Origin of the sequence: Planococcus sp. S3-L1, from assembly GCF_030063085.1 — a bacterium.
GTDB classification, from domain to species: Bacteria; Bacillota; Bacilli; order Bacillales_A; family Planococcaceae; genus Planococcus; species Planococcus kocurii.
In genome coordinates, this window is the sequence record NZ_JASISN010000019.1 from 1 (window position 1) to 55,543 (window position 55,543).

The window sequence follows — 55,543 nt, forward strand, 5'->3', positions numbered from 1 at the left end:
TCATCCGTGGTAAGATGGGTGTAGGTCATTCGTGGTCACTCCTCTGTTTTTCTTTGGTCGGAAAATACATGTAGAGTGTACCATGAATGACTTTTTTAGTTGTCTAGCTTAATTTTACAATCGGCGATATGTAAAATTCCGCCCAGCACTTCTTATCCCTTTATATCCATCACCTCCATTAATGACATAAAAAAAGACACTTAAAAAAGTTCTTTTAAGCGTCTTTGCTCGTAACTATTTACTTTTGTGTAAAAACGATCTCTTTGGCAATCGACTCCATTGTCATTCGCCGCGACATGCTCAAATCTCGTAGCTTTTTAAAAGCCTCTTTTTCAGTTAATTGCTCTTCTTGCATTAAAATCCCTTTTGACCGTTCAATTAACTTTCTTATTTTAATTTCTTGTTCAGCAGTTTTAACTTCTTGTTTTAATTGTTTGGCTTTTCCTGCTTGATGGAGTGCTACTTCAATTGCAGGAATTAAATTGGTTTCAGATATTGGTTTTACCAAATATCCGAGAATATTATCTTGTTGAGCTTTTTCTATAAATTCCTTTTGGCTATAGGCTGTCAGTATCAACATAGGAAGATCTAATTGGTCTGCTATGATGCGACTCGCTTTTAGTCCATCAAGTTTAGGCATTTTAATATCCATTAAAATCAAGTCAGGCTTTAGCGAAAATGCCAACTCAATCGCTCGATCTCCGTCTCCCGCTTCTCCCACAACTTCATAACCGTTGTCTTCAAGCATCATCTTAATATCCATTCGAATAATTGATTCATCTTCTGCTATTAAAATCCTTTTTTTCATAGTCAATAATTACCTCCGGACTTATTGGAAACTGGATTGCAGCTAATGTCCCCCTGCGTGTAGGTAAGTATTGAAATTCACCATTCAAATCATGCTGAACTAAGTTTTCTACTATTTCTAATCCTAACGAAGGCTTGAGCTTTTTTATTCCGACGCCATTGTCGGAAATCTGTAGCTCTAAATTTTTTTCATCAGAAGAAAAACTAACGATGATTTCACCTACATCATCCACTGGAAAAGCATGTTTTACTGAATTTTGGACAAGTTCATTTATGATTAAAGAAATTGAAACCGCTTTCTTGGAAGGGAACAATATTTTGTTGCCATTTGCTATAATCTGTAATCGAATTTTTTTGTCGTTCTCATTCACAATTATTGTTGAAGCTATTTTTTCTACCAATTTAATAATATCGACATCGTCTTGATCTACGTTTTCATTAGCTAAAATTAACTCATAAACAGTTGATATGCTGAAGACTCGATTTAAGGTGTCTTCGAAATAAACTTTGCTCTCAAGCGGTATGCCTTTTCTCATTTGCAGCCGAATTAAACTAGCGATGGTTTGAAGATTATTTTTTACACGGTGGTGAATTTCTTGGATGACGAGTGACTTCATCATCAACTCTTTTTCTTTCATCCGCAACTCGGTTAAATCTTGAATGATCAACAATGTACCTTTTATTTTGCCTTTTTCCCTGAGCCTAACTTTTTTAACAACTAAATTTTTATGGTCTAACGTTAACTCAAATACGAAAACATCTTCTTCTTGCTCAAATACTGGTTGGAGGAAAGGAAGAAAATCTAGCAAATTCTTATCTTTAAACTTTTCTTCCTTGCTCATTTCAACAATAAATTGAACACCTACAGGATTCACATAGACTAAACGATTTTCAGCATCTGTCAACAGAAAAATTTCCATCAGTAAATCTGAAACCAATGGTAGCCCTCGATTGTTTTCTCCGAGAACTTCTTCAAACGATTGAGAGTTTAATGAAAAACTCTGCGAATCATTATTCAACATAAGAAAAGAAGGAATTTCTTTTTCTTGAATGATGACCCCAATCACCTCATCAGCGCCGTTGCTAATGGGCATTACACTTTGTTCTACTGATTTCCCTTCTTGAGTTAATGCTTTGCGGATTGCGGATTTTTTGCCTTTTCGATAACTGTAAAAAACACCTGGCTCAAAAGATTCGAATACAATTTTTCCAACCACGGAGTTTTCGTAAAGTGGGTTGCTAGTTGTAGGGAAAGCTTCGGCTACGACAATTGCATTTTCACTGTGCTTCATTTTACAGTCAATAAACATATAAGACTCTGAAAGATCTGCATATATTTGTAAGGTAGAAGCTGTTTTTTTCAATACATCAATATCTTCTTTTGTTAAGTTAGTAGATGACACACATAGGTCTTCTAATTGCGAAATCGACAATAAGATTTTCCACTCCATTTTGTTAGAATTATTTGAATTTATTATACATATCCATAATGATTTGGTCAATTTAATTTTAGGTATAAAGTTTTAAACAAGTTACATTTCTGGGTACTGGCTTGCTAGCTTCTTGATGTCTCTTTCTTAACGCTTTTTTCAAATTTACGTATATAAGCAGTCGCATAGTTAACTATTTAACACTCTTTATTTACATCGCTCCAATAATTAAAGTGAGACCGAATTGTTCTTCTGCCAGTATCTTAGGGACAAAGAAAGTTAATCTTTCGTATTTGAATCCCCTCCATTCTAATCATTACCATCCTTAAGTAATCTGAAAAAAATCGAATCGCTCTAATATAAAGTCTCAAGTTTGACTATCCGCATTTACAGATCATGATTTTTCTCTACTCACGAAAACCAGTTACCACAAAAAATGCCACCTCCAAAATCCATTAATTTCAAAAGTAGCATGTTGGTTGTAATCACTCATTTCTAACCCCAATGAAGTTTTCACTAAAACTTCATAAAAAACTCTTGATCCCACCATAAAAGTTTCTAAGATAGGTCTGTTGCCAATTTCCAGTTCAGAAACCAGGCAAATTCCCAAACAATTTAAATCCACAAAACTAAAAAAAGCGACTACCGGAATCAAATAGATTCCAATAGTCGCTTTTGCAACTTATTCTGTTAACTTCAAAACGGTTCTTATGAATTGTCTTTTAAAGAATCACAACCCCCGAGCTTTCACTTTTTATAAGCTTTGTATTTCCCTTCGAATAGATAGCCTCTTTCATTGCTTTTTACGACTGTTACCCCTACCGCATTTTCTAACAATTCGATTGTGATGACACCACTTCCATTAAAACCATCTTCGCTGTAATAGATTCTCGCTTTGTTATCTACAAATTTTGCTTCACTGTCTACCGAGCCAATGTACATCGCACCATAAGACATGGAATCGACTTGAACCTTAGCTATGTTTCCTTTAATGTTTTCAATATTCACAGACAGATACGGATCTTGGCTATTCGCTCTTTTGGTTTCCCAAAGTCCTTGATACTTTGTTAACGTAAAAGGCACAACCGGTTCTTTTTCAATACTTTGTTCAGTTTTATGAATAAAAACAGCATATTCCCCTCGTTTTAAAAGATCATTTGTTCCAAATTTTGCAGTTGACTTTCCTGTCGTGATTTTATGATCAACAAGAGCTGCAACCGCATCTGCATAACGGTCATTTACATCCGTAAAAGTAAGCTTCGATTTGTCACCTTTAATGTTATAGGCGGCTGATTTCGTTAGCATCAACGCCATTTCTCCGCGTTTCATTAAGTCGTTAAAACCAAAACTCTTAGTAGATTTTCCGTTAACAATTCCAGCTGCTTTTAAAGCGTTAATAGCAACGACTCCGCGTGTCGGTACGTCTCCAAATCCCGAAGAAGGTGCATCTTTTTCTGTAAAGCCAAGCGCATGCGCCAAAATAATTGCCGCATCTCCGCGTTTAACGTTTTGATCGATGCCAAACTTGGTTTTCGAAACACCGTTTGTAATGTCTTGAGTGACCAAGTAATTGACTGCTGGCTCATAGCGTTCTGACACGTCTGTGAATGTTGCGGCAGAAACCGGTGAAACCGCAAAAGCGACAACCAACATCGTTAAAGCTGAAGATTGGGCAATTTTTGTAAGTAATGATGAGTGAACTTTCATTTTTTCTCCTCCAATTTGAGTCAGACAACTGCATGACTTGAGTATACCGAGATTGACCTTATTCTTTACCGTACGTGAAACTAGACTCACTTGTTGTCTACGCATTTCATATGAAAAATTGCTGTTCTTTACACTTTTTTTCTTATCATCCATCTAGGTAATGTATACTAAACAACCAAATTATATCCACTCCATTCTAACTACATTTTAACTAACATTCTGATTATAATATGCTACTCAAGAAAAAGGTACCGGTATTTAGTTGTTTGGGTGCCAGGCACCCAAACAACTTCCAAACAATTTAAAACCAAGTTTGCTGGTAAGAATAGAATGTTTTAATGTATACTAGTTTCACTCACTAATTGAGTGAATGTTGTGAGAGTGGAATCTCCTACTGAAAGGAATGGTTGATAGATGAAATATGGATTTTGGCTACCGATTTTCGGGGGATGGCTGCGCAATGTAGAAGATGAAAACATGCCGACTACGTTCGACTATGCCAAACAAGTGGTACAGTCAGCGGAAAAATGGGGCTATGACATCACGTTGATCGCTGAACTGAATTTAAATGATATAAAAGGAATGGCCGCTGATTCGTTAGAAGCCTGGTCGACCGCGGCAGGACTTGCTGCTGTGACCGAGAAAATCGAAATCATGACAGCTATACGGCCCGCTTTTCATCATCCTGCAGTCACTGCGAAAATGGCAGCAAATATTGATCGAATTTCAAATGGCCGCTTCACGTTAAATGTCGTATCGGCTTGGTGGGCAGAAGAAGCCCGGCAATACGGCGGGCAATTTACTGAGCACGATGAACGTTACGACCGGACAGATGAGTTTTTGCAAATCGTCAAAGGCATGTGGACTGAAGAAGAGTTTTCATTTACCGGAAAATACTACGATGTCCAAAATGCACGTCTCGCACCAAAGCCTGTACAACGTCCGAATCCTATTCTCTATGCTGGAGGCGAAAGCCCACGCGGCAAGAAATCGATTGTTGACGCATGCGACGCTTATGTGATGCACGGCGGTACGGTAGAGGAAATCGCAGCGAAGATCAAAGACATGAAACACTTGCGACACCTGGCTGGGAAAGCACCGCTCCAGTCATTTGGTATGGCCGCTTACGTTGTGTGCCGCGATACGGAAGAAGAAGTGGCAACGGAATATGCTCGCATTGTCGACATGAAAGATTCGAGCGGCTATGTCGGTTATGACGATTTCGTCAGCAAATCACAACTGGAACAACAAGTAAAACTGGAAGATTATTCAGTCTCCAACCGGGGTCTTCGTCCGAACTTGATCGGTACACCGGAACAAATCGCTGAGCGGATTTTTGCTTACGAGCAAGTGGGACTGGATTTACTGCTGCTGCAATTTTCACCACAACTGGAAGAAATGGAGCGCTTTTCAAAACAAGTCATGCCACTCGTTGAAGAAAAACGACAAGCTCTTAAAGAACTTACCAACTAAGGAGGATACTGATGACTGAAAAGATTTACGTCATACACGAAAATGCAGAATGGACGACGCATTTATTTAAGCGGCTAGACGAATTGGAATTGCCGTACGAAGACTGGTTTATCAATGAAGGGCTCGTGGATTTGAACGACACCCCTCCTGAAGGCGTCTTTTACAGTCGCATGAGTGCCTCTTCTCACACGAGAGGTCACCGTTTTGCGCCGGAAATGGCCGATTCTTTACTTGCTTGGCTCGAGCACCATGGCAGAACGGTCTTTAACGGCACGCGCGCGTTGCGTCTCGAAGTCAGCAAAGTGAATCAGTCCATGGCATTGAATGCTGCCGGTATAAAAACGCCGAAAACAATTGCTGCGAACGGTCAGCAACAAATCATCGAGGCTGCCGAGAAGTTAGGTGCTTCGGCGTTCATCACCAAACATAACCGCGCTGGCAAAGGGCTCGGCGTTCGCTTGTTCCACTCAATCGATGCACTAAAGCAATACCTAGACAGCGACGAATTTGAGCCATCCATTGACGGCATCACGCTGATCCAGGAATACATCCAAGCTCCCGAACCGTTTATCACGCGTTGTGAATTTGTGGGCGGAAACTTTGTTTACGCAGTACAAGTGGATACGTCAGAAGGATTCGAATTGTGTCCAGCAGATGCTTGCCGCGTGGACGATCTGTTGTGCCCTGCTGGTGAACAAACAGAAGAACAACCGAAGTTTCAAATCGTAGAAGGATTCAATGATCCAATCATCGAAAAATACGAGAACTTCCTACGCCTCAACGAGATTGGGTTCGTTGCCTTTTATTTTAGCCTCATTCGCGACGTTTAAATTTTCCCGTACGACTTCATTCCCAACCCCAATTACATGGCCGCCGTTTAAGGGTTTGCTGTTAATAACGGCATGCTGGAGCTCGCGCAACTACTCGGCAGTTGTGTGGGTGCCAGGCACCCACACAACTGCCAAACAATTCCCACAAAAAAACCGGTGTCAGGAATCTGAGTGATTCCTGGCACCGGTTTTTTCATGCACTGCATCTTACACACAAGTCACACCAAACGCTTACTTCTCGCAAGCAATCAAATCTTTATCACGATCACTCTTTTTGTTGGCGTCATACAAGGCTTGGGAAACAAACGGCTTGTGTTTCGTTACGCCGCCTTTGTTTTTCACTTTGGAAGAACGAGCAATGCCACCTTTATACTTTTTGTTGATTTCGGTGCAGTTGGCATAGGTCTTCGCTTTTACGCCTGCAGCGTCTGCTGGCGTAGGAGCTGCGCTAAATGTAAAACTAATAACCACCATCAATGACATAATTGCAAAACCAATTTTCTTCATTATTGTTTCCTCCTCTTCGCAATTATTTGCGCTGAAATTTTCCGTCGCCGTCTTTACTCACGACAAAAAAAGTCATCCAAATATTGTTAACTCACTTAGTGTACCAGTTAGTTAAGCCTAAGACTATAGCCTTAAATAAATAATTTTTCTGTAGAGCTATTTAATAAAATCATGTGGAATTCGTCGTCTTTTTTCTTTTCTACATAAAAAGCTCCATTCCCAAGAACACAAAGTCCTCAGCAATAGAGCTTTCACAACTTACATTACCTAACCACGCAAACTTACTCTCCAAAACACAGCTTTACACGCCTGCTGCTTTCTTCTCTTTTTTCTCTCGTTGGTCTTTTTTGTAATACGGATCCGCTGTGAAAAACTCGACCGTCAACGCCTTTACCTTTTTACTCAACAGCAAAATAGCGAAAACATTCGGAATCAGAATGGCTGCAAGCATAATGTCTAGGAAGCCCCAAATCACTTCTGCTGTACCAACCGCTCCTAACACAACCGCCAAAATGTAAACGACTTGCATGCCGTAAGAAGCCTTTAAGCCGAACAAGAACTCCGCCTGCTTAGCCCCGTAAAACACAACGACCAAAATCGTTGACAACACAAAGAAAATCAAACAAATCGTAACGAGAACGGCGCCAAATTGGCCGAAATACGATTCAAAAGCAAGACTCGTTAGCGCAGAAGAGTTCTCCATTGCGCCTTCTTCTGTCCAGACACCTGAAGACAACACCACAAAAGCCGTTGCCGTACACACAATTAGCGTATCGACGACTACCCCAATGACCGCCCAGAATCCTTGACGCACAGGATGATCGGTCATCGCCGCTGCGTGAGCAATAGGTGCCGTACCGAGTCCCGCCTCGTTTGAATACAGGCCGCGGGCAAATCCCCAGCGAATCACTTCCACAATCGCTGCGCCTGCAAAGCCACCCATCACCGGTGCAGGCGAAAAGGCATTGCTGAAAATCAGCATAAAGAATTCCGGAACGGCACTAACATTCATCAGCAAAATGACCAAAGCCCCTCCGACATAAACCAAGGCCATAAACGGCACAAAAATTTCCGTCACTTTTCCAATACGCTTAATGCCGCCAAAGACCACAATCGACACCAGGATCGCTGTCGCAATGCCCGTCCACAACGCTGGAATAGCGAATGTCGCTTCGACTGTCGTCGCGATGGAATTTCCTTGCACCATGATGCTCGGGATCAATTCAATCATCAAGGCGAATGAAAACCAAATCCCCAACCATTTCATGTTCAAGCCTTTGGTCATGTAATACATCGGCCCGCCGACAAATTCGCCCACGCTGTTTTTCTCACGGTACTCAACAGCAAGTACGCTTTCCGAAAATTTCAGCGCCATCCCGATCAACGCAATAACCCACATCCAAAAAACAGCACCCGGTCCACCAAACATAATCGCGGCCGGCACCCCGACAATGTTAGCCGCTCCGATTGTCGAAGACAGAGCCGAGGTTAATGCCTGAAAAGGCGTAACTGTTCCTTCTCCTTTTGGTTTTTTAAAGACACTGCCAAAAGTTTGCCCAACGATGTAACCAAAATAACGAAATTGAAAAAAGCCAAGTTTCACTGTCATGTAAAGACCTGATATGAGCAACACGGTGATGAGTGGAACTCCCCATAACCAAGCTGAAAAATCAGCAACCCCCTGCAAAAAACGCTCCAACGAATTTCCCCCTCAATACTATTTCAAGATATAGATTTTTTCCCTAATCAAAATAGGAATAAACTCAAATCAGGAAATTTCCCAACAAAATAGGAGAAATTTATATAGAGACATTTTGCATCACTCAAATTATCAAAATATTAAAATAACTTAATGTAAAAAATTGCGATTAGTTTTTTACAGCTACCCGATCAACCCGCTTTAGACATACAATTTCCCACTCCATGCGTTAACCTTCCACTCTTACAAAACGCCCACCGACCTTTGGCTTTCATAAAGTTGTCATTCCCATGCGCCACATAGCGTTCTTGCCTATCTATAGAAGTAAAAAGTGGTCGGTGCTGCTCAGGCAGGCCGGTCCTCTTCACCTCTATTTTTAGAATCGCCCATCTTTAAAAAAGGAGTTTCCGCGAGTCGATAATTCCCTTTTCCCCTCCTCCCTAGCCTTAGACATCTGGCAGTCCGTGATTGCAATGGCACATGGTGCTGGTATGATGACAGGAGTAGCTTTTTTTACTTTAGCGAAAGGTGGTAGGAGCATGAACAAAATTTTGGCGTCGACAATTTTAGGAATGGGCGTAACAGGTGCTGTCCTCATCCTATCGGTTGCTCAGTTATTCAACCCGTCATCCGACACGGTATGGGAGATCCTTACGGCCGGTTCAGCAATGGCTTTCGTGGTCCTTGCGATTTCAGCACTAACACTCCGGCGACGACTTGATAAAAAAACAAACTAACAGTGCATGCTCGTCTCTAGTTAGGAACCGCATATTTGTTTATGTAATCCAACGACATATGAATACTTCCAGTAATCAGCGATTTTCCGAATGTCGTTAACAGGATTTCTAACTAAACAATACCGCCTTCGAAATCGATTGATTTCACTGAAGGTGGTATTTTCTCTATCCCATTTCTTTGTCTAGACGGAATTGTTCCGCTTAAAAAGACGCGTTTTCTTGTCTACTTAATCTTACTCATGCAATTTTTCAAAAGAACAATAAAGCCTGAGCGAGTCGTTATCGAAATCGCTCAGTTTAGCATAAACCGCTTCCATTACATCTTTACGGTGTTGAAGGATAAACAGCAAGCCTTTCGTGATCTGCAAATGGTTGTCCGCTGCATCCGAATTATAAAAAGCGATGCCGAACAGCCAATCCCCTTCTTTACTGTTTGCCTCAGATTTAATCGTATAAACAATCCCGCTCATCTCGTCTTTAACTTCTAGCACCCCATCCTTTTCACAAAGCACTTCCGCCAGGATCCATAGCGGGTGCAACCATGCTTCAAGCACTCTTGTTACGCCAGTCCGATGATTGTTTTTCAGTTCGCGCTTCACAAACGCCACCCATAAATCACGGTTCTCTATATAAGCATAACTCTCAAAAGACAAATTACTAATTAAATAAGGAGGAAAAATCGCTTCCAACGCTGTGAACCACTGGTTATCCCGCTGAATCATTTCCTCGACATGGGTGATGTTCATGCCTTCATCGATAAATCGCCGGTTGATGACCGCCAGTTCTCTCTCTGCCAGTTCCTTCAAATCGAGCGTTTGTTCTTGACCATGACATTTCTTATACTTTTTGCCGCTGCCACACGGGCACGCATCATTGCGTCCAATCATTTAGCACGACCTCCTTCGAGATTCTCTAAAATTCATACAGCGCAACTATGATCTGTTCTTTCATATGCGATTTCACCTTTTTATTCGTCCTCGAACTCTCTATCATGAACAGCTACTCTGTTTTCCTACTCGACTTCCTCAAACTGATCGAACATCTCCAGTTTTATAGGATTTCCCATCAATCGCCACTAACGGCATTGGATTTTCTGATAAATCCGAATCGATGCGTCCTAGTAAGCGGTCATGTTGGAGCGAATACTAGCACTGGCCATTTGGAATTCGCCTTTTTGGATGTAGATTTCAGCCATTCCTCGTTCAGCCTTGGCAATCAACTCCAACAACTGCCCTTGATCCACGTCTAGCTCACCATGGATGGTAAACTGATAACCCCCATCTTCTAGCTCTTCCGCTTCCATACTGACACCCATCTCGTTTTCTCAACCGAAATGGATAGGGCTTGCCTTCCCCGTCTTGAATCGTTACGCCGTCTGGATAACTTGTCGCTTCCACACAAAGACGCTCCGACTCTTCTTTTGAATTCCAGTGACTATAGGCATCTTTTTTTCCGCATCTGTCACATAGCGACCTATCCGCACCTCTTTTCTCACTTACTCTTTCTCTTTACACTAAGCGAAAATCCAACAAATTGGAATGCTACATCTGTTCGTCACCTCTAATGCAGAAAAGTTGGTGCCACGGCTGATGCAGCGTTGATTTATGGCGATTCTCACGGCTTTACTGGGACATTTTCTCCATAAGGTTACTGTGCTTATTGATGACGAGTTAACGCTCTTCATCAATACAATTGCGCTCTTCGAAATTCTTTGCCTGGCGTGATTTTTTCACTGATAGAATCTGAGTTAACACACATACTTACGTTATAAAACGAACAAAAAATATCGCTACACTGATATAAAATGCATTAAAATAAAAATAGGAAAATAAATTATGTTAGAGGTGATTATTTGAAGCAACCGTTTTCTTTGCCCTTCCTCCCTGTTGAGTTTGATAGTAAAACCGAATTGTTTTTCTACAAGAAAGTCGTGACAGCCTTGGCCAAGTTGGAGAAGTTAAAGGAGAAATTGCGTTATTCCGTAGTCAATCAATCCTTTTTGGAATTGATTACATTGATGGAGTCTGTGCAATCGACAAGAATTGAAGGGACGCAAGTGACATTCCACGATATGTTGGAGGATCAATTGGATCACCAGGACGACTGGGAAAAGACTGAAGTGAGAACCTATCAGGAAGCATTGGCCATTGGAATCGAAGCGGTGCAAGCTGGCTATCCCTTATCCGAACGATTAATCCGGCAGATTCATGAAGTCCTCATGAAAAACGCAAGAGGTTCTTCGGGTGCCTCTGGCAACTACCGGCGTGTCCAAAATTTCATCGGTCCCACTAACCAGTTGAAAGATGCGGCCTATATCCCTCCAGAACCGCAATTGATGGATCAGTATATGACGAATCTGGAACGGTTCATCAATGGCAATCCCTATGCAGAAGAACCGTCGGACGAGCTGCATTCACTGATCAAATCAGCCATCATACACGCCCAATTTGAATCGATTCATCCTTTTTTGGACGGGAATGGCCGATTGGGTCGAATCTTAATCGTTCTTTATTTATTGCAGAGCAAACTGATTGAAACGCCTTATTTTTTCTTGAGCGAAGAGTTGGAACGAGAAAAATTCAAGTACTACGCGTTATTAAACGGTGTCCGTGGCATCGACAAACCGGTTCCCGATTGGAAGTCCTGGATCAGTTTTTTCCTAGATGCCACCATCAAAATGGCCGGCCACCAGTATGATAAACTAAATCAGGCAGAAGAACTTTACCAGTCCGGATTAGCGAGGTTAACGCAACCCTCTACACAAAAAGTTTGGCGCGCCATGTTCCATTCACCGATTGCGGACGTTAAACAATTGGAGGTGTTGACAGGCCTTGCACCTGTCACGATACGCCAAAGCCTAAAGCAGCTAGTTCAGCAAAATTTGGTATTCGGAAACGATCGTCAACGGAATCGACGTTATTATCTCTATGACTTAATCGCGATCATGAAAGAGTAACTGGCAACGTAAAGACTCTCCTTCCCATATTGAGAAATTGGGGCCTTGTTCTCTTTTTATCCTCCAAATTTCTCAAATGGTCCCTGTGAGCTACGATTATATGGATTGCCACAAAATGTGCTAGTATGCGGTAAAGAGGTGATCGACAATGGAGTCTAAACGTAAACTGGAAATTGCACGTATTGCTATGAAGGAGCGTCGAAATTCTAAGTCGACTCTGCCAGATGATTTCCTGAAAACGGTAGAAGAGAGAACAGGAGAAATTGTTTCTGATTTAAAGACGGGTAGACAACGCCCTCGCTCTAAAGATGAGACAAAAATCCTTCTGATGGTTGAAAAGGAATATGGAAAACAAAACGGAACGATATAAATGATGTTTCTCCACAGTTCCTAAACACTCCCCGTGAGTGGTGCAATTACGACTAGTTATGTAGATCAGCAACTACACAAATGCCACCTTCGAAATCGATTGATTTCATTGAAGGTGGCATTTTCGTTATTCAACTTCTTTCCTTAAGATGCGATTTTCAAGCTTCGTCTATAAAATAGAAGGTCTTTTGGGCAAGGACTCCATTTACTTAAGAAGCACGATTCAGCGATAAAAGATACCGCCATACCTTTTCAATGTGTTTCGCTGAAAATAGTTCTTTCTTGCGATTGCTCCAATTCTGAACTTGTTCCGTCACAAAAGATAAATCCATTGATCGTTCTGGATATTGTTTCACCACCCAATGGACCGTCGCTAATAATTCCATTCCATATGGTGTTTCGAATCCTTGAATGATCTCATTCACTTTTTTCAAGCGTTTGAGGGACTCTCTGTCTCTCCGAAGAAATGCAATTGCATGGTCTGCTGCATCTTCCAACAGATAGATTTCCGCTTCACTGCTCCGGTCCCCGTAGCCTCGAATAAAATGACCTTCAATTCGTTGAAGCACATGATTTAAACTGTCTGCATATGGACCATATTTATTTTTCTGAAATCGCAGTTTCATGGGTTCTCCGACTTCTTGCAAAAAATAAGCCAGTTTCTGAATCTCCAAATGAGAGAGCCGATACCCAGGTCCAGAATAGCTATCCATCAGGGAAAGCAATAGAGCACGCCCTTTTGTCATCCGAGGCTCCGTTGTCCCGATTTTCATCTTGTCGGGCAAAGGCGAGCCAGCTGGTCCGTATAAATGAACTTCCACTGGAACATCTTTGAAGGCCTGCTCAATTTTAACGCGAACGCTATCCCACTCCAGTCCTCCGTTCCCGCAGCCAAGAGGCGGAATGGCAATTGTCTGAATCCCCAATTCGGTTATGGTCTTCACTAAATCCTGAAGTCCCAAATCAATGTAATTCATTTTTGAGGGATTTTTCCAATGCTCTTTTGTTGGGAAATTGATGACGTATTTAGGGTTTGTCAATCCTTCTACAGGAACAACGTGCATACTGCCGACTTTTACTTGCCCTAGCTTACTGTCTTTTGCATATTGCTTGAACACATCTGGAAATGCCTGTTTGAACTGCAGTGCAATTCCCTTTCCCATAACTCCGACGGTATTAACTGTATTCACATATGCTTCTGCCGAATCTTCCAGTAAATTTCCTGAAGACCGAATAATCATTTCACTCACCTCACTTATAATAGAAATGTCTGCGTATGCCCACTGGTTTATTGACTTGATGATTTTTTAAAAGTTCTTCTACCCGATCCTTCGCTAGTTGATTTATCACAGCAAAGCCTGTAAAGAGCTGGATTGGAACTTTTTTATGTACGAGAAATTCTGCTTGCCTCCGCCGCTTTCTATCGGGATCTTCCTCAGTGTCTTTCCAAAACGGATCTTCCATCAATGGCCAATCAATTTTGTTCAATTCTGTTAAGTCAGAATAAAACTCTGATATCACCATGATTGCATGGCCATCTGTAAACAGATAAGGCACTCCGCTTCGATCGATTGTTTCGGTATCTGTAACTAAGTACACCATCTCTTCCTGATTGGTTCCATTATGGAGCACCGAATACAGCATAGGTGAACGCGCAGCAAAATAAAATGGAACATATTCATGCAAGCTTCCATGGGGCGCCAGCGGAATAGAAGTAGTGGATCGTCTTTCTTAAATACGGGGATTGGCAATATCCTGATATTGCGTATTGCGCAATGCCATTTCTGAATAAGCTAATAACTCTTGATTTTTTAAAATAGATGGCAAGTTCTTAATATGTGTCATATGAAAAAGCAACTTATTCGTTTCCATTTTACACATCCAGACTCATCTTTTCTTTTTGCCTAACTGATTACCTTTTCACTTATTTTATCATAATTTCATGATACTTTCCTTGATTCACTCTGCAGGTTCTCCCGCTGCTCATTTGTGATAAAACTTTCAATCGAGCAAAACAGTTTAGCAGTCTTTAAGCCACCACTTTATCAGCCTCCTCTCTATGTCTCGCCTATTTAAGCACTCACCTACACAAAAAAACCGTTCCGCTAAATCTCCGGATACGGCTTTTTTTGCATAAGCATAAGGTTGTTAGCCAACACTCGCGTTATCTTTGACACAGGTCGCCATTTGCCTGAATGACATCACTAAAAAAAGCTGTCCTGATCGCTTACTTTTCTTCCACTCCGACATAATTCAATCCTTTTTTGCTCTTTTTCAAATGATACCCAGCACCCGACTCCACAACTTGCGATTCAAACCGGATCATCTGCGCCTGCATTTTGTAGCGCAGTTCGTAGGCTCGCTGGATTCTCTTATTGAACGTGTGGAAGCTGACATCGAGACGAATGGTGCTGTTGTTGCTCAGCTCGACTAGGGTATGGCTCGTTCCTGAACGCCTGTAACTCCTGACGTGCCGGAGCGACAGCCAAACACAGTCTTCCCGGAACGGCGACCTGCTGGGAAACAAAATAATGTCGCGTTCTTTGTCGACAATCACCGGGTTCATATACCTTTTATCCAGGAGGGTCCGGGCACCATCCAATGCCCCTCTCATGCTAGAACCACGAAACCGCAAATTCATGTCGATCAGGTCATATGGACTCAAGCCCGCCTTCGTAATTTCGTCTTTTTTGCAAATCAATGAATTCAAAAATCCATTTTCATCAAAATCCGGCAAGATGACAATTGTCTCGGAACTGATGCCATACTCCGGTTTCATTTCACTGTTTTTAATTGTTTTCTGTCTCACTTGTAGTCCCCCTTTTAATTTAACCCTTAAAATTTAAAGTTATTTGGAGTATACTAACAAGTAGTTGGTATACTCCAGCTATTCTCCCTCGGGTGACCGTTGTCCAGACTGTCACACCCGGGGGTTTTCTATTGCCGTCGTTTGCTCACTCACATCTTCCTCACCTCCTTCGAGTTGCAGCCAAGCATGGCTCCTATTGTGGTCTTGCTGGATAAACTACAGACGCTGAGTGACTTGAAACTGTTTTTCTCTTGCCTTTATTCTTCTATCGGTTAATGAACGAGGGGCTGTTCTTTCGTAACAACTCCGTTCATCATTACGCGCGGATAATTTTTCTTGCCCAACTGATGATAGGGAGATCCGTTAATGGTCGTTGCCACTCCATTATTACTCATATGTCTTTACTCCTGTTTTTCATTTACTTTATTATACATTTATGACTATTTAAAAGTCTAACTATTTTAAATACTTTTTTAATAACTTTTTGGTGCTATTTTACTATTTGTTACTCCTACTCAGTTTTTTACTTAAATCGTTACAGATTTTCTGTTAATCGAATAAAATAAGCTGCTTTTCCGCTCAACAATCACCATCATCTTTTGTTGATCAAAAAAAGAATGCTCTTCCGACAAAAATCGGAGGGGCATTCTTTTAACACACACTCACTTAGTCTGGAGAAAAAATTTTGTGTTTGCTGCGTTTAATCGAGCCCCAGCTGCCACCGTTCTTTTTATAACCAACGAATGCAAATACTCTTACCACGGATAAAAAATACCGATACACCGCATTTTCTAAAGTGACAAATACGCTTGCTTTTATAATATCCAAGGCTTTCAATTTGTGTCCTTGTATATATACTCTTTGAAAGAAAGCGGTCATTGATAAAATAATACCGTAAACGGTGTAAATTAAAAACAAGCCGATCATAAATGGTACATTCAATAAATTAAAATGGGAAGCAAGTAAGAGTGTCAATAAACCAAATACTTCAATGAATGGGCCAATTAATTCAAATAACCAATAGTATACATACGATACATAACTAACTGGTTTGTATCGAAAACGAAGCAACATTTCTGGATAACTTGTTAGCGATTGGAATAAGCCAATATGCCAGCGTCTTCTTTGTTTGGCAATATCTTTAAGCGATCCTGGAGCTTGACTCCAACATACAGCTTCAGGAACATAACTAATTTTATACGGTCTTCTGTTATTTAACATAAATGTGTGAAGTCGCATGACCAGTTCCATATCTTCGCCAATTGTTTTCCTTTTATAGCCTCCAACTTCCACAACTATGTCTTTCTTATATAAACCAAATGCACCCGAAATGATTAAGTTCCCACTAAATTGGTCGAGTAAAATACGTGATGCTAAAAAAGTTCTGTCATATTCTACTACTTGCATTCCTATAATAGGCGACCAAGGCATAGTGTAATTAGAGACATGTCCGTTTGTCATTTCTACGCTTTGTGCCACCCGAACCATACCACCAACAGCTATCACTGTTTCATCCATCATAAAAGGTTGAATAATCTTTTCTAGAGAATCATTTTGTAAAAGAGAATCCGCATCGACGGTAAGAAAATAAGGATATTTCGCAGCATTAATCCCCATATTTAAGGCGTCGCCTTTTCCTCCGTTTTCTTTTAGAATCACCTTCAGATGAATATTTTTTATTGACGCTTCGTACGTAGCACTTTCTTTCTTGCAAGCAACCCTACGATGCACTGGGCTATCGATTCGATGGAAAGGGAAGTTGTTCAGTAATTGAGTTATTGTTCCATCTGTTGAGCCATCATCTACAATTATAATTTCATATAACTTATAATCGAGTTGCAGTAAAGCTTTCACACTATCTACGATGACGGTTTCTTCATTATAAGCGGGTATGATAATGGAGATTGGCATATAATAATCATGTTTGATTTCATTTTTCAACCTTACTAATTGATCTTTCTCCTGGAGCCGAACTGCACCAACAAGAACCGATAAAAATAAAAAAGTTGTATACAGAAACATATAAGTGATAAATATTATAGCGACAATAGCAAAAAATCTTTCAACAAACAGATTCAACTACTTACCTCCTTTCTAAATCAAGATGATAGCTTAGCATCTCTTTTGCGTAGCGATCACTTCCATTTAACACTTCTAAAATGTCTTCCTGAGTAGGAATTATAGCAAGCAGTGAAAGACTTGCGTTCTTTCGCACATGCCAATTACTGTCTGTTAATGCATTCTTCAGTGAAGACACTACCACTTCTGAAGAATACGAACCTAGTCCAGATGCAGCGACTATTCGAATTGCGTCTTGTTTATCTGAAATTAAACTTATCAGTTCTTGCTCTACTTTCGGAGAAGGATGTTTTTTGAAATAACGCATAATTTGTAGTTTCACTTCTAACCTTGTCTCTTTTTCAATTAGTTTTTTGTAAAATAATTCTTGATGATTTGGTGATTTAATAGTAATAAACCCGATAAGCCCCAAAACAATCGATTCTTGAAATTCTTGATGGCGTTCCCACAATATATTGATTAGTTCTTCGGAGTCGAAAGGATACGTTACTAATCCATCCTGAACCAACTTAGGTTGGTGATACAAATTTTGACGTGTTAAATAAAGAAAAATTTCGACAATCCATTTGGAGTTTGGTTGCTGACACATTGCCAACAAAACGTTTTCTCGCAAATAGATCGTAGGCTCGTCTAAATAAGAGAGCAACCTACTGTATATAATTGGCGCATTCCATTGTCCTTTAGAACATTTTGCAATAAAATAAGCCAGATACGCTTGATTCATTTGATTAGAATCTTGATGATACGCTGTAAGTTCGATTATGATCGGTTCAATTTGATGAAGATAAATATCATTTTCATAAGCTTGAGTATCTAATTGCGTTAAGGCCTTTTCGAAGTAAATCAGATGGTTGGTTTTCTTAAGTTGTTTGCTCAGTCTGTCGATATGTTCTTTATTTAGAAAACCATCTTGTTGAATTTCATGATTTTGATCTACTATCATTTTCATATATCGTTTTATAAAAAGGGCTTCATATTTTTTATAATACAATTGATAAATGATATAGAAGACTGTGTAAAAGAGTATCAAAAAGCAGAAAAGAAGGTACAACTGTAGTAATAGTACAGACATTTACTTTTCTCCTTTCCAATATGACTTTACTTGTTCGTAGGAGGGCTTTCTATATTCCTTTACACGAACGGATGGTTTCAATTTTTCAACTGGGATCTCAATGTAATTCTGCGGTTTAGTTTTTTCAGTAAAATAACTAAGATAAAACTCATTCACTTCCAGGGGCTCTACACCGTAATTTTGATAATAATCATCGTGAATTGTAAACTTCAGCGGATCGTAAATATTGAATAGCTGATACGGTATACGTATTTCTAGCACGCCTTCTGATAAAAAGACATCTGCTTCATTATTGTTTTCATTCCATAACTTTAACGGATCTGTTGAAGCAAATTTAAAATTATACAGTTTTTTTTGCTCATTTAATTCTTGTTGACTTAAAATTTTGTTTTCATTTATAAGATATTTTGCTCGTTGAAAATGAGTAGAATCCTTTTCCGGGTAGGTTTCAAATGGATTTTCTCCCGTTACCTGTTCTAAAAAGTTTTCTCTTAAGCTTTCGTAGCGATCTTGAACATAACTAGTGGCCCCTTTTTCATGATTTATCTCGATAATGAAATCTATTTTTCTATTAAAAACTTCATCCACCACATTTGGGTTTTTGCTTCCAAGGTCAGGGTGTGTATCTAATGCTAGATACACATTTTCTTTTGCTGAAATCGTGTCATCTTCAATCCAAAAATAGATATACGCATGATCCCTAGTCATGGCAACATTAGCATCTTCTTTCTGATAACTCGAGTCTACCTTCTGCCAATCTTGTTTATCACCATCTACAGACATTAAACGGCTATCTCGATAAGGTTTAAATCCCATCAAGCCAAAATGTTGTGTATTCGTCAGTGGGTCATGCCACTCATTGATTTGTTGCAAATCTACAGCATAAGAAGTTTCCGGAACGCGGCGATCCCAAACATCTTGCCAGGAACGAATAAAAGCGCCATTATAGCCAAAATCATAAAACTTTTTCAAGTCGCCGATTATCTCTTTGCCTTGATCTGATTGCGCGTTTATATAGCTTTCACTAGCGTGACTAAAACTACTAATAATAACAGGCATGTCGTGTGCCTGACGAAGTATGTCAAGATAGTTTCTGTCACTTGAATTTATTTGTTGATCCTTTAATTCAAGCAATTCAGGTTTAGGAATTTCTTCCCTTTCGTAAGCATAACTAGCAAAGAGACCAGATTCTAATTTAGTGGATGCTTGAATAGAATCCATTGAAAAGGTATTAAATTTACCGATTTGCGGGGCATAGTGTGCTTGATATTGAAATGGATCCATCACAAAAGAGCTATTTACCGATATCAGCCGCTGACTACCGTATTTATTGGTTTCATAACTGATGATATTTTCAATTACTTTTGCCATCATCGTTTCAAATTGTGTTGCTTCAGCAGCAACAGACACATATTCTCCAGAAAACCCCTTTTCTTGATCAAGTGTATGATTGATATAAGCCACTAGATCTTGATTCCACGTGTCGCCTATTAAAAAGCCAATTACCCAAGGAGAAATATCATGCCGATAAAGACCCGCCCCTTTGTGATCATTCGTCACTAAAAGCTTTTTTCCATGAATGATATCAACGAGATCTTTGCCATCCTTATTCAAAACTTCGTTAAATGGGATATTTTCAGCCACTTTGTTGGTCTTCCACTCATCTGTTGCCACAAGCATTCCTTGAAGCAGATAAAGTGGCTTTTCTCGACCCGTGTTATATTGATAAAAAGCATTGTAAAATTGACTATCCTGTACAGTGGATACTCTAATGGTATTAGCTCCCATTTGTTGGATTTCTCCAAACCACTTGACCCACGTTTCGACATCAATGGAATAATCGGTGCCTCTTTTCGGACCATATGCGCTATCTACTTCAATTCCTTTTATATCGAAAGGGGTTTTGCTTTCGTCCCCCGTTCGATAGATCACATCATTTCCACTATAAAAAGGTGTCTGAACATCCGAAAGAGTAGAAAAGTTAAGATAATAACTTTTTGCATATACAAGGTAAAAAACGCCTAAAACAAAAAACAAAAAGAGCCCTGATGCTATTAAAAACCGTCTCATCGTGCCTCTCCTTTCGTCCTAATTCACTGTAACTACTACTTAATTGATTCGTGACTGTGACGAGATGGATGACTATATTGGCGAAGGGTATCAATATTGTTATCTAGCCATTCCCCTCTTTTTTCAAGATATCCTTTTAGTTGAGCAATTGCTTCTTCGTGGTTTTCTACATTTCGCTCTACTCGATGGAGATAATTTCTCGTATCATACTGAGATAAATCATACATATCTTGCCAACGCGTATTATTTCGTTCGATTGAGCTTCCTAAAAAATTGACAGTATCGTCAATATAGTTATTAATCCGATCCTCATTTAGCTTGTTTTTGCGAAGTTCAACATAACGCCGGATTAACCCGTTAGTGAAATCTTCATCTTTTAGTAATCGCTCATAAAAAATACTCTGTGTCATGGAATAACCAGATTCACTAAAAGAAAGCTCTTGATAATTATCCAATGAATTATTGAAGTCCCAAACTACTGGCGTCAACTTACCTTTCAAGTCACGATAAAAATAAGTTGAATAGTGACCAGCGTCAATATTTCGAAATAATTCGTTTATAATAAAGTAATCATAGAATGCTTGGACATCGATTAGGTCCTTATAATGCTGATTGTCTTGAGCATAAGGATACTGATAAATCACGTTTGTGATATACGATAAGTCTCGACTAACAAACTGCTCTCTTTCTATCGTATATTCATCGTTTTTTGGGTATTTTAACTCAGCGGCAGAAGGAAAGGATTTGTACGTATAGGTTAAGAAATTAGTTAAAGTAGAATCCATTCGGTAAGGACGATCATATTCCACAATATAGCTAGTCATATCACTATTATTCTCGGGTGAAGTTAATGCAAGTCGCCCTTCAGATTTTAAAATCTTTTCCATCAATAAATACAACCCTTCGTATTTATCATTTACAAAGACTTCGACGTATCGTACATTTGGCGCATAATTCATAATTTCACCAGTCAAATTCATGGCCAAGTAATTACGCAAAAGGCTGCGATCTAAATAAGGCCCATGTAATGCCCAATTATTATCCGCCTCCATGCCTAACATCGAGACCTTTTTCTTGTGTTGATTTTTATCGACAAAGTTTAAATCATAGGATTTTTTTCTAAAAGATCTCGACGAGTTTCCTCGATAATGAATCATTGCGCTCATTTCTTGAGGGAGCGATTGTCCTTCGTAGAGTTGAACAAAAGCTTTAATTTCACTTTCTCCATCTTCTGTAACTTCATATTTCCCTTTAACTTCCTCTATTGACTCTCCTGGGATTATTTTTTCGCCTGTATCAATTCTGATGACAGGCAAATGCGTATTCATATCAGCGAAATCAAGCACAGTCGACATCTCGGTACTCGCCTCTTTGTGTTGGTGTATTCTTTTTTTAAATTCACTTTTATCAATCAACGGTATCATCATTAAAAATAAAACTAAAAATGGAATCATTAGAAGGAATAGTGTACGCCTGCTAATCATTTATCCGCTGATTTCGTCACTTTGTGTAATAATATTGACGTAATCAATTCCTCCCAATTTGTATAGCGTTTCGACCGTTGACTGATTTGAATTTTCGCCTTTTTCGTAAGCTGTTCGAGAGAGTTCATAAATCCATTCGATGCTTTCGTTTGTGGTGTTTTTAACTTTTAAAAATGCTTTTCTATTAAACTGACGGAAAACGGTGCCTTCTACCTCTTTCTCTGAGTCTCGGTCTGCTTTAATAATAATCAATAAGCGCTGATTATTTGTTACGCGACCAAGAACTAAAAGAATGATAAATACTGCCATCGATCCGATAATTGCTACAGGATAAAATCCTGCACCACACCCAATCCCAACAGTAATTGCCCAAAATATGTAGGTCGTATCACGAGAATCTTTGATAGCTGTACGGAAACGAACGATTGATAGTGCACCAACCATACCGAGTGATAAAGCAATATTGCTGCCAATGACCATCATGACAGTTGCTGTTAAAATCGCTAATGTAATGAGTGAAACGTTAAATTTGCGACTATAAGCTGTGCCGACATGCGTATACCAATAGGAAATAAAAATGGTTAACGACAGAACAACTGCTACTAGTAAATTGGTAAGTACATCGGGTATTGATATGTCAGGTGACAAATCTGCTACCTGGGCTAATAATTCTTGCATAAATATCCTCCTAAAGCATGTAATCCATGCTAATTTTTCTGCTTAAACAATATTTGCTTACTGACAATTGGTTATGTACGGATTCTTCTAGTAGGTCTTTAATATACTGAAGTAAAAAGCCATTATATTTCACTTCCAATACGACCTGACTTTCATCTAGAAAACTATTTTCCACTAACTTGTCTGAAAAAATATTAAAATTACTTTCTGACCCTCGTATTTCTTGATCAAACGTTATGCGAATCTTATTTTCCTTGGCGACAAAGGCATCACGCTCGTAAGTGACAACCGACTTTGGTCGATATACATATTGCATAATCATGTAATAGCACTCTAGTAAAAATGGATGATTTAGTTCTAACAACATGCTATAATCACCTGCGATTAAACGCTCTCCTTGTTCTCTTGTCATTTTATAGGAAGTCTTTTTTTGGTTATTGCCTTCTTTCTTTTTCATTTCCAATAAGCAAAAACTTGGGTCATGCATATACGTTCGTAAACGAAGTTTACGTCGTAATTCAATCCCATCTATTTTCTCATGATAATCACGGTCATCTATTGAATCGAAATACAACGACCGAATCGTATACCCATCACCTTTACTGTAACGATACAGATTTTGTTCACTATTTTGATCTCGGTGCATCACTTGTGAAATTTTATGACGCAAGCTGTAGTAAGTTTCTTTTGAAATAAGGTATTTATGTTCTTCACGAAATACACTATTCATTTTCTATCACCTCTTTAAATGCATGATAATCATGGTAAGCAATATTCACAGGTTGGTCTTTATAATGAGCTATTAGGCGATCACTGTTTTCTATTGCGGCTAAATAACCTTCATTATAATAACTGTTTTTATTTGTTAGCCCATGATCTCCAGGTCGTTTAAACTCATATATGGTTGTAATAGGCTTATTCGCCTCTTTAGCTTGCTCGGCTTCATGATCCATGTGGTCAATTTCTTTATCGCGGTAGTAATTCATCACAGCTGTTTCGGTTGAAGCCTCACTAATAATTGTATTAACTGCGTTTTTATAGCCTTTTGTATCATAAAAATACGGAATAACTACGATTAACTCCAAACCACTATTTTCTGCAGCTTGATCTAACCTCTTCATACTAGTTATATAACTTTCTTGAATCGAGTTGTCTGTCCAATCAAAATCATCCATAACGTAAGGTTCCACATCGACAATGACGCCTTTTATTTGATGATCTTCCGGTAGTTCTCGATTAATTCTTTCTACTCTTTCAAGTCTTTCGATCATCTTTTCTCCTGATGCATCTAACGCCCATTCTGGTATTCCAATAAGACTATATACCTCGATTTCATTACGAGTTACGTCCGTTACAAAGGAACCCACTTCTTCATCGGTCAAACTACTTGAGAACGCTTGAAATACTCGATCGAAATTATACTCTTTAAGATTGCTGATTAGCTGTTTTTTATTATCTGTAACTTCTTCAGAAGACCATGAAAAAATTCCATATTGAGGATCAGGTTGTATGAAAGTTTCTTCTTCTAGGCCAAAATACGCAAAAATAAATAGGGTCATTGTCAACAGTAAGAGGATAAATAAAATCCATTTTTGTTGTTTTTTCACTCTCTTCCTCCCCTCTATAGACAAACAACTAGACAAAATTCAATTTTAGTTTAATTATCCCAATAAATCAAGTAAATATATCCATAAAAATGATACTTTAGAAATATATTAAAGGCATTTAAGTAAATGTGTAAACAAATAACACGATATAAAAGAACTATTAAATTCTTATTTTATTACGTGTGATATTATAGATTTACTTGATTTAGAAGAGTTTTTTTATTCAAAGATAGCTGTAGTTGGGTGGTTATACGTGCTACGTAAAAAAACTTCATTTCAGAGAACCTTGCGTTCTCTGAAATGAAGTTTCTTTTTTATTCCTGCACCGAGAGACGCGAAATCTCATCAATCATCCGGGTAGCTACGTCACATGTGAAGCATTCCAGGAAATCGTCTGCCACTAAAGCTTCAATCAGCTTGTAACTTCCGGCAATTACAGTAAAGTCCAGGTCGCTATCCGTATAAACACACCACGCTTTATCCGTGGACCACCAATAGGTCGGTGTCCCGTGCAAGCCGGCACGTGTTGACAACTCCGTGACTTCGTTCAACTTGCCATGAAATAAAGTAGCAGAGTAATCTTCTGTCTTCAACTCTTCATACCAAAAAAAACAGCTTTCTTTTCCACTGAACTGGTGCAGCACCTGAACCAATGCGTTCAAACTGTCCGGCTCGATTTCTCCTTCTTCGCCTGTAATTAAATAACGGGGAACTCCGTTTAGCTTCTGCATCAGTGACGCTGCTGATAACTCTTTTGAGCAGTCTAACTCATACTTTTTAGCAAGTTCTATCAGTCTCAACCGTTCTCCAAACTGAATGGCCTCCGCTTGTTTCGGTGTGCATTCGCTCCACAACAGTTGTTCATCTTGAATTTGGGGATCTCGGCACAAGGGATGGATCATCTTGCAATAATGCGTGAAACGATTTGGCAGGAAGTTCTCCACTCGAATTCCTTGCCGCTTATCCGACAACACCTCTACCGTTTCTTCACGAATCCATTCGTACTCTTCCATTCCGCTTAGCTTCTTCATCGTTCCACCTCTTTACCATCAACTGGCCGCAGGGTACGGTGCTTCTTCCTTACTTTTTTTCTATCTGTTTTCACCCACTCACACCCGAACTTCTCCGACAACTCCCCAGCGGCCTTTGTCTTTTTTAAAATCTTTCAGCTTGCCGTTCCAATACTCCACGTAGCGCTTGTCCATATCTGTGGAGGTAAAAAACTGGCGGTGTTGTTCTTGCGTTAAGTAGTAGGCCGGCAGTTCCTTTATTCCCGTACGTCTCGCTTTTGCGACGCGGTGGTTGCCGTCGATCAGCCGGAAAAATTCCGGACGCATGCGGACCATGATGATTGGCCGGGTCAAGTCTGCTTTCGGCAAAAACTCTTCGTCCAAATTCGACGAGTCCGCTCCCGGCCCCGGTGGACCAATCTGCACAACAGACCGTTCAACTTGATCCAGATTTGCTTGAATCCATCTAGTGGCCCGTGTGACATGCCAATTGAACGGAAAGCCACCAAGCATCTCGTCCCCTTCAACTGCTGTGCAAGGAATAAAATCCGGATTCTCTGTTAGTTTCTTCATGTAGCGCACCTCATTTTCTTCTATGTTCATTTCAGAATAGCCTATTTCCCCAGATAATCCTTGTGTACGGTTCAATTATGACTATTTATCAATCTCACTAAATATACAAATTCTTTGTATAGACGGAATTGTCTCGCTCACAGGGGCGCGATTTCATCTGGCGGTCTTTCACTGGTCAGGAATGGACTGGTACTGCGATGGCAGAGGTGGTACTAAAATCTGTCCGGAGTGGTATTATTTTTTGTCCGAAACGGTACTCTGTCATGTCTTTATACATTTCCCTAAGACGTGACTCGTTCATTGAATTATTTTTCTTAATAGAGCGCGTTTTTACTAAGCCACTTTCCCGCAGCATTTCTTATATTTCTTTCCGCTGCCGCAAAAGCATGGATCGTTCCGGCCAATTTTTTCGGCTAACGGAAGCAAGTTCTTTTTTTCTTCTTGAAACAATTCATTTGGAGTATGTCCCCGATTAATTTGAAGGCGCGTATGGTTATGCATATCCATCACTAGCTCCGCCACTTTCTTCAATTGCCCACTTTCTTCAAGCTTCAGCCCCATGCGATCAAATTCCCTAATAATCCGCTCAAGTGAAAAGGGGTCCTCCGCCATCATCTGTAAATCCTCCGCAGCACCTTCTACTTTGTCACTAGCTGCTTCTGGGAAAAGCGTTACCATGTATTGCTGTAGGTTGAAAAATTCTGTTGGCTTTTCAAAATAATCAGGGTCGCTCCATTTTAGCAGTTCTTCCCGTTCCGGCACATAATAGGGCTTTCCTTGTTGCGCCAGCCAGTGTTCATCAAACGCTTCGAATTCCATGATCCATTCTCCGACAAAAAAGCCTCCACCGTATTCATAGACGAACCGGTTCTGAAGCGCCGCTTTTGCTAGTCCTCCTGCAAATGGATCTTGAATCCACGCCTTGATTTCCTCAGCTGCTATGCTCTCTTTGTTTTGGCTTGAAATCACTTTTGCCACTTGCTCAAAGGGCACAATGCCATATAAATTAACCATCGCTGAGATATAATCCACCCAGGTTTTACTATCCATGTTCCCACTCCGTTCCTGTCGGTTCTGTTTTATTTTAGTGTACAGGTTCGAAGCATCGTTTCCAACCCAGGGTGACACACCAGATCCGGTTTTATTTATAAGAGGGAACGTTTTTTCCAGCAGTTCCCAAATAGTCCCTGTGAACGGTTCAATTATGACTATTTATTAATCTCAATAAATATACGAATGCCATCTTCGAAATCGGTTGATTTCATTGAAGATGGCGTTTTCGTTATTCAACTTCTTTGTATAGACTGAATTGTTTCGCTCACAGGGGCGCGATTTAACGCTGCTGCTTGTTTGGGAATGTGGTAAATCTCACGCAACTCATTCACGTAATTCCTGACGGTATTTTCAGCGATTGTATTCACACCCAGTCGCTCTTCCAACCAATCAAAAATTTGTGCTCCCGTCAGATCGGGATGTTCCTTTAACTAGCTGACAATCTCCTCGTGATAAGGATCCAATTTCTTGCTCCGGTTTTGCAGCGATAGAACGAATTCACAAAAACCCTCGGGCGTCATATTTCCGTAGTCAATCACCCGATTTCTGGATATCTTCAGTTTCTTGGCGATTGCGCTATTTGAAAATCCCACATCGCGCAGTTGATGAATTTCATTGTAAATCATAAATTTTTCCACTCCTCATTCCTCACTTTCAATAGACTCTCTCAAGTATATTAAAAGTAAGCGTCCAATATCGAACACCTAGTTTATTCGAAAAGAAAATGCCTTTCCGATTTTTTGTCGGAAAGGCATTTTTGTTATTTTTTCTTTTGAATATAACAGTCTTTTGGAAGTTCCTTCGACCAGGGCATGAGATGATCGATGTTCAGGTCTGCCGTCATGTCCAACTGCGGAAGTTCTTCGAAAAGAAATTGAAGGTAGAAAAATGGATTCAAGCCATTCTCTTTGGCGGTCTCTACGAGACTGTAGATGATGGCACTGGAATTCGCTCCGCTTGTCGAAACGGCGAACAGCCAATTTTTTCGTCCGATGACGAACGGTTTGATCGACCGTTCCGCACGATTGTTGTCGATCTCGATGCGTCCGTCTTTCATGAATGTTGTCAGCTTATGCCATTGATTCAACGAATAGGTGATGGCTTTGCCGGTGGCTGATTGCGGCGCAATGATTTTTTTTGTTCATGGAGCCAAGCCAAATAAGCATCCAGCACAGGCTGACTGTCTTTTTGTCTTATTTTCAAGCGCTCTTTGGCGTCCAACTTCTTGATTTTTCGTTCAATCGCGAATAATTGGTTACAGAAGTTAAGGCCCTTTTTGGCAATGGTCGATCGGGTGGAACTTGATGAGGGGCTCTTCAATGCCTTCAGCGCCTCATCGAATTTCCGACGGGCATGTGCCCAACAGCCCGCGAGCTCCACATTTTCGAGCGATTCATAACCGGCATATCCGTCGACGTTGAGATAGCCTTCGTATCCCTTCAAGAAATCCTTCGGATTTTTACTCGATCGGTTCGCTCGGTAATCGAAAAGGACCATCGGTTTTTTCGTTACAGAACTCGTGCGATAGAGCCACATGTACGACTTGGATTGTGCTGTCTTGCCGGGTTCATCGAGAACTTGCAGGCTGGTCTCATCGGCATGAAGCAGCTCTTCCTGCAGGAGTTGACGGTGGAGAAGATCATAAAACGGCCGCAACCAGCGGGTCGTACTTGAAATCATCCAATTCGAGAGTGTCTGGCGGTTCAACGGGATGCCCATCCGTTCCAGCTGCTTTTCCTGACGATAAAGCGGAAGACCATCCGCAAATTTTTGCGTCATGACAAAGGCGATTGCGGAAGGTGAAGCCAATCCCTTTGGGATGACTGGATTTTGCATCTTCGCTTTGACGATCGGAGTCGTGATGGCATGCTTCTCACAATGACGGCAGCTGTAAATGTGCTGGACGTGTTCCACCACTTTGACCTGTGCCGGAACGATTTTCAGCTCTTGCCGGGTTTGATGGCTCATTTCATGGAGTGCATGATCGCATGTCGAACAGACCTTCTCTGCATCAGAAAGGTCGTAATGGATCGTTTCGACCGGCAGGTCTTTCAGCTTTTCTGCACGACCGCCAATTTTTTTGCGCGTGTAGCTGATAGTCTCCATTGTCGGTTCCGCCAATAAGACGGAAGAAGAGATTTCGGCTTCGTTGAACAACTGGAGCGTCAACTGGTTGTCATCCGTCTTTTCGCTGGATGTACCAAACCGTTTCTGCTGAGCTAATCGAAACTGCTCTTCGTACCATTGCACCTTCAGCTCCAGTGTCTTCATCTGGTTCTCTAGCTGCGCGTTCTTCTTTTCCAATTCTTCAATTGTGGGTGAGGTCTTTCCGTCCATTATTTTCATAAGTCTAAGAATAGCACAAAAGTTTTGTCTCAAATAGACCTAAATGATTTTTTTCGCCGCGACGGATGGGTGTGCCTGCCGCTGATTCAGCGGCAGGCCATCAAGCAGCCAATTCAACTGCCGGGACGTGATGGGCAGCGGCTGGCTGGACCCAAGGTCCGGCCAATCGAACAACCCTTTTTCCAATCGGCGGTAGTAGAGCCAGAAACCATTGTGATCCCAGAATAGAATCTTGAGCTTGTCTTTCTTCCGGTTGCAGAACACAAAGAGTGCGTTGGAAAAAGGATCGAGCTGGAACAGTTCCTGGACGATAACCGCGAGCCCGTCAATCGACTTTCGGAGATCGGTCGGTCCGGCCGCTAAATACACCTGTTCGACGATCCGTCCGTTCATCATAACTGGTCAAGTGTCCGAAGGACCTTCAGTAACAGTTCGTCCTGGAAGCCACTCATCACCTCAATTTCCACATTTTTTATCTTCAACGTAAGCGTCTTGCTCGAAGGTTCTTCCACTAGACAAGAGACCCAAGCGGTCTCTTGCGACTTTTGGGATACGGGCGACTGCTTGCGCAGCCAGTATTTCATCGTGTGGATTTTGATGTCCTTCTTTTCGCACCACTGGACCAGGGATTCTTCACTTTGCCGATAGTCGCTGATCTGTTTTGTCCAATATAATTCTTTCTCTTTTCTTTTCAAAAAAACTCCTCCCAAAAATTTAAGTTTGGAAAGAGTATCTCACGAAGAATCTTCTATTAGAACGTGCTCATTATTGGACGCTTACTATTAAAAGCGCATCGGTATTGGTCAACTGTTGTGTCTTAATTGGTGAAATCTGTTTACCGTTATTTGTGGAAAACTGTTTAGTCTAGTTTAGCGGTTACAGAAGGACTCGAAGGTTCCTCGACCACGCAGGAAATCCACGCAGTTTCGTGTGACTCGGTGGCTACCGGGGACTGCTTACGCAGCCAATATTTCATCGTGTAGATCTTGATTTCCTTCTTCTCACACCAGTGAATAAGGGATTCTCCACTTTGTCGATAGTCACTTATTTGATCCATCCAGTACAATTCTTTCTCTTTTCTTTTCAAAAAAACCCCTCCCAGAAATTTAAATCTGGAAAGAGTATCTCATGGAAAACCTGCTAGTAGAATGTGTTGACTATTGGACGCTTACATACAAACTTCCGAAAGACTGTTACATTCAAAAGAAAAAATGAAAAATGCCCTTCCGACAAAAAGTCGGAAGGGCATTTTCTTATCTAAGAAACCAGGTGTTCGATATTGGACGCTTACCAATGAATCCAAACTTCTCACTTACATCAAATCGCTGCCCATTAAACTCATAGGCATAAACAGACTGGACTCCGTTTAACTTTTGGATGCCAATAGACAACTGGATTTCTTCACCCACGCATAATTGATTCTCTTATAAAAATTTCTCACGTCAAGTTTATAGCGACTCCACTTTCATTGATTTCTTAATAATTGGTTCTCAGGAACTTTTCTTAATTCTTTTGCCGGAGAACCTATCACCAAACTCTCTTTCTCAACATCTTTAGAGACAATACTTCCTGCTGCTACTGTACCATCTTCAAAAATAGTTTTACCTGGCAGTATGGTAGAATTAGCTCCTACTCTACCCCCATTCTTTATCGTGACTCCTTTAAATTTACCATAACGCTCTTTACTTCTGGCCATATAATTGTCATTTGTAGTTACAACATAAGGGGCAATGAAAACATAATCACCCAGTTCAGAATATGCGGTAATGTAGCAATTCGTTTCAAGCTTGCAATTTCTGCCGATGTTACAATCGTTTTCAATTGCTACTCCACGACCTACAATTGTCTTTTCTCCAATAGTTACACGTTCACGTACAGTTGCTAAGTCTGCAACAAAAACATCATCAGCTATTTTTGCATTAGCATAAACAATTGCTGAAGTTCCTATAGTTACACCAGATCCTATTTCGGCTGGAGAAAGTTTTTTCCCTTCTGGTAAAATCGATGCTTTTGCACGTGTAGGCTGTTTCCCTATTACTGCGTTGTCTTGAATAATAACGTTATTTCCGATTTTAGTACCTTCATAAATCACTACATTATTTCCGATTACAACGTTTTCACCGAGTGTAACATCGTTTTTAACCACCACATTTGATCCTTTTTTAATAGTCAATGAAATGCCTCCTAAAAATAAAAGCTAGTCGATTAAAGACTAACTTATTTTTTAATAATACTTTGAAATTTTTTTAGAGTTATTAGTATTTTTATCAGCTATTATTGCATTCGACCACTTATTTTCTAGTTTTTTTAATTATCACGATAACCAGTTTTTCTCTATATAAGCCTATATTATTAACTCAGAAAAAATCTAGCAAGAAATTATAAAATTAATATAAAGCTTTGTTATGTTAAGAGTGGCGAATCACTAATCTTTTAGAATATACTAACAAATCTTTTATACACTATTTACATTATTTTAATTCATTTTCACATTTCTCAACTATTCAAGGCATAAAACTCTATAATTTTTTCCACAATATAATCTTGGTGCTCTATAGGTAATTCAGGATACATTGGCAAAGAAATTGCTTCTTTAGCAGCTTTTTCTGTTTCTGGGAGATCCCCTTCTGAATACCCTAAATTTTTAAATACTGGTTGTAGATGAAGCGGCATGGGATAGTAAATCATTGTAGCAATTCCTTGCTCTTTCAGAAAGGCTTGTAATTCATCACGCTTAGGGACTCTAAGTGTATATTGATGAAAAACATGATAATTTCCTTCTACTTCAACTGGTGTTTGAATAATATTTATAAGTTTCTGATTCAATAGATTTGTATATCTCATAGCATGCTGCCTTCTACTATTTAACCACTCTTCAAGGTGTGGAAATTTAACGTTTAATATAGCTGCTTGCATTTCATCTAAACGGCTATTATATCCAAGAACATGATGATAATATTTTGGCTTACTACCATGAACTCGAATAACACGGGCTTTTTCTGCTAAATCTTCATTATTAGTGACAATCATCCCTGCGTCACCATAAGCTCCTAAGTTTTTCGTAGGAAAAAAACTATAAGTAGCTGCAGTGCCAAGTTCCCCAACAGTCTTACCATTTTGTTTAGATCCAATTGCTTGTGCTGCATCCTCAATAATTATTAAGTCATATTTAATAGCAATTTTTTTTATTGACTCCATATCTGCCATTTGTCCATAAAGGTGAACAGGAACAATAGCTTTAGTCTTTTCTGTTATTGCTGCTTCAATTTTTGTTGAATCAATATTAAATGTAATCGGATCAATATCTACATACACTGGAGTAGCGCCAACTCGTACAATTGCCCCTCCAGTAGCAAAAAAAGTAAAGGAAGAAGTTATTATCTCATCTCCAGCTTCAATACCAGCTGCCTGCAGCGCAATATGTATAGCATCACTTCCATTTGCTACTCCAATTCCGCTTTCAGAATTACTAAAACTAGCAATACTATTTTCTAATTTTTTTACATTTTCTCCAAGAATGAACTGAGAACTAGACATTACATCATCAATAGAAGTAATAATTTCATTTCTTAATTCCTGGTATTGTTTTTTTAAATCTAACATTTCGACTTTCATTTATAATCCTTCTTTCATTTCGCAAGTTTTTTATATGCTTGAATTAACTTTTCACTTTCTATTTTCCAATTGTACTTTGTTTTAATCATACCAATACCATTTTCGCCCATTTCCTGTGCGACTTTAGGATTATTGAATAAAAATTCTATAGTTTTAGCTATTTCAACTATATTTACCGGATTAACACAAATACCACAATTATTTTCTTCAACTATCTTTCTCCACAAAGGAAAATCAGAAGCTATAACAGGAATTCCTGCAGCCATATATTCAAACATTTTTACCGGTAAAGAATCAATATAGTTCTTTCTGGGATGAAGGACTACTAGACCAGCAAAAGATTTATTATATACCTGATTTACTTCTTGTCTATTCAAAAAACCTAGTTCACAAACTTTATTCCAGCCTTTATATTCACTAACTTTCTGTTTTTCCTGTTTAGTAGTAAATTTTCCAGCAAGTAATAGATTGATGTCTTCTGTTAACTCTAATGCTTTAACCATTTCTTCTATACCTCTATATTTATTAATTCCTCCGACATAGCAAATTGATTTTCTTCTACTTTCAACGATAGGTACTTTGCTATAAAACTCTTTTATAATAGGATAATTATTAACGCTTATACTTTTTATATCTTGTTTAACAAATCTATTATTTATAAAAGGTGTAGCTGCTATTACCAAATCAAATTGTTTTACTGCCCAAATTTCGTAAATAGCAAATATTTTTGAAACGAATTTTTGAGATTTAAATGGTAACCAAGATTTATTTAAAATTTGTTGTGGTACATCTTCATGTACATCATAAATAACTTTTTTTCCTTTTTTCTTTAGCTTTAATCCGATAGGAAGAAGTTCAGGATCATGAAAATGGTATATATCCGCATCTACATTTAATGCTTCCTTATACACTTTTTTTACAGTTCTTGTCATTCTTTTCAAACGGTTCCCGTCACTTAATTCTACGCCGAGAATTTTAACACTTCCCAACGTCATATTAGTAACTCCTGGAACAATATAATATACATCAAACCCTGCTTCTGCTAACGAGTTACATTCTTTTAATAGAATTCTTGTGTCTAAATGTGAGTGAACTGAAGTTAGATGACAAACCTTCATATAGAATTCCTTTCATAAAAAGTAATAATCTTTCGGAGTTTTATAAAATACATTCATAAGCATTAACTAATTTTTTCTTTTCTTGCTCCCAATTCAACTGTTTTTTAGCTTCTATTACATTTTTTTTAAATTCACTATAATATTTGGGGTTAGTTTTGAATTTTAAAATTGAAGAAACTATTTCTTCCTCAACTTCAGGATTACAAACAATTCCTACTTTATATTCACTAACTACTTTTTTTATCTCTGGAAAATTGCTTGCTAAAATCGGTACTTCTGCTTGAATATTTTCAAAAAGTTTATTTGGTAACATGTAATAATAACTTGCACTTACATTAGGAATAGTTATTAACCCCAAATCAGCAATAGCTACATAAGAATATAGATCACTAAATTTCACTGCTGGAATTACTCTTAAGTCTGTATTATTTTCTTCAGCTAATACACTTAAATCCTTAATATAGTCTTCGCTTCCAAAACCTAAAATCACTAAGGTTGCGTCTTTAATCTTCCCAGACGCTTTTATAATAGTCTCTATACCTCTGCCCTGAGTTATTGCACCGTGGTACATCAAAATAAAAGAACTATTATTAATATCATAAGTCTTTTTTAATTTTCCCTTTAGCAAAAGCTGCTCTTTGTCATCTTTCACCCATAATGGTCCTACGTTTCTTACTACTATTGGCTTTTTCTTTAAGCTATATTCTTCCACTAAAGCATTTGAAATAGATTCATTTACTACAATAGTAAATGCCGATTGTCCTATTAAAAACTTTTCTGATTTACGTATTACAAAATTTTTAATACTAGATCTAGCTTGAATGGTATTTCTTCCAATTTCAAATTCATGTGAATCATAGATTATCTTTGGTTTTGAAATCATAAATCTAGTGGCAGTCCATCCTACGAATAAAGCTAGTAGATCATGACAACTGATTGCATCTGGTTTTAATCGAATAATCTTTCTTATGAAATTATAAAGTAGTAAAAAAATATGGTAATACCTAATCAACTTGTTTTTTTTCTCTTTCAGATTTTCTTTTTTAATTCTAATTACTTCATAACTACTAGTTTTTTTTTCTATACTATTAATTTTACCGGTAATTAATAAAGTAACATTGTGACCTCTCTCTAATAGAGCAGATATCTCTCTTTCATCTCTGCTCTCATGATTAAAATCATTCAAAACTAGTTTTATAACATTTTTTTTTCGCATGATCGACCTCTATTAGATTTATTTAGACTAATTATTTAAAAATAATTTTCTTAATTAATTTAGTTGTTTTTGCTCGATAATCAACATATTTTGAAGTCTTATAAAAATCATGTTGTTTAGGATCTTCTTCCATAATTTTATTAAACTCCTCTTTAGACATTTTTAGCTTGTTAAGAATAAACTCAATATCTTTTTCCATCTCTTCTTCATCGTAAAGAGGTTTTTCTAATTCTTTGAGAGCTTCGTCCCGTTTTAATTGATTAACAATAATTAGACTTGATAAATGTGATGTTCTTTTATCGACATTAAACTTATTAGGAAAATAATAAGTTTGGACGAATTTTGTTAACGTGTTTTCCAAATGCTTGCTTCCATAATATTCAAATTCACAGAAATCCTTTAATTCTTTAAAAGCTCTTTCTTTATTATAATCAATTAAATTTAGAGGTCTTAAGCTTTCTATTTTATAAATATATTTATCTAAGTCTCTTTGTAATTCTGATAGTATTGGCAGCTTATCTAGCTTAGTTTCTCCATAAATTTTATTTATTTCTTTGATATGTTTAGTATCATATGCTGAATAGGTATTGCCTTGTTGTAAGATAGATTCTAAGGCGAAATTACCACCTGACAAAAAATATTTAATTTTGTGTTCTTTTGCTAGTTTGTATAGTGAAGCGAATAAAATATTATCTTGAGGGATTGCTAAATTTGGAACACCAGCTCTAAAGAACGCCTTTGTTAATTTATTAAATTGTTCTGCATTTGGTTCTATGTTGATTAATTTTATATTTGCTTTATTGCTTAACTTTTTGAGATTCTCTTTAGAAATCTCCGTATCGTATCCATCATCTACATGGACAGCTAGAATTCTTAACCCCCACTTATATCCTAAATATGCTAAATAGGAAGAATCAAGACCTCCTGAAATACCCATTAAACAATCATATTTCTTGCCCTTTCCTTCTTCTTTTATTTGAGATAACATCATTTTCAGTTGTTTTTCACCTTCACTATTTGGGAAATATATTCTTTTCATATTTACTAAAGCATCAGTACAATAATTGCAAACTCCTTCTTCATTAAAATATATTGTTACGTCTGATTTGTTATCCATTACACATCTATTACACATTTGGTATTTCATTTTTACTAACTCCTTTTTTGTGTTCTTAGCCTATATGCAATATAAATTCCCCATGCACCAATCAATTGATAATTTTCATGGATTGATCCACTATACATTAACATAGTAATTCCTGATAAAAAGAAAAGTGCAAAAAGTCCACTCCAATTTTCATCTTTCACTGTAAAAATCATTTTTAGTCCTACAAAAATTATAAAAAAACTAATAACTAAACCAAAAACTACTCCATAACTTAATATTAATTCGATAAATATATTATGAGAAAAATATCCTTCTCCTCCTAGTAAATATCTATCTGCTCCTAAGCCATAACCGAATGGATTAACTCTAATCAAATCTAATGCTGAATGGTATATTTGCATCCGTGTTTCACTTTCAAAAATTGTATTCGAAACAATTCTTTTAACAGTATAAGTATTAAAATCATTTAACGTTAACCAATTAATCAACTTTTCCAGAAAAAAGTTTTTAAAACTGACTAAAAGTATTACAAATCCAATAAAACTAAATTTAATCAAACTGAACTTTTTCGTTTGAAACAATATCAAATATATTAATAAAATCATTACTACAAAAATAGCTCCTCTAGATCCATATATAAAAATTGTGTAAGAGCTAAAAAGCAATAGTAATAAATCAAAAAAGTTTTTACTTCTTATAAATGTTAAAGCTAATATTCCCCAAAAGATTACTACATTATATGCAGCACTCATATATTCTTCATAGTTATAGCTAATTTGACTTTCGAAGTTCCATCTTAAGTTGTATTCAATTAAAACAACATATGAAGTAGCTTTCAAAATATTAATAAACCTTTTTGGGTCTTTAACTGTAGTTAATAACACGAATGTGGGTATATAAGTAAGTATAAAATTACTACTAAAAAATATTTTAAACAAATGTGGTACCGATTCATAGTTAAAGGAACTTATTAAGAATGATAGTATTAAAATGTATAAAGTCATTAGAGTATATATGCTGATTCTATATCTCAATAAAAAAAGCATATATACCACTATTAACACATACATTATTCCCAATATATTAGTATTCGTTAGAATTTTTATACCCGGAAAATTAAAAAATACTAAAATGCTAATTAAAGATTGATAGGAAAAAAAAAGAAATACTACATAGTCTCTTATTACTAATTTATTAAAAAAAGCTAAAATTTTTGTCATATCACTTCTCTTTTCTAGCAAACTTAAAAATCTTCAAGTAACTGCATACTAATTTAAATTCATTAAGGAACATTGTTCCTACAACAAATGTAAGGTTTGCGCAAATAAATAGAAATCCTGAAACTAGTATAAGACTAAATATACCGTCGATAAAAAAGTATTCTCTAATTTTTATTAATAGATTGTATTGCAAGAATATTACTAAGTAATAATAGAGAGTTTTAATGAAATATATCTTAAGATTTTTATTAGGAAATAAATACTTATAAATTAAAAAAGGTTCCACATAGAAAGAAATTATAACTATACTAAATAAAGTTCCTAATAACACTCCCATAAGTCCTAAGTATTGTACCAATATCAAAGATAATATTATATTCAAAATCGCTTCAGCTAGTAGTCTATATCTATCTGCCCAATATAGTCCACCAGCAGTCCTTGTAATCATTAAATATTGTCTTGATCCATTAACAAAAAAAGAAATTATTATTACTAGCACCAGATTATTACTAAAAACATATTCCTGACCTATCCAAATCGCTATAAAGTCATTAATTACCAGATATATAGTAAGTGCACAACTAGAATAAATCAAGAAGCTTATATATTGGAGTATATTAAATATTTTATAAGATTTATCCGTATCTTTTTCTTCAAATAAGTTTCCATAACTCGGCGTAATAGATGTAAGTATTTTACTTATTAATACATTGAAAGTAGAAGTTACCAAAAAATAATTCGCATAAGTTCCTACAATTTTTAAACCAATAAAGGCAGATATTATTATGTTGTCGGTACTTGTAATTATAAAACCACTTATTCTATCAATAAAAAGAGCTTTTATATTGGTTGTTAGTTGTTTTTTATCCTGAATTGTTAATTCTACAATCTCTGAGTTTTCAATTTCCGGATACATTTTATTAGCTTTATTAAATATCCAATAGTTGAGCACTAATCGAGAAAATATCATTACAAGTAAATATAAAAAATAGTTTTGAGTAAAAATTAATACAAATATTTTAATAATAGTTGTAAATATATTTACAATTACATTTATTAAAGATATAACATATCCTTTTTGATCTGCAAATAGGAGCGTTTGTTTATATGAAAATAAATAAGAAATGGCTGCATCCAAGATGAATAGAATAAAATACCATTCTAAGTATTTGATTTCTTCTTTAACGAAAATATCAAGAAAAGGCAAAATAGATAATCCAATTATAATTATAATCAAAGATACGTAAGTATATAATTTTTTGAATAATTTCATTAACGCCTTTACTTTAGAATGATCTTTGTCAGCTAATGGCTTATATAAACTGTAATTAAAAGCGGCACCTACCCCTAATTCTAACAAAGTAAGTAAACCCACTATATTTGTAAATAGGCTGTTTATTCCCAAATAAGTTATGTCTAAATTACCAATAAAAATAGCCCGAGAAAAAAAACCTAGAAATGCTACAATGACTTGCGTAATAAAATTTACTCCAATATTAGTTAATGCTAATTTACTTCGCATAGAGTCACGACTTTTCATTTTCTAATTATAGTTTTATTAATTTAGGTAATGATTTTTTATTTGCATAAGAGTTTCTAGTATCTAGCACAAGTGATGCAGAATTCAATATCATCTCATAATCAAACTTAGTGTGATTTGTAGCGATTAATACTAAATCAGCATTCTGCATTTTTTCTTCAGTTAGATCTATTGTTTCAATTACTTTATTGTTTAATTTAAATTCTGAAATGAATGGATCAATCGCTTCCCATTCAACACCGGATTTCGTTAATCCATCTAAAATAGGAAGTACAGGTGATTCTCGGTAATCATCAATATCTTTTTTATATGCTATTCCCATAACCACTATCTTAGATCCTTTCATTGATTTCCCTTGAGTATTCAAGATTTCCGAGCAACGTTGCACGACAAATTCTGACATACTATCATTTATCTCTCCAGCAGTTTCAATTAGTTTAGTGTGATAATTATATTCTCTAGCTTTCCATGTCAAATACCATGGATCGATTGGAATACAGTGACCTCCCAAACCTGGACCCGGATAGAATGGCATGAAGCCATAAGGTTTTGTAGCTGCTGCATCGATTACTTCCCAAACATCAATCCCCATTTTATGACACAGAATTGCCATTTCGTTGGCTAAAGCCACATTTATATTTCTAAATGTATTCTCAAGTAGTTTTTCCATTTCTGCTACAGCAGGACTAGAAACCTCGTGAACGTCACCATCTAAAACTGCTCTATACATTGCAGCAGCTACCTTTGTACACTTTTCAGTAATGCCACCCACCACTTTAGGAGTGTTTTTTGTATTAAAATCTTTATTTCCAGGATCTACTCGTTCTGGAGAATATGCTAAAAAGAAATCTTCTCCACAAACCATACCAGACTCTTCTAAAATTGGTTTAATTAATTCTTCAGTAGTACCTGGATAAGTTGTGCTTTCTAAAACAATCAGTGTGCCTTTTGTAAAGTTAGCAGCTATTGCTTTGGCTGAACTCTCTACATATGCCATATTTGGTTGTTTGTAGATATCTAATGGAGTAGGAACACAAATTGCTACTGCATCTACCTCCTTAATAAAGGAATAATCAGAAGTTGCTTTTAACTTCCCATCTGATACTAATGACTCAAGGTCGGCAGGCAAAACATCTCCAATATAGTTAATGCCATCGTTTACATTCTTTACTTTTTCTTCTTGTACATCAAATCCGATTACATTAAATCCCGCCTTAGCTTTTTCTACCGCTAGGGGTAATCCAACATACCCTAAACCAACAACACCAATCGTTGCATTTTTTGAATTTAGTTTTTCCGTTAGTATAAGGTCTAGGTGTTCTAACATATTCGTTTTCATATTCAATCTCCTCTATTCTTCTGTTTTATAAACTAACAAGCTTTTTTGATTGTGCTGATTTGTAAAAAGCTAAAACTAATTCTAACGCACGTTTTCCATCTTCCCCCGTCACAGCAGGATCATGATTTTTTTCTATGGCATGTATCATTTCTTCTATAATTCTTTGATGGCCTGGAATTCCCCACGGATCTCTTTCAACTCGATTAATAATTTCTTCAATCTGATAATCATTTAAACCTTCTACCTCTAATTTTTCGAAATAAAGCGCATTTGATCCACCGATTTTAATCGTGCCTTTTTCTCCAAATATTGTTAGAGATTCTTCGAAATTTTTAGGATAGACAGTTACCGAAGCTTGTACATTTGCTAACGCCCCACTTTCAAAGCGAATGACTCCTGTTGATACATCTTCTGCTTCAATATCTCTTAATCTAGTCGCATCCATGCTAAAAATTTCATTCGGTTTGCCCATAAACCAAAGAAGTAAATCTAGATTATGAATAGCTTGATTCATTAATACTCCACCATCATGTACCTTGGTACCACGCCATGGAGCTTGGTCGTAATATTCCTGACCTCTATTCCAATTTACTAAACAATTTATATGGCTAATTTTCCCTAACATTTTTTGATCAAGAATTTTTTTAGCTTCTTGAACTACTGTTCTGAACCTGTTTGGATGTACAATAGTTAACTTAACACCATTTATTTTTGCAGCATTAATAATTCGATTTGTTTCATCAAGAGTCATAGCAATTGGCTTTTCTAAAACTATATGTTTCTTAGCTGCTGCTACTTCTTCAGTAATTGCAGCATGTAACCCGCTAGGTGTACAAATACATACAATATCTATTAAGGAGTCCTTTAGCATTTCAACAGAATCAGTATATGGTGTAGCTCCGTAGGACTCTATATAATAGTCCATTGTTCCAGGAATTCGATCACAAACAGCAATTAAGTTTGCGCCTGAAATATTCGATATGGCCAACGCATGTTTTTTCGCAATAAATCCGCAACCAATAATAGCAAAGTTCATTTTATTTCACCTATTCTCTAATTTTTGTATTCAATAATTTCAGTAAGTTGACCTGCTAATTTATTGAAATTGTAGTTTTGAGCTGCATTTAAAGAATTTCTACAGTATTCCCCGTATTGACTCCTAGGCATCTCGTAAAAATTTTGGATACCTTTTGCTAATTCTTCGGAGGAGGCATCATCTATTGTTATCCCACATTCATACCTCTTAATTAGGTCATACCCAAATTCACAATCAGAAATAGTAGGTTTTCCGCTCGCGAAATACTCAAACATTTTATTTAAACTCGCCCCATATCTACTCACCGAATTTTTAGTGAAATGTAGGACATTAAGATCTGCTTGACTTAATATATATGGAACATATTTTTTTTCTACATAGCCTTTAAATTTTACATTTAAAATATTATGTTTCTTACAATATTCTTCTAGGTAAGCTTTATCCTCACCTTGTCCATATATTAAAAACATTATTTCTTGCGAATATTTTTTTTGTAAATACTCTGCACTTTCTACAATACTTTTAACGTTATTCACCATTCGAATAGAACCTGTGTAAATCACTTTAAAAGTTCCTTTATTATTCAAATCTTGATCTTTTAATGTATATTTCATTAAATTATCATTGAATTTTTCAATATCGACGCCATTATTTACATGGAACACTTTTCTGAGATCTATTGTCCCCCCAGAATCTTTATCCCAACCTTGCTCTTTGATGTAATCTCTTCCACCTTCCATGGTGAAAATCAATTTATCAGCTCTTTTATACAACCACTTTTCCCCACGATATAATATTTTCATAATCAAATTTTTACGACTTAAAAGTTTATAAGCGACGAATGTTTCTGGCCATAAATCTCTGACTTCACAAATACAAGGTATTTTATATTTTTTTGAAATTTTTTGACCAGCTAATAAAGCTAATGGATGAGCACTTGATGCAATAATTGTATCTGGATTTCCTATTTCCTTCAAAATCATTTTGGAAACTTTAAATATATTAAAGTAATAATCCAAAAAATTTTTCACTCTTTTTATCCCATTACTTTTGTAGCTCGAAGTTCTGATAAAAATAAATCGGACACCGTCATAAATTTCTATTTTATACAATGAGCTATCATTTATAATATTCTCACTCGCATAATGAAGATAAGATGATGAAAAAATAGTACAATCGTATCCTTTATTATTTAAATTTCTTGCAAAATCAAAAGATCTTGTTAAACCGGGACGATCCGGTGGAGTAGCATAATGATGAAAAAACCAGATATTCTTCATTTTTTTAAGCATTCATGTATTCCTTTCTTTTCTTTGTTGAATATCATATTTCTCAGAAATAAACTCCCCAAAATTCCATTTTCTATAAAATCGATTTTTAACTTTTACCCTCAGCTCGAGCAATGCTTTCCTCGAAACTTAAATTAGTGTATTGAAAACCATCTATTTTACAATCTTCATTTTTATAAATAATGCTGCCAAACATTTTCCTTGTAACACCAAACTGGTTACCAAATAACTTCACAAAAAAAGACAGCAGATTGGAATTAACAATTTTTTTATCATTGCTCTTTGCGATTTCATTAACCATCTCTAAAGTATTAATATCATTTGGATTTTTAACTAAGAACAATCCAGAAGTCCGATTCATAATTAAGTGATTTACTAAATCAGATAAATGATCCACAAAAATTAAACTTCTCTTATTATTTATTTTAGGGAATAAAGGTACTTTTTTGGACAACTTACTAAGAGCACTATAATTTCCAGGACAACCATATCCATAAATCATGGGAATTCTTAATATAGAAACATGAAAATCATCCGATTGAAGTACATTTATCTTTTGTTCCGCTTCCAACTTACTTTTACCATAATAAGAAGTAGGATTCTCTTTGGTTTCTTTAGAAATAATCGTATCTTCACCAATTCTTCCAATAAGCCCATAAACAGCTATCGTACTCAAAAAAACAAAAGACTTAACTCCTTCTAATTTCGCTTTCTCTGCTAAATCAAAAGTTAAATCTCTATTTACTTTGTAATATAAAGATTCGTTTTCTGATTTTTCTTTTTGATGAACAATAGCAGCCACATGATAAATAGCATCATAGCTTGAGAAATCTTTCATCTTCCATCCATCATTACGAACAGAAAGAAAATCAACTTCCCAATCCATTTCAAGATCTACTATCCTCTTTTCAAACTGTCGGCCAGCATAACTATTTTCTCCTGTTACTAAAACGCGCATAGCTCTACACCTCTTATTTTCCCTCTTTAACCCCATCACTCTTCAAAACACTCGCAACAGTCCCAAAAAACACTTTAAAATCCAACACCGGACTCATCTTCTCAACATACTCCCCGTCAATCTTTGCCTTCACTTCAATAGCCAATTCATCTCGACCACTTATCTGCGCAAGCCCCGTCAACCCTGGCAATATGTCATTAGCTCTGTACTTATCCCGCTCTGCAATCAGATCATACTGATTCCATAACGCAGGACGAGGACCAATAATACTCATTTCCCCTTTTAAGATATTAAACAATTGAGGCAGTTCATCAAGACTCGTCTTACGTAAAAACTTCCCTGTTTTTGTGATAAAAAAATCAGGATCTTCTAACAGATGCGTTGGCATATCATTTGGTGTATCAATTTTCATCGTTCTGAACTTTAAAATGTTAAAATGTTTTTTATCTTTCCCCACACGCTTTTGTTTAAAGAGAATGGGACCTGGTGAATCTATTTTTATCAAAATGCATAACAGCAGAAGAACAGGAGATAAACAAAGGACTATAAATAAAGATAACGCAAAATCTAGTATTCTTTTCGTGAATGAGAACATTAGGTTCTCCTTTCTATCTGCATTTTTCACTTTAACGATCAAGCCGTGCCCACTTCCACTTTCGGAGTCGCTACATTCTTCCGATTCGCCAAACCAACCAGCACGTCTTTTACCTCATCATTCCGCATCTCAGGCAACTTCTCCAACAAATAAGTCAGCTCACCCTCACTAACCGGATTCGCTTTCCCAATATAAATCTTCGGAAACACTTGCTCAGTCTGAATCTCATTATCATTTAACAATTCTTCAAACAGCTTCTCCCCAGGACGAATCCCAGAAAAGTTAATGCCAATCTCGCCTTCTGCGTAACCCGACAAGCGGATTAAGTTTTGTGCCAGATCTACAATCTTCACCGGCTCGCCCATATCCAAGACAAACACTTCGCCGCCTTCAGCGAGTGTCCCCGCTTGAATGACTAAACGCGACGCTTCTGGAATGGTCATGAAATAACGTGTCATGCGTGGATCGGTTACCGTAACCGGACCGCCTGCTGCGATTTGTTTTTTGAATAATGGAATGACCGAGCCACGGGAGCCGAGCACATTCCCAAAACGAACAGCCGCAAATTTTGTGTCGCTGCGTTTCGCTAAATTTTGAACAATCATTTCGGCAAAACGTTTCGTTGCGCCCATGACGTTTGGTGGGTTGACGGCTTTGTCGGTTGACACCATAACGAAATTACCAACACTGCTCATATGTGCTGCTTCTGCGACGTTTTTTGTGCCGTACACATTGTTTTTGACTGCTTCCATCGGATTGCTTTCCATCAGCGGGACGTGTTTATGTGCTGCTGCGTGGTACACCACGTCCGGTTTGTATGTATTCATAATGTCTAAAATGCGTTCGCGGTCTTGAACGTCCGCGATAATCGGAATGATTTCGGTGTCCGGTGCTACGGTTTGACGCAGCTCCATGTCGATCAAGTAAATCGAGTTTTCGCCGTGTCCGAGAAGCAGGAGTTTCTTTGGACCGAAACGCGCGATTTGACGCGAGATTTCAGAACCGATGGAACCACCGGCGCCTGTGACGAGAATGGTTTTACTCGTCAGTTGACTGGCAATTTTGTCCATATCCAACTTGACTTCATCGCGACCTAACAAGTCTTCAATTTTGACGTCTTGTATATCCGTCACTGATACTTTACCGGTCATGATGTCTTCAATGAGTGGAATGGTTTGTGTACGGACACCTGAGTCCATGCACGTTTGAATCAGCTCGGCTGTTTCTTGCTTGCCGAGTGACGGGATGGCGATAATGATGGTGTCAATTTTATTGTCCATTGCGATGTCAGCAATGTCTTTTGTATTGCCCACGACGCGGACACCGTAAATATCCAAGCCTTGCTTGTTTTTGTCGTCATCTACGTACAGGACCGGCAACAAGCCATTTTCCGGATTGGCGAGTAATTGACGGGACACTAAGCTGCCTGCTTTTCCGGCACCGACGATTAACGTCCGTTTCAAGTCTGACGTTTTTGGGTTCATCTTGTTGTCTCGAAACAAACGCCAAGACAAACGCGATCCACCGATCAACAACAAATGCAGCATCCACGTAATGAGTAAGGCACGGAACAACACATCGCCTCTGTAAACCAATTGGACGATTCCAATAACTACGATTGACCACGTAACCGCCTTGAAAATAGACGCCAATTCACCGATGGACGCGTATTCCCACACTTTTCGGTACAAGCCGTAGTACATCGCCAGCGCGTGATGCGCGACAAAAATCGTTAATGCACTCGCTAACAAGAAATGGTTTTGCAATACATGGTCATAAGGATACAGCACATAATAACCGACAAAAATAGAGAAAAAGACAATAATCGAGTCAACGATGAGTAATAACGAAACGCGGTTTTTCAGTGACATGAGGGTCATTCCTTTCAAAATCCAGTACTTTCAACTTAACTGGGTAAAAATCTTCCCTCATTCTAACACACGATTAAATGGAAATGAAAGGATTTTTCAAACAAAATAATACTTTTTTGCTATTTATTAAGTAAATAGTTTCCACCATTTACCTTTAGAGATGTCTTCAGGCTCTAATACATGGAAATGTTCATCCAACAAGATGCGTTCGTTGTTCTCTAGGAAAATATCCACCATGTCGTGCTGTTGTTTTTTCTCCAAATAATCGAGGCCTTCGTTAAAGAGGAATGGCCGTTTGTCCAAGCTGTGGACATCAGAGCCGTAAACGTGGATCAAATTGGCATCGATCAAGCTCATCGCCGTGCGTTGAATGGCTTTCCCGAAGCTGCCTGCAACAGAACCCGCCGTCACTTGTGCCATCGCACCGTGAAGCAAGAGCTTTTTCAAGCGCTCTGGTTTTTCGATAATGCCTTGGTTACGCTCGGCATGCGCAATAATCGGTACGTAGTTTTTCATGATTAACTGTTGAATAATGGGCACGGTATACGCCGGAATACCAGAAGACGGCAGTTCTAACAATACGTAACGTGACCCCGCGAGTGTTAAGGCTTCTTTTGCAGCTAGTTTTTCAGGCAGTTTTTCACCTAAACGGCATTCTTGTCCGCTGTAAATCGTAATCGGCAATTGCTGTTCGGCAATCCAGCTATTGACCCCTTCTAATTGCTTGTTTAAAGCCGCGAGATTGGTCGTAAAATTTGGATGAAAAGCATGCGGCGTTGCAATAATGCCGGTAAGTTGCTCTTCTACCGCTTTTTCCAGCAGTCGCTTTGTTTGTTCCATTGTCTCTGCTCCATCATCAAGTCCAGGCAGAATATGGGCGTGCGTGTCGATCATTGGTGTTTCCTCCTTTAGTGCTTTAAAAAAAGTAAAAAGGGAGTCCTTTTTACTCTTTCGTACCATAGTATTGGTAATAATAATTGTCTTTTGGCAGCGCGAAGTTGTTCAATACGGCACCAATCAATCGACTATTCGAAGATTCAATTGCTTCTTTGGCTTTGACCGCCATGTCTTTTTCGGTATTGCCTGAACTGACGACAAGAATCGTCCCTTCACATTTGTTCGCCAAAATTTGTCCATCGGTTACGGACAACACAGGCGGTGCATCGAAAATGATCAAGTCGTATCGGTTTTTGAGTTGGTCGATTAAAGTAGTCATGGATCTTGACGCTAATAGTTCTGCTGGATTTGGAGGAATCGGACCACATGTCATCAAGTCGAGGTGTTCAACCGCTGTTGGACGAATCACTTCATCAATGGTGTTTTGACGCGTTAACACACTAGATAAACCAATTGTGTTCCCCATCCGGAATGTATAATGCGTCGTTGGTTTTCGCATATCACCGTCAACGATCAATACTTTTTTGCCTTCTTGTGCAAACACAACTGCTAAGTTGGCAGCCGTCGTTGATTTTCCTTCAGAAGGCGCTGCTGAGGTGATGACTAGTGTATGGACTTCTGCGTCTGGTGACGAAAAGTTGATGTTGGTACGCAATGTACGGAATTGCTCTGCTACGAAAGAGCGTGGTGTTGTAAATGCGATGAGTTTACGTGCAGTTTCCTGCAAGACCTTTTTCTTTCTTGCCATCGTCTATCCCGCCCTTCTTTTCGATGTTGTCGCTTGTTCTAGTTTTGCTTCTTCTTTAATCGGTGAAATCACTCCGAGCAACGGAACGCCCAGAATGTCTTCGATGTCTTGTTGATCTTTGATCGTCGTATCCAAATATTCCAGTAAGAATGCGATACCGACACCGAGCATCAAGCCAATGACAGCGGCAATTGCCATGTTGAGCATCGGGTTCGGTGCGACAGGTGACGGATTTTCTTTTAATACGGCTGGTGACAAAATTGACACGTTGTCAACGTTCATCAACTCTTTGATCTCGCCTTCAAACACTTTTGCCGTGGTGTTGGCAATATCAACGGCCAGTGCCGGATCTTCGTCTTGTACGGTCACATTGACGACTTGCGAATTTTCAGCCGTTGCCACAGTAATTTTACTGTTTAATGCTTCGACGGACATATCAAGACCAAGCTGACTAGATACTTCGTCTAGAATCGCTGGGCTTTTGATAATAACGGAATATGTATTGATCAATTGAAGGTCTGTTTGGATGTTTTGGTTGGTCAGTTGGGAAGCTTCCGTCGCTTCTTGGTTGACCAAGATTTGTGTGGAAGTCTCATACATCGGAGTTAACACTAGGAACGATACAACCCCTGCGATCGTAATGGCTAAAATGGTTAACAATGCTATTAATCCAGCCCGTTTTTTTAGTGTTTTAAACAGGTCTTGTAAGCTAATGGTTTCTTCCATGTCGTAATTATCTCCTTTAAATTTCAAATTCTTATCATAATTGTTCAATAAACAACATAAAATAGTATAACATAGGAGAGTGTAGAAAGAACTTCCAATTTCAAAAAGTTTAATAGGCTATTAGAATGATTTATGCTATGTTAATTGATACGTATTGGTGCTTTTTGAAAGGAGTATTTAGATGAACTTGTATAAAATTGGAGCTGTGTTAGCTGTTATTATTTGTGTGATTGCGCTAGTTTTTAGCTACTTCACGTGGCAAGACAAGCTAGATAATGTATTGGCTACGCCCGAAGTAGAAGAGACTGCGGCTGTAGATAAGAAGAAGGATAACAAGGTTGAGGAAGAAAATGTCGATTCTGTGAACGTGGACGGTTTGACTGCCAACATGGACGAACAATTGCAGGAAATTTTTGCTGACAGAAACGACCAAGGGGATGGCTTGAAATTCCTTATCGCTGGTTCTGCAGCGCTGGAGTCTGGTGAGCCGGGTTACGCGGAGCGACTGACTGTTTCGTTAGAAGACGCGTACGGGGAATTTATCGATGTGGCGGTTACTTCTATGGAAGGAACTTCTGAATCGCTTGCAGCAGTGGATCTTTCGGCAGGTTATGACGTCGTACTTCTTGAGCCGATGACGTTGATGAACAACGACCGCATCGCGATTGAACAAGAACGCGAACACATTCGAGCGTTTGACGCGAGACTTACGAATGAGGTAGCAGACGCCGCTATCGTACTCCACCCTGCTCAACCAATTTTTGGTGCGGGTTATTATTTGGCGCAGATTACAGCGTTAAGTGAATTTGCTGGAACGAATGGCTATACGTATATTGATCACTGGTCTGCATGGCCAGATACGGACGATATCGGTCTGAAAGACTATTTGACGCAAGACGGGTTACCCAATGACAAAGGCGCTGCATTATGGGCACAAGAACTGGAAGCGTATTTTATCGCTAACTAAAGGAGATTCGTTTGATGGGCAGAAGAGAACAGAAAAACAAGAAGAAAAAATGGCCATGGGTATTCGGCATACTCAGTGTCATTGTAATCGGTCTCGGCATTTATTTGTTTACGGTTTATACGAGTTTTACGAACACCTTAGAAGAAATTCATGAACCGATCGAACGCGAAGCATCCGACAAACGCACGACGGACCAAGAAGTTGTGCTGAGTGACAAAGATCCGTTTTCGGTGTTGCTGCTCGGTGTTGATGAACGCGAAGATGATCGTGGACGCTCGGATACGATGGTGGTTATGACCATCAACCCCGCAGACCAATCGACGAAAATGGTCTCGATTCCGCGTGATACGTATACCGAGATTATTGGACGCGGCACGACCGATAAGATTAACCACGCCTATGCGTTTGGTGGCATTGAAATGTCGATGGCGACGGTTGAGAACTTGTTGGATATTCCGATTGACTATGTGATGCAAGTGAACATGGAAGGTTTCCAAGATATTGTCGATGCGGTTGGCGGTGTGGAAGTGAACAACACGTTAGCGTTCGATGAGTTTGCTAAAGGGACGATTGCGCTTGATGGCGAAGAGGCTTTGGAGTATGTACGCATGCGTAAGCAGGATCCTGAAGGTGATTTTGGTCGTCAGAATCGTCAGAAGCAAGTGATTCAAGGGATTATGAAAAAAGGGGCTTCGGTGAATAGCTTGTTGAATTACCAGGATATTTTCACGGCGCTTGGTGATAATGTGCGGACGAATATGACGTTTGATGAGATGATGGATGTGCAGTCGAATTACCGCGATGCGATCGGTACGGTTGATCAGTTGATGGTGGAGGATGGCACGGGCGAGACGATTAATGGGATTTGGTATTATGTTATGGATGATGCGGAGCTTGCGGAGATTCAGTCGACGTTGAAGACGCATTTGAATATGTAAGGTTGGTGAGCGTGGTCCTGTTGTGGGATTGCGCTTTTTTTGTTGTTGGGGGTTGTGGAAGGGATTGTTGGTGGAGTTTTCGAGGGGTTCTGGTGTCGCCTTCGGGCGCTTTGGGCTTGGCTCCTGCAATAAGCCAAGAAGTACACTTGTCTTATTGCTTCGCCTAGCCCCTGTCGCGCCTCGGCTGGTGGTGTGGGGGATTTCAACGAAGATACTTTTTTTGTGGGGGTAGTGGGTGTGGGTTCTGGTGTCGCTTGACGGCGGTGGTGCACGCGCCGGCGCTTTTTTTTGTGGGTTTTGGGATTGTTGGTGGAGTTTTCGAGGGGTTCCGGTGTCGCCTTCGGGCGCTTTGGGCTTGGCTCTCGCATTAAGCCGAGAAGTACACTCGTCTTATTGCTTCGCCTAGCCCCTGTCGCGCCTCGACTGGTGTTGTGGGGGATTTCAACGAAGATACTTTTTTTGTGAGGGTAGTGGGTGTGGGTTCTGGTGTCGCTTGGCGGCGGTGGTGCACGCGCCGGCGCTTTTTTTGTGGGTTTTGGGATTGTTGGTGGAGTTTTCGAGGGGTTCTATTAGTCGCCTTCGGACGCTTGGGCTTGGCTCTTGCAATAAGCCGAGAAGTGCACTCGTCTTATTGCTTCGCCTAGCCCCTGTCGCGCCTCGGCTGGTGGTGTGGGGGATTTCAACGAAGATACTTTTTTGGTGGGGGTAGTGGGTGTGGATTCTGGACTCGCTTGGCGGCGGTGGTGCACGCGCCGGCGCTTTTTTTTGGTGGAATTCGGGATTGTTAGTGAAGTTTTTGAGAGGTTCTATTAATCGCCTTCGGACGCTTGGGCATGGCTGGTGTTGGGGAGACTTAGCGAACTTACTTTGTTTGGGTTATGTAGTGGGTGTGGGTTCTGGATTCGCTTGGCGGCGGTGGTGCACGCGCCGACGCTTGGTTTGAAAAGTGAGGTGGCGGGTTATATCCGGGTGTTTGCTATTCTTATCTATTCTTTTTACTTTTATACACGACTTTCACGAAAATGTTGCCTTCTCCTCTTCGAGAGTGCTATTTTTTTGCTTGCTTGGGGCTAGACAAAAATGTTCTTCAATTTGAGTCCGACCCAGAGACGTGTTCCCAAGCCAAGGTTCTGCACAACACTTTCAAAAAAGAGTGCTTGTAGTTTTTGTGGGGTTCTAGATGTCGCCTACAATCGCTTTGGGTAGAGCAAAGACGGTTGCTGTTTCTATCCGTGTTTCCTGTTCTTAAACCCCGGTGTTTGCTATTCCTACCTATTTTTTTTACTTTTATACACGACTTTCACGAAAAATGTTGCCTTCTCCCTTCCAACACAAAACCCCGCTCTTGAAATGCAAGAGCGGGGTTTTGGATTATTTTATTGGGTGATCTGAAGTTTCGATAAGATCGTCGGTTTTTTCAAATTCACCGAACTTGAGTTTTTTTAAATCGTAGTGTTGCACAAAATGGATGAAGGCTTGACGCGGTATGCCTAGTTGTTTGGCGCTTACCGATGGCCCTAGATCTTCATGGATGTAAAGGTCTTTAATGACTTCTACCAATGCTTTGTTGTGACGTTTTTCTATTTTTTCTTTATAAGACTCGTATTCCCCCATAAGTCCTTCAGCTCACTTTCTGATTTTTTTATAGGCCCTATGAACTTCTCTCTCTCTAATATTCCCATTATAGTAGTTTTGTATAGATATTACTAGTCAAAATGACGCATTAACTATTGCGACATTTTGATAAACACGTTATATGCAGCTACAACTATACACTTTTTTAATTTACCAATCGAAATACCTATTTTTTGTTAATGTAACCGGAAGGCGTATTTCTCCACTTCTGCTTCTTTGATGAATTTTTCCATGACGTGATTGCTTTCAAATTCGTTGGCTTTGGCACGGTCATGCTTTGAAACTTTGTGATACCGCGTTTCACTCGACAGCAATTGTTCGATTTGCGCTTGAACGCTATACAGTTCGCTGTCTGCTGAGAACGATTCGCCACTTTCGTATGGTGGCAGTTGGTGCAGAAAGCCTTCTGTTAATCCCAACTGGTCGTTGATCTTGGCGGTGATTCCCGGAATGCCGCAACCTGCTGCTTCGATTAACGGAACGCCCATCCCGACAAAGCAAAACGTGTTCGGCAACCCGCGCCTTTTGTCATCGCAAGTAAACTTGCCGTGCATGAAAATGTGATCACGCGCTGCGGAGTTGTTGATTTTTTGGCGTAAGCTGTCTTGTCCTGGGCCGTCTCCGTAAATATGGTAGGTGAATTCTGGGTCGATTTGGATGAGCTTTTCCATAATATCAATCATGTAGTAATTATAAGTGCGAAATTCAGCAAGCTGACCGAAGGAAATGATGCGACGCGAATGGAAGTTGCCTAATGTTTTCGTCGGTGCACAAAAATCCAGAGGCAATGGGAAAATGGCGTTTTCCAACGGTTCGCCAATTACTTGTTCGGTTTTTTCTTTAACAGACGGATTCATAAACAGCAGTTTTTGATAGTAGTTGGGATCGATTAGTTTGAGTGTTTTGACCGTTCCGTGCAGTCCTTTTTGTGCGTAACTGTTCGGATTGTAAACACCCGACATGCGCTTACTCGCCGGTAACAGATACGATAACAAAAACGACATCGGCCCAAACGAATACACCAAATCGAATTTCTGTTCTAATCGCCTGCTCAGCATTTTTGTGACGAGCCATAAGTTCACCGACGGATTACTTGCGTCTTCATCGACAACAATTGTAACGCCTTCAATCGATTCGAGTTCGCGTAGCAAAGGACCGCCGTTACTAAACAGAAACAACGTCACTTTGTAGCCGTTCGTACTGAGCCATTTGACCATACGAACAACAAGCATTTCTACCCCACCAGGCTTCATGTTTTTATGAATCAGTGCAATCGATTTGATGGGACGCTTTGGTTTTTCAACATTAAACAAACGGGCATTACTGAATGTACTCATAACTTCACCTCATCTACTAGTCTGTTTCCTTTATTTATTGAAACCTTGATTGTTTCATTACTATGCCAATCAAAGCTTATGCATAAGTCCTGCCTGAATGGTGTCTTGTGCGCGGACCTTTCGAGCCGCATGTTAATGTGGTGATTCGAGAGAAAATACGCTGTTGGCTTGTCCATTCTCTTGGTTATTTCCCGGGAAATGATCCCCTTGCAACGAGGTAGTGCTCCAAGCAAGTCTTTTGTCTCCTACATGCGCATTTGAACCGATTTCATACCGCTCGCCAGCTTCTCCCAAACGAAAAACCGTGTCGATTGCTTCGCATAGATCATTAACTTGCAGTTTATGGGTCATTTCGTCTGAAGAGTCGAGCTTGCCCTCTAACGCTTGATGAAAGTAACCCGCAGTCAGTTTGTCGTCTTGCTGCATAGAACCGAAGATTTCAGGACTGGCAGTAGTGACACTATTCAAGCCGCATTGCTCATGGAACCGCTGGATCATTCTATCGGCTTTTTCTTTGCTTTCGCTATATAAAGTCTCTTGTTTTGCATCCGTCAGTGATAAGTGAAGAAAACGAGATGCTGCGTACTTAGGGTCGGGCTGATGCGCATCTAGCATCCAAGCATTTTGCGCGGCATACAATAGGTTCATCGTTCCCAAAACATTGGTTTGTTCATACAGCCGAATTTCACCAACACAGTCCATACTGCGCGTTTCTGCTGCGAAATGGAGAATATCCGTTATGTCGTAAAGCTCAAACAAATGATTGATGGCATACGCATTGCGAATATCCACACGGCGAAATGCATAGCGCGCCGCTTGTTTTGAGAGAGTTTCTAAGCAGCCAGCTTCTGTATTGTAGTCAATATTAATGATTTGATAGTCTGGGTATTTATCTAAATAATACTGGATGATATGGGAGCCGATAAATCCGTGGCCACCTGTAATAAGTATGGTCTTAGTATTCACTGCCCTCCACCTTTCTTGCTGGATTACTGAAATCTGGAGTCACCTAAGCAATTAAACCTAGCGCCCCCTTCTTTCGCACCAGTTATACTTCCAATGTTATGACATCCGTGTTAAAAGTAGGTTAAAAGATATTATTTTCTAAATATTTAATCATTATACAATGTAATTAGATACTTTGCATCATTAAACGAAAAAATAATTAGTCTATAGGTGTATTTCTATTTTAATTAGTCAGGAATATTTATTAAAATGGAATTTATTTGATGTATTTTACCTTTAAAAGGATATCATTTAGTACAACGTATTAATATTCGGTTCTTATGGACTATCTTTAAAGTAGAGGATTTGTTGAAGAGAATGTATTTTCGTCTGTTGAGTGGTCAAAAAAGTATTATTGCTATTCGTTAAAAGTATCATATACGGAAAGCGCCTCATTGCCCACGATGTCCGAATGCGATGTTTAGTACCCTACAAAAACTATATGTACTCTTTTTTGAAAGTGTTGTGCAGAACCTTGGCTTGGGAGCACGTCCCTGTGTCGGCCACAAAATTCACGATAAAAGCGCCGGCGCGTGCACCACCGCCGCCAAGCGATTCCAGAACCCCACACCCACTATCACACCCAAACAAAGTAAGTTCGCTAAGTCTCCCCCAACGCCAGCTGAGGCGCGCCAAGGGCTAGGCGAAGCACGAAGACGAGTGTACTTCTCGGCTTTGTGCGAAAGCCATGCCCAAAGCGCTCGAAGGCGACTTCTAAAACCCCACAAAAACTACAAGCACTCTTTTTTGAAAGAGTTGTGCAGAACCTTGGGAGCACGTCCCTACTATATGAAATAGATAGATAACGGCGCAAAGAACCATTGTTTTCTGGGTATACAAGAAGTACCAATCACAGAACTTCCGAAATACCCACCCACCCAAAAGGAGCTGAAAACAATGGTTCTGTCTACATTTAACCATATTCAGGGGAACAACGGAAGTCATTGGAACCGCTTGATGAGAGGGGCAAATGCCGAAAAGATTTGTATTGTGGCGATTGATGCCGCCAAGTTTGTGAACGCCGCGATGATCTGCAATGTATACGGGGATATCCTCGTCAAACCGTTTGAATTCAATGCCGCCTCTGCC

Annotated in this window: 51 protein-coding genes and 4 pseudogenes; 9 read left to right on the plus strand and 46 right to left on the minus strand. The window is 38.8% G+C overall.

The genetic code is table 11. The annotated features are described in order from the left end of the window. Nucleotides 1-238: 238 nt before the first annotated feature. From QMF37_RS14590 to QMF37_RS14600, 3 genes are all read right to left on the minus strand, one after another. The gene (locus tag QMF37_RS14590) at nucleotides 239-808 is read right to left on the minus strand and encodes an ANTAR domain-containing response regulator (RefSeq protein WP_283478715.1); all 570 of its coding nucleotides are present in this window, start codon (nucleotides 806-808) and stop codon (nucleotides 239-241) included. Next, on the minus strand, nucleotides 777-2,258 hold the full coding sequence (locus QMF37_RS14595) for a sensor histidine kinase (protein ID WP_283478658.1): 1,482 nt from the start codon (nucleotides 2,256-2,258) through the stop codon (nucleotides 777-779). The genes QMF37_RS14590 and QMF37_RS14595 overlap by 32 nt, the downstream gene beginning before the upstream one ends. Before the next feature lie 726 nt (nucleotides 2,259-2,984). Further along, nucleotides 2,985-3,944, minus strand: coding sequence for an S-layer homology domain-containing protein (locus QMF37_RS14600; RefSeq protein ID WP_283478659.1), 960 nt, complete (start codon nucleotides 3,942-3,944; stop codon nucleotides 2,985-2,987). 414 nt (nucleotides 3,945-4,358) lie between these two features. On the opposite strand from QMF37_RS14600, the gene QMF37_RS14605 reads away from it, so the two are divergent. Then, nucleotides 4,359-5,417 (plus strand): LLM class flavin-dependent oxidoreductase, encoded by a 1,059-nt coding sequence (locus QMF37_RS14605; RefSeq protein ID WP_283478660.1) that lies wholly within the window; start codon nucleotides 4,359-4,361, stop codon nucleotides 5,415-5,417. A gap of 11 nt (nucleotides 5,418-5,428) precedes the next feature. Further along, nucleotides 5,429-6,295 (plus strand): annotated as a pseudogene (locus tag QMF37_RS14610) (ATP-grasp domain-containing protein); the annotation flags it as partial. 183 nt (nucleotides 6,296-6,478) lie between these two features. On the opposite strand, the gene QMF37_RS14615 reads toward QMF37_RS14610, so the two are convergent. Together QMF37_RS14615 and QMF37_RS14620 are read right to left on the minus strand one after the other, a co-directional pair. Next, nucleotides 6,479-6,754, minus strand: a complete 276-nt coding sequence (locus QMF37_RS14615; protein ID WP_283478662.1) for an excalibur calcium-binding domain-containing protein — start codon at nucleotides 6,752-6,754, stop codon at nucleotides 6,479-6,481. A 301-nt stretch (nucleotides 6,755-7,055) separates the two neighbouring features. Then, the gene (locus tag QMF37_RS14620; protein WP_283478663.1) at nucleotides 7,056-8,453 is read right to left on the minus strand and encodes an alanine/glycine:cation symporter family protein; all 1,398 of its coding nucleotides are present in this window, start codon (nucleotides 8,451-8,453) and stop codon (nucleotides 7,056-7,058) included. Nucleotides 8,454-8,926: 473 nt separating this feature from the next. Here QMF37_RS14620 and QMF37_RS14625 point away from each other — a divergent pair, with 473 nt between their 5' ends. After that, nucleotides 8,927-9,190 carry a hypothetical protein gene (locus QMF37_RS14625; protein WP_283478664.1) on the plus strand — a complete coding sequence of 88 codons (264 nt, stop codon included), beginning with the start codon at nucleotides 8,927-8,929 and terminating at the stop codon, nucleotides 9,188-9,190. Between the two features lie 233 nt (nucleotides 9,191-9,423). Here the strand turns inward: QMF37_RS14625 and QMF37_RS14630 are convergent, their stop codons facing one another. From QMF37_RS14630 to QMF37_RS14635, 3 genes are all read right to left on the minus strand, one after another. Further along, the gene (locus QMF37_RS14630; RefSeq protein WP_283478665.1) at nucleotides 9,424-10,077 is read right to left on the minus strand and encodes a YecA family protein; all 654 of its coding nucleotides are present in this window, start codon (nucleotides 10,075-10,077) and stop codon (nucleotides 9,424-9,426) included. A gap of 138 nt (nucleotides 10,078-10,215) precedes the next feature. Further along, nucleotides 10,216-10,302 carry a hypothetical protein gene (locus QMF37_RS18300; RefSeq protein WP_481861833.1) on the minus strand — a complete coding sequence of 29 codons (87 nt, stop codon included), beginning with the start codon at nucleotides 10,300-10,302 and terminating at the stop codon, nucleotides 10,216-10,218. A gap of 5 nt (nucleotides 10,303-10,307) precedes the next feature. Further along, on the minus strand, nucleotides 10,308-10,505 hold the full coding sequence (locus tag QMF37_RS14635; RefSeq protein ID WP_283478666.1) for a DUF7686 domain-containing protein: 198 nt from the start codon (nucleotides 10,503-10,505) through the stop codon (nucleotides 10,308-10,310). 537 nt (nucleotides 10,506-11,042) lie between these two features. Here QMF37_RS14635 and QMF37_RS14640 point away from each other — a divergent pair. Together QMF37_RS14640 and QMF37_RS14645 are read left to right on the plus strand one after the other, a co-directional pair. Next, a complete protein-coding gene (locus QMF37_RS14640; RefSeq protein WP_283478667.1) occupies nucleotides 11,043-12,146 on the plus strand; it encodes a Fic family protein in 1,104 nt (367 codons plus the stop codon). 148 nt (nucleotides 12,147-12,294) lie between these two features. Continuing rightward, nucleotides 12,295-12,516 (plus strand): hypothetical protein, encoded by a 222-nt coding sequence (locus QMF37_RS14645; protein WP_283478668.1) that lies wholly within the window; start codon nucleotides 12,295-12,297, stop codon nucleotides 12,514-12,516. Between the two features lie 208 nt (nucleotides 12,517-12,724). On the opposite strand, the gene darG is transcribed toward QMF37_RS14645, so the two are convergent. The 35 genes and pseudogenes from darG to QMF37_RS14825 form a co-directional block, all read right to left on the minus strand. After that, nucleotides 12,725-13,756 (minus strand): type II toxin-antitoxin system antitoxin DNA ADP-ribosyl glycohydrolase DarG, encoded by a 1,032-nt coding sequence (darG, locus tag QMF37_RS14650; protein ID WP_078080644.1) that lies wholly within the window; start codon nucleotides 13,754-13,756, stop codon nucleotides 12,725-12,727. A 10-nt stretch (nucleotides 13,757-13,766) separates the two neighbouring features. Next, nucleotides 13,767-14,396, minus strand: a pseudogene (gene darT / locus QMF37_RS14655) (type II toxin-antitoxin system toxin DNA ADP-ribosyl transferase DarT). A gap of 346 nt (nucleotides 14,397-14,742) precedes the next feature. After that, nucleotides 14,743-15,324 (minus strand): competence protein ComK, encoded by a 582-nt coding sequence (locus QMF37_RS14660; RefSeq protein WP_283478669.1) that lies wholly within the window; start codon nucleotides 15,322-15,324, stop codon nucleotides 14,743-14,745. 272 nt (nucleotides 15,325-15,596) lie between these two features. Further along, a complete protein-coding gene (locus QMF37_RS14665; RefSeq protein WP_283478670.1) occupies nucleotides 15,597-15,719 on the minus strand; it encodes a hypothetical protein in 123 nt (40 codons plus the stop codon). 271 nt (nucleotides 15,720-15,990) lie between these two features. Then, the gene (locus QMF37_RS14670) at nucleotides 15,991-17,403 is read right to left on the minus strand and encodes a glycosyltransferase family 2 protein (RefSeq protein ID WP_283478671.1); all 1,413 of its coding nucleotides are present in this window, start codon (nucleotides 17,401-17,403) and stop codon (nucleotides 15,991-15,993) included. Between the two features lie 4 nt (nucleotides 17,404-17,407). Continuing rightward, on the minus strand, nucleotides 17,408-18,475 hold the full coding sequence (locus QMF37_RS14675) for a HEAT repeat domain-containing protein (RefSeq protein WP_283478672.1): 1,068 nt from the start codon (nucleotides 18,473-18,475) through the stop codon (nucleotides 17,408-17,410). Then, nucleotides 18,476-20,545 (minus strand): hypothetical protein, encoded by a 2,070-nt coding sequence (locus QMF37_RS14680; protein WP_283478673.1) that lies wholly within the window; start codon nucleotides 20,543-20,545, stop codon nucleotides 18,476-18,478. It lies immediately after the preceding gene. Between the two features lie 35 nt (nucleotides 20,546-20,580). After that, complete coding sequence (locus QMF37_RS14685; protein WP_283478674.1) at nucleotides 20,581-21,900, minus strand: CotH kinase family protein; 1,320 nt, start codon at nucleotides 21,898-21,900, stop codon at nucleotides 20,581-20,583. A 129-nt stretch (nucleotides 21,901-22,029) separates the two neighbouring features. Continuing rightward, nucleotides 22,030-22,707, minus strand: coding sequence for a DUF4956 domain-containing protein (locus QMF37_RS14690; RefSeq protein ID WP_283478675.1), 678 nt, complete (start codon nucleotides 22,705-22,707; stop codon nucleotides 22,030-22,032). Between the two features lie 10 nt (nucleotides 22,708-22,717). Next, a complete protein-coding gene (locus QMF37_RS14695; protein ID WP_283478677.1) occupies nucleotides 22,718-23,437 on the minus strand; it encodes a polyphosphate polymerase domain-containing protein in 720 nt (239 codons plus the stop codon). Next, complete coding sequence (locus tag QMF37_RS14700; RefSeq protein WP_283478678.1) at nucleotides 23,430-24,314, minus strand: hypothetical protein; 885 nt, start codon at nucleotides 24,312-24,314, stop codon at nucleotides 23,430-23,432. Before QMF37_RS14700 ends, QMF37_RS14695 begins: the two co-directional genes overlap by 8 nt. A gap of 314 nt (nucleotides 24,315-24,628) precedes the next feature. Then, nucleotides 24,629-25,345, minus strand: a complete 717-nt coding sequence (locus QMF37_RS14705) for a hypothetical protein (RefSeq protein WP_283478679.1) — start codon at nucleotides 25,343-25,345, stop codon at nucleotides 24,629-24,631. Between the two features lie 78 nt (nucleotides 25,346-25,423). Then, nucleotides 25,424-25,972: a hypothetical protein gene (locus tag QMF37_RS14710; protein WP_283478680.1), complete on the minus strand. Its 549-nt coding sequence runs from the start codon at nucleotides 25,970-25,972 to the stop codon at nucleotides 25,424-25,426. Between the two features lie 258 nt (nucleotides 25,973-26,230). Then, nucleotides 26,231-26,947 carry an SEC-C metal-binding domain-containing protein gene (locus QMF37_RS14715; RefSeq protein WP_283478682.1) on the minus strand — a complete coding sequence of 239 codons (717 nt, stop codon included), beginning with the start codon at nucleotides 26,945-26,947 and terminating at the stop codon, nucleotides 26,231-26,233. A 434-nt stretch (nucleotides 26,948-27,381) separates the two neighbouring features. After that, nucleotides 27,382-27,576 (minus strand): hypothetical protein, encoded by a 195-nt coding sequence (locus QMF37_RS14720; RefSeq protein ID WP_283478683.1) that lies wholly within the window; start codon nucleotides 27,574-27,576, stop codon nucleotides 27,382-27,384. A 134-nt stretch (nucleotides 27,577-27,710) separates the two neighbouring features. Further along, nucleotides 27,711-29,296: pseudogene (gene tnpC / locus QMF37_RS14725) on the minus strand (IS66 family transposase). A 39-nt stretch (nucleotides 29,297-29,335) separates the two neighbouring features. Further along, on the minus strand, nucleotides 29,336-29,692 hold the full coding sequence (tnpB, locus tag QMF37_RS14730; protein WP_283478685.1) for an IS66 family insertion sequence element accessory protein TnpB: 357 nt from the start codon (nucleotides 29,690-29,692) through the stop codon (nucleotides 29,336-29,338). Further along, nucleotides 29,689-29,991 (minus strand): IS66 family insertion sequence element accessory protein TnpA, encoded by a 303-nt coding sequence (tnpA, locus tag QMF37_RS14735; protein WP_283478687.1) that lies wholly within the window; start codon nucleotides 29,989-29,991, stop codon nucleotides 29,689-29,691. Before tnpA (QMF37_RS14735) ends, tnpB begins: the two co-directional genes overlap by 4 nt. Nucleotides 29,992-30,155: 164 nt before the next feature. Continuing rightward, nucleotides 30,156-30,383, minus strand: coding sequence for an IS66 family insertion sequence element accessory protein TnpA (tnpA, locus tag QMF37_RS14740; protein WP_283478689.1), 228 nt, complete (start codon nucleotides 30,381-30,383; stop codon nucleotides 30,156-30,158). A gap of 378 nt (nucleotides 30,384-30,761) precedes the next feature. Continuing rightward, on the minus strand, nucleotides 30,762-31,463 hold the full coding sequence (locus QMF37_RS14750) for a DapH/DapD/GlmU-related protein (protein ID WP_481861834.1): 702 nt from the start codon (nucleotides 31,461-31,463) through the stop codon (nucleotides 30,762-30,764). A 329-nt stretch (nucleotides 31,464-31,792) separates the two neighbouring features. Continuing rightward, a complete protein-coding gene (locus QMF37_RS14755) occupies nucleotides 31,793-32,911 on the minus strand; it encodes a DegT/DnrJ/EryC1/StrS family aminotransferase (protein WP_283478690.1) in 1,119 nt (372 codons plus the stop codon). A gap of 14 nt (nucleotides 32,912-32,925) precedes the next feature. Further along, nucleotides 32,926-34,029 carry a glycosyltransferase family 4 protein gene (locus QMF37_RS14760; protein ID WP_283478691.1) on the minus strand — a complete coding sequence of 368 codons (1,104 nt, stop codon included), beginning with the start codon at nucleotides 34,027-34,029 and terminating at the stop codon, nucleotides 32,926-32,928. A gap of 40 nt (nucleotides 34,030-34,069) precedes the next feature. Continuing rightward, nucleotides 34,070-35,245 (minus strand): glycosyltransferase, encoded by a 1,176-nt coding sequence (locus QMF37_RS14765; RefSeq protein WP_283478692.1) that lies wholly within the window; start codon nucleotides 35,243-35,245, stop codon nucleotides 34,070-34,072. Nucleotides 35,246-35,276: 31 nt separating this feature from the next. Then, entirely contained in the window at nucleotides 35,277-36,392 is a 1,116-nt protein-coding gene (locus QMF37_RS14770; RefSeq protein WP_283478694.1) for an N-acetyl sugar amidotransferase, read from the minus strand. A 5-nt stretch (nucleotides 36,393-36,397) separates the two neighbouring features. Next, nucleotides 36,398-37,192 (minus strand): O-antigen ligase family protein, encoded by a 795-nt coding sequence (locus tag QMF37_RS14775; protein ID WP_283478695.1) that lies wholly within the window; start codon nucleotides 37,190-37,192, stop codon nucleotides 36,398-36,400. A 382-nt stretch (nucleotides 37,193-37,574) separates the two neighbouring features. Beyond that, entirely contained in the window at nucleotides 37,575-39,095 is a 1,521-nt protein-coding gene (locus QMF37_RS14780) for a lipopolysaccharide biosynthesis protein (protein ID WP_283478697.1), read from the minus strand. Between the two features lie 25 nt (nucleotides 39,096-39,120). Then, nucleotides 39,121-40,452 (minus strand): nucleotide sugar dehydrogenase, encoded by a 1,332-nt coding sequence (locus QMF37_RS14785; protein ID WP_481861832.1) that lies wholly within the window; start codon nucleotides 40,450-40,452, stop codon nucleotides 39,121-39,123. 25 nt (nucleotides 40,453-40,477) lie between these two features. Then, nucleotides 40,478-41,488: a Gfo/Idh/MocA family protein gene (locus QMF37_RS14790; protein WP_283478698.1), complete on the minus strand. Its 1,011-nt coding sequence runs from the start codon at nucleotides 41,486-41,488 to the stop codon at nucleotides 40,478-40,480. A gap of 17 nt (nucleotides 41,489-41,505) precedes the next feature. Next, complete coding sequence (locus QMF37_RS14795) at nucleotides 41,506-42,780, minus strand: glycosyltransferase family 4 protein (protein ID WP_283478700.1); 1,275 nt, start codon at nucleotides 42,778-42,780, stop codon at nucleotides 41,506-41,508. Between the two features lie 85 nt (nucleotides 42,781-42,865). After that, complete coding sequence (locus tag QMF37_RS14800) at nucleotides 42,866-43,735, minus strand: NAD-dependent epimerase/dehydratase family protein (protein WP_283478701.1); 870 nt, start codon at nucleotides 43,733-43,735, stop codon at nucleotides 42,866-42,868. Nucleotides 43,736-43,748: 13 nt separating this feature from the next. After that, the gene (locus tag QMF37_RS14805; RefSeq protein ID WP_283478718.1) at nucleotides 43,749-44,330 is read right to left on the minus strand and encodes a sugar transferase; all 582 of its coding nucleotides are present in this window, start codon (nucleotides 44,328-44,330) and stop codon (nucleotides 43,749-43,751) included. Nucleotides 44,331-44,368: 38 nt separating this feature from the next. Continuing rightward, complete coding sequence (locus tag QMF37_RS14810; RefSeq protein ID WP_283478702.1) at nucleotides 44,369-46,201, minus strand: polysaccharide biosynthesis protein; 1,833 nt, start codon at nucleotides 46,199-46,201, stop codon at nucleotides 44,369-44,371. 126 nt (nucleotides 46,202-46,327) lie between these two features. Continuing rightward, nucleotides 46,328-47,095 (minus strand): tyrosine-protein phosphatase, encoded by a 768-nt coding sequence (locus QMF37_RS14815; RefSeq protein WP_283478704.1) that lies wholly within the window; start codon nucleotides 47,093-47,095, stop codon nucleotides 46,328-46,330. 49 nt (nucleotides 47,096-47,144) lie between these two features. After that, nucleotides 47,145-47,846: a CpsD/CapB family tyrosine-protein kinase gene (locus tag QMF37_RS14820; RefSeq protein ID WP_058384535.1), complete on the minus strand. Its 702-nt coding sequence runs from the start codon at nucleotides 47,844-47,846 to the stop codon at nucleotides 47,145-47,147. 3 nt (nucleotides 47,847-47,849) lie between these two features. Next, nucleotides 47,850-48,572 (minus strand): YveK family protein, encoded by a 723-nt coding sequence (locus QMF37_RS14825; protein ID WP_283478706.1) that lies wholly within the window; start codon nucleotides 48,570-48,572, stop codon nucleotides 47,850-47,852. 181 nt (nucleotides 48,573-48,753) lie between these two features. Between QMF37_RS14825 and QMF37_RS14830 the strand changes: the two genes are divergently transcribed. From QMF37_RS14830 to QMF37_RS14840, 3 genes are all read left to right on the plus strand, one after another. After that, entirely contained in the window at nucleotides 48,754-49,539 is a 786-nt protein-coding gene (locus QMF37_RS14830; RefSeq protein ID WP_283478707.1) for an SGNH/GDSL hydrolase family protein, read from the plus strand. Nucleotides 49,540-49,553: 14 nt separating this feature from the next. Then, nucleotides 49,554-50,477, plus strand: coding sequence for a polyisoprenyl-teichoic acid--peptidoglycan teichoic acid transferase TagU (gene tagU, locus QMF37_RS14835; protein WP_283478709.1), 924 nt, complete (start codon nucleotides 49,554-49,556; stop codon nucleotides 50,475-50,477). A gap of 712 nt (nucleotides 50,478-51,189) precedes the next feature. After that, complete coding sequence (locus QMF37_RS14840; RefSeq protein ID WP_283478710.1) at nucleotides 51,190-51,420, plus strand: hypothetical protein; 231 nt, start codon at nucleotides 51,190-51,192, stop codon at nucleotides 51,418-51,420. A gap of 428 nt (nucleotides 51,421-51,848) precedes the next feature. Here QMF37_RS14840 and QMF37_RS14845 read toward each other — a convergent pair whose 3' ends face one another. From QMF37_RS14845 to QMF37_RS14855, 3 genes are all read right to left on the minus strand, one after another. After that, a complete protein-coding gene (locus QMF37_RS14845) occupies nucleotides 51,849-52,091 on the minus strand; it encodes a hypothetical protein (RefSeq protein ID WP_283478711.1) in 243 nt (80 codons plus the stop codon). Between the two features lie 197 nt (nucleotides 52,092-52,288). Beyond that, on the minus strand, nucleotides 52,289-53,449 hold the full coding sequence (locus QMF37_RS14850; RefSeq protein ID WP_283478712.1) for a glycosyltransferase: 1,161 nt from the start codon (nucleotides 53,447-53,449) through the stop codon (nucleotides 52,289-52,291). A gap of 132 nt (nucleotides 53,450-53,581) precedes the next feature. Beyond that, complete coding sequence (locus QMF37_RS14855; protein ID WP_283478713.1) at nucleotides 53,582-54,415, minus strand: GDP-mannose 4,6-dehydratase; 834 nt, start codon at nucleotides 54,413-54,415, stop codon at nucleotides 53,582-53,584. A gap of 936 nt (nucleotides 54,416-55,351) precedes the next feature. On the opposite strand from QMF37_RS14855, the pseudogene QMF37_RS14860 reads away from it, so the two are divergent. Then, nucleotides 55,352-55,543 (plus strand): annotated as a pseudogene (locus QMF37_RS14860) (IS110 family transposase); the annotation flags it as partial.

Coding starts and splice junctions, on each gene's coding strand:
- QMF37_RS14590 (WP_283478715.1), bottom strand. CDS start 808: ATGAAAAAAAGGATTTTAATAGCAGAAGATGAATCAATTATTCGAATG.
- QMF37_RS14595 (WP_283478658.1), bottom strand. CDS start 2,258: ATGGAGTGGAAAATCTTATTGTCGATTTCGCAATTAGAAGACCTATGT.
- QMF37_RS14600 (WP_283478659.1), bottom strand. CDS start 3,944: ATGAAAGTTCACTCATCATTACTTACAAAAATTGCCCAATCTTCAGCT.
- QMF37_RS14605 (WP_283478660.1), top strand. CDS start 4,359: ATGAAATATGGATTTTGGCTACCGATTTTCGGGGGATGGCTGCGCAAT.
- QMF37_RS14615 (WP_283478662.1), bottom strand. CDS start 6,754: ATGAAGAAAATTGGTTTTGCAATTATGTCATTGATGGTGGTTATTAGT.
- QMF37_RS14625 (WP_283478664.1), top strand. CDS start 8,927: ATGGCACATGGTGCTGGTATGATGACAGGAGTAGCTTTTTTTACTTTA.
- QMF37_RS14630 (WP_283478665.1), bottom strand. CDS start 10,077: ATGATTGGACGCAATGATGCGTGCCCGTGTGGCAGCGGCAAAAAGTAT.
- QMF37_RS14635 (WP_283478666.1), bottom strand. CDS start 10,505: ATGGGTGTCAGTATGGAAGCGGAAGAGCTAGAAGATGGGGGTTATCAG.
- QMF37_RS14645 (WP_283478668.1), top strand. CDS start 12,295: ATGGAGTCTAAACGTAAACTGGAAATTGCACGTATTGCTATGAAGGAG.
- darG (WP_078080644.1), bottom strand. CDS start 13,756: ATGATTATTCGGTCTTCAGGAAATTTACTGGAAGATTCGGCAGAAGCA.
- QMF37_RS14665 (WP_283478670.1), bottom strand. CDS start 15,719: ATGAGTAATAATGGAGTGGCAACGACCATTAACGGATCTCCCTATCAT.
- QMF37_RS14675 (WP_283478672.1), bottom strand. CDS start 18,475: ATGTCTGTACTATTACTACAGTTGTACCTTCTTTTCTGCTTTTTGATA.
- QMF37_RS14680 (WP_283478673.1), bottom strand. CDS start 20,545: ATGAGACGGTTTTTAATAGCATCAGGGCTCTTTTTGTTTTTTGTTTTA.
- QMF37_RS14685 (WP_283478674.1), bottom strand. CDS start 21,900: ATGTCGACTGTGCTTGATTTCGCTGATATGAATACGCATTTGCCTGTC.
- QMF37_RS14690 (WP_283478675.1), bottom strand. CDS start 22,707: ATGCAAGAATTATTAGCCCAGGTAGCAGATTTGTCACCTGACATATCA.
- QMF37_RS14695 (WP_283478677.1), bottom strand. CDS start 23,437: ATGAATAGTGTATTTCGTGAAGAACATAAATACCTTATTTCAAAAGAA.
- QMF37_RS14705 (WP_283478679.1), bottom strand. CDS start 25,345: ATGAAGAAGCTAAGCGGAATGGAAGAGTACGAATGGATTCGTGAAGAA.
- QMF37_RS14715 (WP_283478682.1), bottom strand. CDS start 26,947: ATGGATAGTAAAACCTGGGTGGATTATATCTCAGCGATGGTTAATTTA.
- QMF37_RS14720 (WP_283478683.1), bottom strand. CDS start 27,576: ATGATTTACAATGAAATTCATCAACTGCGCGATGTGGGATTTTCAAAT.
- tnpB (WP_283478685.1), bottom strand. CDS start 29,692: ATGATGAACGGACGGATCGTCGAACAGGTGTATTTAGCGGCCGGACCG.
- QMF37_RS14755 (WP_283478690.1), bottom strand. CDS start 32,911: ATGAAAGTCGAAATGTTAGATTTAAAAAAACAATACCAGGAATTAAGA.
- QMF37_RS14760 (WP_283478691.1), bottom strand. CDS start 34,029: ATGAAGGTTTGTCATCTAACTTCAGTTCACTCACATTTAGACACAAGA.
- QMF37_RS14765 (WP_283478692.1), bottom strand. CDS start 35,245: ATGCGAAAAAAAAATGTTATAAAACTAGTTTTGAATGATTTTAATCAT.
- QMF37_RS14770 (WP_283478694.1), bottom strand. CDS start 36,392: ATGAAATACCAAATGTGTAATAGATGTGTAATGGATAACAAATCAGAC.
- QMF37_RS14780 (WP_283478697.1), bottom strand. CDS start 39,095: ATGCGAAGTAAATTAGCATTAACTAATATTGGAGTAAATTTTATTACG.
- QMF37_RS14785 (WP_481861832.1), bottom strand. CDS start 40,452: ATGAAAACGAATATGTTAGAACACCTAGACCTTATACTAACGGAAAAA.
- QMF37_RS14790 (WP_283478698.1), bottom strand. CDS start 41,488: ATGAACTTTGCTATTATTGGTTGCGGATTTATTGCGAAAAAACATGCG.
- QMF37_RS14795 (WP_283478700.1), bottom strand. CDS start 42,780: ATGCTTAAAAAAATGAAGAATATCTGGTTTTTTCATCATTATGCTACT.
- QMF37_RS14800 (WP_283478701.1), bottom strand. CDS start 43,735: ATGCGCGTTTTAGTAACAGGAGAAAATAGTTATGCTGGCCGACAGTTT.
- QMF37_RS14805 (WP_283478718.1), bottom strand. CDS start 44,330: ATGTTCTCATTCACGAAAAGAATACTAGATTTTGCGTTATCTTTATTT.
- QMF37_RS14810 (WP_283478702.1), bottom strand. CDS start 46,201: ATGTCACTGAAAAACCGCGTTTCGTTATTACTCATCGTTGACTCGATT.
- QMF37_RS14815 (WP_283478704.1), bottom strand. CDS start 47,095: ATGATCGACACGCACGCCCATATTCTGCCTGGACTTGATGATGGAGCA.
- QMF37_RS14820 (WP_058384535.1), bottom strand. CDS start 47,846: ATGGCAAGAAAGAAAAAGGTCTTGCAGGAAACTGCACGTAAACTCATC.
- QMF37_RS14825 (WP_283478706.1), bottom strand. CDS start 48,572: ATGGAAGAAACCATTAGCTTACAAGACCTGTTTAAAACACTAAAAAAA.
- QMF37_RS14830 (WP_283478707.1), top strand. CDS start 48,754: ATGAACTTGTATAAAATTGGAGCTGTGTTAGCTGTTATTATTTGTGTG.
- tagU (WP_283478709.1), top strand. CDS start 49,554: ATGGGCAGAAGAGAACAGAAAAACAAGAAGAAAAAATGGCCATGGGTA.
- QMF37_RS14845 (WP_283478711.1), bottom strand. CDS start 52,091: ATGGGGGAATACGAGTCTTATAAAGAAAAAATAGAAAAACGTCACAAC.
- QMF37_RS14850 (WP_283478712.1), bottom strand. CDS start 53,449: ATGAGTACATTCAGTAATGCCCGTTTGTTTAATGTTGAAAAACCAAAG.